Here is a 57,671-nt window from a genome sequence, read left to right on the forward strand (position 1 = left end):
GCCCGGGTGCCGTACGGCACCCGGGCCCCTCGGACGTATCCCCGGAAGAAGAGGTCTATGCCCCCTCGCAGTACCCACCCCGTCGACAAATTCGACGACGACGATTACCCCGCCTACACCATGGGCCGGGCCGCCGAAATGCTCGGCACCACCCCCGCCTTCCTCCGCAGCCTCGGCGAGCACCGTCTGATCACCCCGCTGCGCTCCGAAGGCGGCCACCGCCGCTACTCCCGCTACCAGCTGCGCATCGCCGCCCGCGCCCGCGAACTCGTCGACGCCGGCACCCAGATCGAAGCGGCCTGCCGGATCATCATCCTCGAAGACCAGCTCGAAGAAGCTCAGCGGATCAACGAAGAACTACGCACCCGTACCCTCGGTCCGCAGCCGGAGGCCCCGGCCTGAACGGGCCCCTTCTGCGGGGAAGCCTTCTCGCCCGGCACCCGGAAGAAGCCGGCCTGACCGTCCGAGTCCTGCTGGCGCCTGCCTGGCCGCACCGGCACTTCCTGCGCCGCCCGGACGGCGGGCGTCAGTGATCGTTGTCCTGGGGGAAGCGAGCTTCAGCAGGGCCCGGGCGGGCAGGTCGGCGTCGGTGGGGTGAGGGAATGTGCCGTTGGGGTGCAGGGGAGTGCGAGCGTCGCGCGGCGCGTGTCCGGCTGAGGTGGCCGGCCTTTCCAGGTCGGCCAGGGCGGTTTGGGCAGTGCCTTCGGAGAGGTGACAGGTCCGTGCGAGGTCGCGGTTGCGCACGGTGGGGGCGCGCAACGGCCAGGAGTACACGGGCATGACAGGTGAGGAAGGAGCGTCCTTCTCCGGCCTGCCCGGGCCTCCTCCTGGCCTCTTCGGCAACGCCCGCCAGGAACACTGGCGGGCGGATTCCGCGAACCTGGTTCGCCTGTTGCCTCTAAAGCAAAGCTTTCTGCAAGATCGGCAATGTGCTCGGCGGGCAAGTGGCTCACAGGCACGAAGCGGTGCCGGGCCGGGTGTGGGTTGCCAACTGAGTGGGGCAGCAACTCGGTGATCGTTGGCTTGCCTTCAGCGGAATCCGGTGAAGGCAAGCGTCAGGCCGATCGAGCGTGCTGCGTATCGGCGAGGCCCAAGCGGCTGCATGGCCCTGGTATTCACCCGGAGCTTTTGAGTGCCTGTTTGCGATCCTCGGAGCGCGTATGAGCGGTGCTTTCAGCGTCGGTGTCGGACCACGTGGCGGTCCTGGCCGCGCGGCCCGGCTATGCGGCTTGGGTGCGTTCGGCACGGCCGAACAGCAGCGCGCAGCCGGAGGGGAGCTGGCGCAGGACGCGGATCAGCAGGTCGGGGCCGGCGTAGGCCGCGACGGCGGAGCAGACGGATCCGGTGCCCCAGCGGGAGGTCGCCAGGGGAGGCGCCGGTGCGGGCGGCGAGGTCCTTGACGAAGGCCCGGCCGCCCAGCGGCTGGGTGTCGGGGACCCGGGCGGTGAGGATGCGCGGCTTCGACGGGGAGGCGGGCGGCCAGTTCGGCTCCATCTCGTTCCGCAGCTGGGACATCTCCCCCTCAGGCAAGTTACGACAGCAGAACTGCGGGCCTACGTAGCAAAGTTGGACGTGACCGTCCTGTCCGTCGACTACCGGCGAGGCATCTTGGGCGAGCTGTCCGCGATTCTCGAGACCGCCGTGGACGACCGGCGGATCGTCAGGAATCCGATGCGGTCGAAGTCGGTGCGATGGCCGAAGGCGTCGAAGGAGCGTCGCGACGCATGGTCGCTGGAGACCGCACTTCGCGTCCGGGACCTGATCAATGAGCGATACCGGGTAGCGGTGGTGCTCGGTCTGGGATGCGGGCTGCGCCAAGGGGAGGCGTTCGGCGTCGGCCCGGAGGACATCGACTGGGCGCGGGGCATTCTGCATGTCCGGAAGCAGGTGCAGGTCCTGGGCGGGAAGCTGTACTACGCCCTTCCGAAGGGTGGGAAGACCCGCAGTGTGGACATGCCCGCCTCAGTGGCTGCAGAGCTGCGGCAGCACATCGAGCACTTTCCTCCGGTGGAGGTGGAGTTCCCTTGGGGAGGGCCGGGCGAGGACATGGCGCGCAAGAAGTTTCCGCTTCTCCTGACCTCTCGCTTCGGCAATGCGGTCGCCGTCAACACGTGGAATACCTACGTGTGGAAGCCCGCGCTTGCGAAGGCCGGCGTCATCCCGCCGCAGGCCGAAGGCGCGAAGCCCTGGCAGTGGGCGGCGGCACCCAAGGACGGCTTCCATGTGCTGCGGCACACGTACGCCTCAGTGATGTTGGAGGCGGGGGAGTCGGTGGTTACGCTCGCACGGTGGCTGGGGCACTCGTCGTCGACGATCACGCTGGACCACTACGCGCACTTCATGCCGGAGGCCGGTAATAGGGGGCGGGGTGCCATCGACACCCTGTTTGGCGGTGGGGGCGGCGTGGTCGACCGCGGCCGAAACTCCCCAGGGTGTTCAGGGCGGAGCGCCAGGCCGGAGGGGTTTGTCGGTCGGTCGTGATTCCTGAGGTCAGGCGGGCGGATAGCCTGGGCAAATGCTTACAGAAGTCATTGCGACTCGTTATGTGACTCCCTTGAGGGAGGGTGGGTCGTTGCCGGGGATTGTTGAGGGGGACGACCTCGGTACTTACGTCATGCACTTCCCCAGCTGACGCCGCTGAACTGCGGTGATCTCTCTTACTGGGGCTTTCAGTGTCGTGCGAGTTTGTGCGACCGGAACTCCCCGCGGACTCCCCAGCGGGGGCCGTTCTCCCCAGAGACTCCCCAAGGGGCCTGGGAGGGCGGCCCCGCCATGCCGCCTTCGAGGCTGAGGGCGGTGCCGCTGGGTTCGGTGGCATCGGACAGTGTCCGTGTCGGCCACTGTGTTTAGCGGCCCCCGCTCGATGCCGGAAGCGCTCACCGGATCCTAGAATCCGCTTTCGGCGCCCGGCAGGCAATCGGTGTCGTCTGGGCTGTGGGAGCGAAGGCGAGTTTTGCCGCTCATAGCCGGCCATGTCGGCGTACGGGGTGGTGGGGCGGCCGGGGCCCTCGACGTTCGACCACCTTGCTGCTGAGGTTGTAGTTGGCGCGACGTGCACCGGGTCCACGTCGCCAATGTGGCGGTGATGATGACCAACGGCCGGGTGGCCGCGGCGGCGGTGACTTTCGTCTGGCAGCGGCGGCGGCATGCCGTCGGCCGTCCCCCTTTCGCCGTGCGGGCGGCTGGCTCACAGCCTCTGTGGGGGCTGCTCCGCGCCGCCTCGCTCCGCAGGCCGCCCTCGCTGTCCTGAGGGCTCCGTCGATGGACTCGGCTCGTTCCGTCATAACCTGAGCGCCCTCGGCCTGACAGCCGAGGCCCCGGGGCCGGTGTTCGTCGGCGTATGCCCTACTGGCTGCGGAGGATGTGCTGCAGCACGTCGTGCAAGCCGTTGTGCTGTGCCGCGCGTCGCGTTCTGGCCATGCATGGGTGGCTCCTTCGGTGCTCACAGGGTGCTCTGCGCCGGACAACGAGTCGGCGGAACACCTGACCCGTCGTCGACGGTGGCAGAAGGCGTGAGGCGTCCCGCACCGGGCGTCCGGGGTGGTGGCCGGGTGGGGAGCGATTCAAAGGTGAGATGGCTTCACGCCGACCGCTGGACACATTGAACCGCTTGAGTGACGTAGATCACGCGAGTGAGGGTGGGTGAGAGGTGACGGGGTGGGTCGGCGCAGGTCGCGGGCATATGTGTGGCGCGGCGTAGTGGGTGTTGTCGTGAGGAGGCGGTGATTCCGCGTCAAGGCGGGGCGAATTCGGGTCAATATTGCCGCCTGACGGGTCGAGGCTCCTGATACCGTCAACCAGGTTGACGATCACCTGGGGATACGGGGGGAGGGGTCTTCAACGTGCATGCTCGACTACTGGAACCAGGCATCAAGGGCTTGATGTCGACCATCGTGCCGACCGGTGTGGAAGTGGCTCAGTCCACTTGCGACGTGTCGTCAGGGGCCACTGTCCGCGAGCTGGATTCGCTCGGATGGGCAGTGCCCGCACGGCGGGCCGAGTTCGTGACGGGAAGAGCGCTGGCGCGAAGGGCGCTGAGCGCAGTCGGGGCGCCGACAACGGACTTGGTGCGTACAGTCACCGGTGCACCGGCCTGGCCACAAGGGTTCACCGGTTCGATCACCCATTGCTTGGGTTACCGGGCAGCCGCCGTGGCTGCTCGCCGTGACGTATGTGCTCTGGGGATCGACGCTGAACCTCACCGTCCACTCGCCGATGAGCTTATCGCTGCCATCGCCACACCGGGAGAACGGCGCGGATGGCCGGCCAGGTCCGGCTTGTGGTCGGAGACGGTTGCCTTTTCCGCCAAGGAAGCGGCGTGCAAGGCCCTTTATGGGCTGGGGGCAGGCCTTATCGACTTCTCGGAGTTGCGTATCGGGGTGAGGGGGCTGTACCGGCTCGGTGAAGGTGCCTGGCGCGGCACGTTCGGCGCCCAGTTGCATCGCGCCCGCCGTGAGCCGGGGCTGCCGGCCGGCGTCGCCGGGCGTTGGCACGTCTCGGATTCCCTGGTCGTCACCGCTGTCGTCCTGGAGGCGGCGGCCGGCATGGGGCGGTGCGCATGACGGACACGACAGGGACATGGGCGGCGGCGGACGTCGCGGAGTGGATCACGGAGTACGTGGCTGAGGAACTGGCCGTACCGGTCCGGGAAGTGGACCGCAACGCGACCTTCTCCTCGATGGGGGTGAGCTCCCAGGCTGCCGCGGCAATGGTCGGGCGTCTGGGACTGCGGCTCGGCCGCGAGCTGACCGTCGCCACGGTGTGGGCCGCCCCCACCGTGAACAAGCTGGCAGCCGCCGCGGTGTCCACGCAGCAGGACGCCGACGCCCCGACGGGCGGCCGAAGACGCGGCGGCGCGGACCCGGCCGAACCACTGGCGGTCGTCTCCATGGCAGCGCGCCTGCCGGGCGCCGACACCGTCGCACAGCTGTGGGAACTTGTCCTGGCCGGTCAGGACGCCATCGGCCCGGCGCCAAAGGGGCGTTTCGCCGACGGCCAAGTGCCGGCGCTCGATGCCGGATACCTGCGGCAGCGACTCGATGAGTTCGACCACCGCTTCTTCCACCTCACCCCACGCGAGGCATCGGCACTCGATCCCGTTCAGCGTCTCTTCCTCGAGGTCTGCTGGGAGGCGATCGAGGCGTCTTCGCTGCTCCGTACGGGCCTGCACGGCAGCGCGACGGGCGTCTACGTCGGCAGCATCTGGAACGAGCACGGCGCGGCGGCACGGCCCGGGCAGCACACCATGCACACGGCGACCGGCTCGAGCCTCTCGATGGTCGCGAACCGTGTCTCCTACCTGTACGACCTGCACGGACCGTCGGTCACTCTGGATTCCGCCTGCTCGTCGTCCCTGGTGGCCGTGCACTTGGCCGCTCAGGCCCTGCGCTCGGGCGAAATCGACGCTGCCATCGTGGGCGGCGTCAACCTCCTGCAGTCGGCAGCCACCACGGCCGACCTCATCGCCTTCGGCGGACTCGCGCCCGACGGGCGCAGCAAGGCATTCGCCGACCGGGCGGACGGCTTCGGCCGGGGCGAGGGCGCCGCGGCGCTCGTCGTGAAGCGGCTCGTCGACGCCGAGCGGGACGGCGACCACATCTGGTGCCTGCTGCACGGCACCGCGGTCAACAATGACGGACACACCAATGGGCTGACCGCGCCAAGCCCCCGCGCACAACAGGCCGTCATCCAGGAGGCGCACGCGCGAGGCCGGACCGACCCCGCACAGGTCCGATTCGTTGAGACACATGGGACTGGTACGCCCCTCGGTGACCCGATCGAGGCGACCGCCTTAGCCGGCGCCCTGAAAGGTGGGTCGGAGCCCGTTCGGCTCGGCACACTCAAGGCGAACATCGGGCACCTCGAAGGGGCCGCGGGCGTTGCGGGGCTCGTCAAGGCAGCCCTCGTCATGCACCACGGTGTCGTCCCGCCCTGCATCCTGGCCGGTGAGGTGAATCCCCACATCGACCTGGACGCTCTGAACCTGGCCGTGCCGTCCGCACCGGTTTCCCTGCCGTCCGGCGAGCCCGTTCTGGGCGGGGTCAGCAGCTTCGGCTGGGGCGGTACCAATGCGCACGTTGTGGTCGGCCCCCATGTGCGGGAGACCGCCGGTACGGACATCTCACCGGTGCGGGACGGCGTCCGGTCCATGCTCTCGGACGGTGCGCAGCAGACCGGTGACGTGGCGTTCGTGTTCTCGCCCTTCGGTGGCCAGTGGACCGGAATGGCCCGTGACCTGCTCCGGTCCGACCCGGTGTTCCGTGCCGCGGTGGCCGAGTGCGACCGGGGCGCGGCGCCGGTGCTCGGTGTGTCCGTCATGGAGCTGCTCGTCTCCGGGGCCGACCTGGAACCGTACGGCGTGGCCGTGTGCCAGCCCGCGATCTACGCGATCCAGGTGGGCCTGACCCGCAGTCTGGCCGCCCGCGGAGTGCGCCCCGGCGTGGTGGTCGGGCACTCGCTCGGCGAAATCGCCGGTGCGGTCGCCGTGGACGCGCTCACGGCGGACGAGGGCGGTCGTGTCGTCGCACACTACGCGGCGGCGCAGCAGCGGCTGGTCGGCCGGGGCGGCGGCATGGCAGTGGTGGGCCTCTCGGCCGAGCAGTTGGCGCCCTACCTGGAGCAGCGACCCGGCATCGTGGTCGCCGGCATGAGCTCGGCATGCTCGACGAATCTGTCGGGCCCGGCTGCCGATCTGAACGAACTCATCGCCGTCCTGTCCAGTGCGGGACACAAGGCCAGCCGCATCAACGTGGGCCTCGCCGCCCACAGCCCTGCCATCGACGAAGTCCACGATGACTTGATCGAGGCACTCGGGCAGCTCGACCAGTACCCGCCGACACTGCCGATGATTTCGGCGCTCGACGGGCGTCCGATGGCCGACGGTGCGTTCACCGCCGAGTACTTCGCCACGGCACTGCGCCGGCCCGTCGACTTCGCGGCCGCGCTGGCACACCCGATGCTGACCACCCCGGACGTCGTGGTGGAGATCAACGCGCATCCCATCCTCGGCAGCGCGCTGCGCGACAGGTTTGGCGACCACGCACGCCTCCTCCCCGTGTACTCACGTTCCGGCAGCCACCTCGCCGATGTCGCCGCCGCCTGCGGTGCGGCGGCCGGACTGCCCAGGGAGACGCTGCTGTCGCTGAGCGGGCACACCCCGGCGGCGCTGGCCCAGCGGTGCCGGGACGTGGCGGAGTGGTGGCCCGAGGACAGCTCGCCCGCGGCCGTCGCGCCCGCTCTGGCCGGCCTGGCGACCCTCCCGTACCGGGAGAGCGTCGTTGCGTCCGACCGGGACCGGGCCGTGGCCGAACTGCGTGCGCGGGCCGACGCTCCAGCCGGGGCGGAGCGTGTGCCCGCCGCGGCCGAGGCCCCTCGTACCGTCTTCGTCTTCCCCGGCCAGGGCGGGCAGTGGCGTGGCATGGGCCGGGATCTGTACCGCCGCGACTCGGTGTTCGCGCGGCACTTGAGGCGCTGCGACGCGGCGATGCGCGAGGCGTGTGGTGTGCGGGTCCTGCAACCGCTGCTCGAAGACACCGACGACGACACCTTCACCAACGTCGCGACGGCTCAGCCCCTGCTGTTCGCGGTGCAGGTGGCGCTGGCACGCACGCTGGAACACTACGGGGTCACTCCGCATGCGGTGATCGGACACAGCATGGGCGAAGCGGCGGCGGCCCACCTCGCCGGGGCGCTGACACTGCATGACGCTGCCGCGGTCATCGGCCGCCGCTCCGCGCTGATGGACGGCCTGACCGGTACGGGCGCCATGCTCGCGACCGAGCTGACCTTCGAGGAGGCCGAGACGGTATGCGCGGGAAATGAGGCGATGTCGGTCGCGGTGAGCAACTCGGCCCGCTCCACCGTCCTGTCCGGCGCGGCGGCCGAGATCGAACGGGCCGCGCGTGAGCTCACCGAACGCGGAGTGTTCAACCGGCCCGTAAGAGTCCAAGTGGCCTCGCACAGCCCGCAGATGGAGCCCATCCTGCCGCCACTGCGAGAGGCTCTCGCGGACATCCGCCCGACCGAGTCGACGCTTCCTCTCTACTCGACCGTACTGGGGCGACCGGCCGGCGGCAGCGAACTGGACGTCGAGTACTGGGTCAGAAATCTGCGCGATCCGGTGCTCTTCGCCACCACCACGCATCAGTTGCTGGACGACGGCTACACCTGTTTCGTCGAAATCAGCCCGCACGCGGTCCTCAGCCCTGCCATTGAGGAGACCGCCGCGCCACGGAACACACTGGTCGTACCCGCGCTGCGCAAAGAACAGCCGGAATGGCCGACACTGCTGAACGCGCTCGGACGGCTCTACGGCGGTGGTGTCCCGGTCGATCACGCCGCGGTGAACGCCGCTGGGCACGCCTTCCCGGTGCCACTGCCGTACCCGTGGCAGCGGGCCTCCGCACCGATGCTGACGAGCGGGGTGAACCTCGGAAGTGCCGACCCCGTCGGCGTGCGGACGGAGCTGCCGCACGACTCGGCGCTGGCGGTGCACGCCGGCCGGCTGAACTCCCTCACGTGGTCCCTCGCCGATCACGTGATCGACGGCCGTATCGTGGTCCCGGCCGCAGCCTTGGCAGCCGTTGCCCTGCACGTGGCCGGCTCCGCCCTGGAAGCCGGACCGGTCACGGTCCGAGGACTGGAGCTTCCGGCATCGTTGGAGGTGTCCGGAGGGGACACACCTCTGCAGACCACCGTCCGCACCCTCGGGACGACAGCCCGGGTCGAGTTCTTCGGACGGGACGGTGACCCCTGGGTGCAGGTGGGGACGGCCACGGTCGCACGAGCCGAGGCTGCGAGCGCGCCGCTGGTACCAGTGGCAGGGAACCGGGTACCGGCCGAGGACCTGTACGAGTGCTTCGCCGAACGGGGAATCACCTTCGGCCCGCAGTACCGGCGGATCCGCCGGATCGATGTCGGCGCGGGCGGATCCACCGCCGAGATCGACTGGGACCCTCGCCAGGCCGAGGGCCGCCTGCCGGTCGATCCGCGGGTGGTGGACGCCGCCCTACAGGCTGCCGTGGCGCCTCTCCTCGTGGGGCCGGACCGGATCGGCACCGACATGGCCGTGCTCACCACGGCCGTCCGTGAGATGTCCGTGCTCTCCGCTCCCGGTGCCGATCCGCGAGCGGTCGCGGTGGTCTCTCCCGGCTCCGCCGCAGAGACCTACGTCGCCGACGTGGATCTGATCAGCGACGGTCGCGTATCGCTGCGCATCAGAGGCGTCGAGGTGCGCCAGGTACCGGTAGCAGTGGCGGACACAACCGGCGAGGACGCAGGGGGCCTGCGTCGGCAGCTGGACCCGCTCTCCGTGGCTGAGCGGACCGTCCGTATCACCGAGGCGGTACGCGGTGTCGTCAGTGAAGTCACCGGCGTCCCGCCCGCGCAGGTGGACCCGGCGGAACCGTTCCACAGCCTGGGACTCAACTCGATCATGGGGCTGGAACTGCGCAACCGTCTGGAGCGCCTGCTGGCCATCACACTGTCCCCGACGGTGGTCTGGAACTACCCCACCGTCGAGGTCCTTTCGGTCGAACTCGCCGACCGGCTGGCACCCGATGAGACAGCGGCGGAGGGCCGGTCCGGGGAACCGGCTGCGCCGCAGGCGGCCGAGCCGGACGTCCCGGCTGCCGGGACCCGCACGGACGGGGGCGACCTGGACGCCCTGCAACAAGAACTCGCAGAACTGGAAGCGCTGGTGGGGGAGATATGAGCGAGCAGGGGGAGTCCGACAGAGCGCTGAACACCGCTCTGTCGGCCGTCAGGAGTTTGCGTGCACGGGTCGATGAACTCTCGCGTGCGCGGCGGGAGCCCATCGCCATCGTCGGCCTGGGCGTGCGGCTGCCCGGGGGAATCAACACACCGACGGCCCTGCACGAGGCGCTGGCCTCGGGGTTCGATGCCATCGCCGAGATGGCATCGAGCCGTTGGGGTCACAACGAGTTCTACGACCCGGACCCGAACGCGGTCGGGCGTACGCACATGCGGCACGCCGGTCTCATCGACGACGTGGACAGCTTTGACGCCGCCTTCTTCGGGATCTCCCCGCGCGAGGCCGCGCACATCGACCCGCAGCAGCGACTGCTGCTCGAAACCGCCTGGCACGCCTTCGAGGACGCGGGGATGCCCGCCGACCGGCTGGCAGGATCGGCTGCCGGCGTCTTCGTGGGTGCCAATGCCCACGACTACCTCACCATGCAACTGGCGCGTCCGGAGACCGTCGACCTCTACACCGTCGTCGGCGGGACCAACTGCATCATCGCCAACCGCCTGAGTTATCAACTCGATCTGCGCGGGCCCAGCCTGTCCGTCGACACGGCCTGCTCCTCCTCGCTGGTCGCCGTGCACCTGGCAGTGCAGGCGCTGCGGTCCGGCGAGTGCGACACGGCGGTAGCCGCCGGGGTCAACCTCCTGCTGTCGCCCGCCAGTACGGTCGCGCACTCCAAGGGGCTGCCGCTGTCGCCGGACGGGCGGTGCAAGACCTTCGACGCTGCGGCGGACGGTTATGTCCGGGGCGAGGGTGTGGTGGCCGTCGTCCTGAAGCGGCTGTCCGACGCCCTCAGCGACCGGGACCGCATCTACGCGACCATCCGCGGGTCCGCTGTCAACCAGGACGGCCGCACCAATGGCCTCACGGCGCCGAGCGGACGCGCGCAGCAGCAGTGCATCACAGCGGCGCTGAAAAACGCCGGTGTCAGCCCCGCGCAGGTCAGCCTGGTGGAGGCGCACGGTACGGGAACCAGTCTCGGTGACCCCATCGAGGTCGAAGCGCTGGCGGCGATTTACGGTGCGGCGCCCGGGCCGACCTGCCACCTGGGATCTCTCAAGACCAACATGGGACACCTGGAGGCTGCCGCCGGCATCGCGGGACTGGTGAAGACCGCGCTCGCCCAGCATCACCGGACGGTCTACCCGTCACTGCATCTCACCACGGTCAACCCGCACCTGCGGATCGACAGTACCCGGCTCGGCTTCGCGGGCGACCAGGTACGGCCCTGGGAGGGCGACGACGAGCAGCGGGTCGCTGCCGTCTCCGCGTTCGGCGCCGGCGGGACGAACGCACACGCGCTCGTGGGTCCCGCGCCCGTGCCGCAGCAGGTCGAGGCGCCCGAAGCCGTGCCGGACGAAGCGCCGCTGACCTTGCGCATCTCGGCCGCGGCTCCCGCGGCCCTGGCCGAGCTGGCAGGACGGTACGCGGACCTGCTGGACGGTACGGACGCGGCGTACGTCAGGACCGTCACCGAGGCCGTCGACCAGCGTCGTACCGTGTTGCCCAGCCGGCTGTCGGCATCGGCCGCATCCCCGGCCGAGCTGGTCACGATCCTGCGTGAAGCGGCCGACGGCGCGCCCGGCCCCGCAGGCGTGGTCGGATCCGCGAAAGGCAGCGGTGGCACGGTCTTCGTCTTCCCGGGCCAAGGGCCGCACTGGGTCGGTATGACGGCCCGGCTGCGGGCGACCGACCCGGTGTTCGCCGCGGCCGTACGCGAGGTCGACGAGGCCATGCGTCCGGTGCTGGGACGCAGTGTGCTCGACCTGATCGAGCACGGTGCCGACGGCCGACTCGCCACCGAGCACGTCCAGCCGGCCCTCTTCACGGTCGCCGTCGGACTCGCGGCCACCTGGCGGGCGGCCGGAGTGCAGCCCGCTGCCGTCATCGGACACAGCATGGGCGAAGTGGCCGCGGCGTACGTCGCGGGCGCCCTGTCGCTGCCGGACGCGGTGACGGTGATCTGCGAGCGCTCCCGGCTGTTGGCACGCATCGCCGGGCAGGGTCGCATGCTCGTCGCAGGCGTCGGTCACGAGGCGGCACAGCGGCTGTGCGAGGGATACGGTGACATCTGCGTAGCGGTGGTCAACTCGCCGCACTCCACCGTGTTGTCCGGGGCCCGCCAGTCGCTGGAGCGGGTCGCCGCCCAGCTGGCGCGCGACAACGTCTTCTGCAAGTTCGTCGCGGTGGACGTCGCCTCGCACAGCCCGCAGGTCGACGCGCTCCAGGACGAGCTGCTGGCGACCATCGGCGGCATCCGGCCGATGGCCCCGCAGGTCGCCATGGTGTCCACGGTGTCGGGCACGCCCCTGGCGCAGGCGCCGTCCCCCCGCTACTGGTACGCCAACATGCGCGAACCCGTGCGCTTCGCGCAAGGCGTCCAGGGGCTGCTCGCCGACGGCCATGACACCTTCATCGAGATGTCGCCGCATCCCACGCTCGTGGACGCGCTCGACGGACTGTGCGCGGCGGCCGACGGGCCGGCTGCCGCCACCGGGTCGCTCCACCGGGACCTGCCCGACGACGTGGCGATGGAGCGGGCCTCCGGGTTCCTGTTCACCCACCGCCCGCGCGGTCCGTGGCCGCACCGCTCAAGGCTCCGGCCGGACCGCGCCGTCCCCATGCTGTCGTTGCCGACATACCCCTTCACCCGGGCCCGCCACTGGTTCACCAGCCCCCAGTGGGCGAACCCGTGGGCCGACCGGCGGGATGCCCCCGCAGCGGTTCCGGCCGGTTCGAGTGACCCGGCCGAGCCGTCGGCGACGCCGGGCACCTGGACAGCGCGAGAGGTGACCGACACCGTCGTCCGAGTCGTGGCCGAGACCTTGGGGCTGCAGCCGGAGGACCTCGACACGGACGCGGGCTTCTTCGCGCTCGGCATGGATTCCATGCTCGCCACCCGGGCCAAGAACCGGCTGGCCCGTACCTTCGGTCTTGCCCTGCCGACCCGTCTCATGTTCGAGCACCCCACAGCTTCGGAACTCGCGGCATTCCTCGCCGCTTCCGTGAGCGCGGACGACCAGGTGCGCGAGCGTGTCGGCAGCGCATCGGCCGAAGGCCCGGCCGTCGAGCACTCGCCGACGGCGCCGGACACACTCGCCGACGACGACCTCATCAGGGCGCTCGAGTCAGAACTCGGACGCTCTCACCAGCCGATGCCCGGGGGACAGTCATGACCACCAACCTGCCGGACGACACCCGCCGGCTCCTGCACTCGGCGCTGGACCGGATCAAGTCGCTGACCAGCGAACGGGACGCCCTCCGCGCAGAAACCACGGAACCCGTCGCCATCGTCGGAATGGGCGCCCGCATGCCCGGGGGAGCGGACGACACCGCAGCCCTGTGGCAGCTGCTCGCCGAGGGGCGGGACGCGGTCGCACCGTATCCGTCCGCACGGCTGGCGGACGTTCCCGGGGGCTTTCCCGAGGTGCGCCCCTGGGCGGCTTCCTCGAGGCCGTCGACCGGTTCGACGCCGAATTCTTCGGAGTATCCCCTCGTGAGGCGCGTTACCTCGATCCTCAGCAGCGGCTGCTTCTGGAGGTCTCCTGGGAGGCCCTGGAGAACGCCGGCGCCAGGCCCGCGACGCTCAAGGGCAGCAAGGTCGGCATCTATGTCGGGGTGACCAACGACGACTACACGCAGTCGTTGCTGAGCCACGTGGCCCCCGCGGAACTGGAGGCGTACGCCCTCACCGGCAACGCATCGACGTTCGCGGCGGGCCGGATCGCCTACTGGCTCGGCGTACACGGTCCGAGCCTGTCCGTCGACACCGCTTGTTCCTCGTCCCTGGTCGCGGTCCACCTCGCGGCGCAAGCGCTGCGCAGCCGCGATGCCGACATGGCGCTCGCCGGCGGGGTCAACGTCCTGCTCTCGCCGGAGTGGTACACCGTGCTCGGCAAGGCCAACATGCTGTCGCCCGACGGCCACTGCAAAACATTCGACGCCTCCGCCAACGGCTATGTCCGGTCGGAGGGATGTGGTGTGGTCGTCCTGAAGCGCTTGTCCGACGCGCAGGTCGACGGGGACCGCATCCTCGGCGTCATCCGCGGCAGCGCCGTCAACCAGGACGGACGAGCCAGCGGTATCACGGTGCCGAACGCGAAGGCACAACGGGAGGTCGTACGCGCCGCGCTCGACGCGGCCGGACTGGCGGCCGAGGACATCGACTACGTCGAGGCGCACGGCACCGGAACACCGCTCGGTGACCCGATCGAGGTGAACGCGCTGGCCGACGTGCTGTGTCCGCAGGACAGGAGCACTCCGCTGCTCGTCGGGTCCGTCAAGACCAACCTCGGACACCTGGAGCCGGCGGCGGGCATCGCCGGCCTCATCAAGGTCGTGCTCGGCCTCAACCACGACCTGATCCCGCCCCACCGGGGTTTTTCGGAGATCAACCCCGAGATCGACCTCGACCGGCTGAAGATCGCGGTACCGGCCGACGGCCGGCCGTGGCTTCCGGGGGAACGCGTCCGGCGCGCAGGCGTCAGCTCGTTCGGTGCGAGCGGCACGAATGCGCATGTCATCATCGAAGAGGCACCGGCCCGCGTCGCGGACGACCTGCCGCGGAAGGACCCCGGCAGCTGCGTACTGCCGCTGTCGGCCCGCACCGTGGACGGCGTCGTGCAGCTCGCCCGGGAGTACCTGGCGCTGCTCGGTCCGGACCGGGGTGACACGAGTGGCGAGACGCTCATGGATCTGGCCTTCACCGCCGGTACGGCGCGCGATCACTGGCCGGTTCGCCAGGCCGCTGTGGCCGCCACTCCGGCAGAGATGCGGAGCGAACTGCGGCGGATAGCCGAGGGGACGGCCGCCCTCGCGCAACCGGCGAAGCGTCGCCAGGGCCGCGTCGCCTTCCTCTTCACAGGGCAGGGCTCGCAGTACCCCGGGATGGGCGCCGACCTGTTCGCGTCCTCGCCCGTTTTCCGCCGCAGCCTGGAGCGGTGCGCCGGACTGGTGGACGGGCTGCTGGACCGGCCGCTGCTCGATGTCATGTTCGCCTCGGACGGCTCCCTCGTCCACGACACCCACTACGCGCAGCCGGCGCTGGTGGCGCTCGAATGGTCGCTGGCACAGATGTGGCGCGCCCTGGGCATCGAGCCCGACGTCGTCGTCGGGCACAGCGTGGGCGAGATCGCCGCGGCCGCGGTGGCCGGAACACTGGACATCGCCGACGCGCTCGCGGTGGCGGTCAGCCGTGGCCGTCTGATGCAGGAGCTGACCGAGCCGGGGGCGATGGCCGCGGTCTTCGGACCGGTGGACGCGGTGCGTGAGCTGCTGGACGAGGAGCAGGGGCGCGTCGGTATCGCGGCGGTCAACGGACCGGAGCACGTGGTGGTCTCGGGCAGCCCCGATGACGTGCACCGCGTGGTGGAACGCGCGACGGCGCGAGGCTTGCGCAGCAAGCAGCTGGCTACCGGCCGGGCCTTCCACTCGCCGCTGATGCGACCGATGCTCGATGCCTTCGCGCAGGAGCTGGCCGGGATCACGTTCAGCGCGCCGGCCGTTCCGCTCATCTCGTCGCTGACGGCGGCGCCGGTGGGTGCGGACGAATGGAACGCCGCGTACCTGCTGGAGCACGCGCTCCGGCCGGTCGACTTCTTCGGCGCCATGACGGCCGTCATGGACACCTGCATCGACCACGTCCTGGAGATCGGGCCGACGCCGACGCTGCTGGCGATGGCCCGCAGGTTCGTGCCCGAGCAGCAGTGTTCCGGGGTCTGGGGCGTTTCGATGCGGCCGGGACGGCCCGACAGTGAGGTTGTGTCGGCCACCGTGGCGGAGGCATACACCGCCGGCCTGGACATCGACTGGCTGCAGCTGTGGTCCGGACGGTCCGCCAAGATCACCGACGCCCCGACGTACCCCTTCCAGCGGACTCGTCATTGGTACGAGCCGAGCCGCAGCGCGGGCGCTTCCGCACCCGAACGGGGGACCGCCGGCCTTCCGCTGCCCAGCGGTGGGCCCCTGCTCGGCACCCAGGTGCCTGCGCCGGGCGCGGGTGCCGCCTTCATCGCGTCCCTGGACAGCGCAGCCGACCCGGCTCTGGCGGACTGCGTCATCGGGGGAGAGCCCATCGTCAACGTGGGCTTCTTCCTGGAGGCCGCCGTCCAAGCGGCCCGTACGGTGACGGACCGGGACACCGCCGGCCTGGCAGACGTCATGGTGCTCCGCCGCCTGGGATACGACGCGGAGCGGCGTCCGACGGTCATGCTCACCCTTGACCCGGCACCCGACGGAACGCTGGGCTTCGCCTACCGGTCCGACCCGGGTGACCCGGCGCTGGCCTGGCCGGTGCACTGCCGTGGTCGCGTGACCGGGGCGGCTGCTGTCCCGACGGCCGGGTACGAGCCGCTCGGCGAGCTGCCCCACCACATGACCGGTGGCGAGTTCTACCGCCAGATGTGGTCCCGCCGGCTGTATCTCGGTGACGGAGCTTGATGGATCGAGGAGGTCGGGTACGACCGGGACCGTGCACGGGCCCGCGTCCGGGCCGCCGACCGCTTGGAGGCGCAGCGCTATGTCGTGCCGCCGGGACTGACCGATGCGATGTTCCAGGTGCTGTTCGCGCCGTTGACCGCCCGTGGCACGTCGGACAGCGCGTTCATGGTGGTCGGCATCGATGCGTTCACCGCACGCGCGGGGATGCCGGCCGAGTCCCTTCAGGTGCAGGTTGAGCTGCGGAGTGCGGCGGACGCGCGCACCGTCGTGGCCGATGCATGGCTCTTTGATGACGCCGGCACGTGCTGGGTGTCGGCGTCGGGCGTCACGCTCGCGCGGGCACATGCGGAGGTGCGGGCGAGCGACGCGCCGGCCGACGCACAGGTCTGGGAGCCGGTGGCGGGGGCCGCACCGCTCGCGGATCCGGTCGTGCGGGACGCGACGCCGGAGGACCCGCTCACGACGGTGACCGAGGCGTGTGCCCGGTCCCTGCGTGCCGAGGCGAGCCGGCTCCCGCAGGACGAGCCGGTGCAGAATCTCGGGCTGGACTCGCTGATGGCGCTGGAGATCAAGGAGGCGATCGCGGCCCGTTGTGGTGTGGCCGTCCCCTTGGCGATGTTCCTCGACGGCGCGAGCATCTCCGAGGTCGCGGCGTACGTCCGGGAGCAGACGGCCGGCAGCACCGGCCACCGGATGCTGCCGGCTCCCGTGCCCGAGCAGGCGACCGCACCCCCCTCGGACGCGCCGGCGCAGGGCCGGGAACTGGTCCCCGATCCGGAGGGCCGGTACGAGCCCTTCGGGCTGACCGACCTGCAACAGGCATACCTCATCGGGCGCTCGGAAGGCATGGAACTGGGCGGCGTCTCGACCTTCTTCTACATCGAGGTCGACCTGCACGGCCTGGACTCCGACCGCCTGGAAGCCGCCGTCAACGCGGCCATCGGCCGGCACGACATGCTGCGCGTGGTCATGACCGAGGACGGCCGGCAGCGGGTCCTGCCGCGGGTCGACCGCTACCGGCTCGACCGCCTGGACCTCACGTCGGTACCGGCCGAGGAGTTGCCGGCGCGGCTGGCCGAACGCTCCGAAGAACTGTCCCACCAGGTCTTCGACCCGACCGCCTGGCCCTTGTTCCACTTCGCCGTCACTGAGCTCCCGGGCGGGACGACCCGGCTGCACGTCGGTATCGACGCGCTCATCATCGATGCCTGGAGCACGGCGTTGCTCTTCGCCGAGCTGGCTCAGACGTACGGCGGGCACGAACCGGCGCCGGTGGAGCTTTCCTTCCGCGACTACGTCCGGCACATCCGAGCGCTGGAGTCCGAACCGGCATACGCGGCGGCCCGGGAGTACTGGACGGACCGGATCGCGACACTGCCCCCCGCCCCCGAACTGCCGCTGGCAGCGGATCCGGCGGCCATCGGGCGGCCGGAGTTCGCGCACCTGAGCGCCACCGTCTCCCCTCAGCAGTGGGAGCGGTTCAAGGCACACGCGGGTGCCGCAGGGGCCACCCCCTCCGCGGCCATCGCCGCGGCGTACGCCGAAACCCTCGCCCGCTGGTCGGCGAATCCGCACTTCACCCTGACCCTGTTGTTCTTCAACCGAAGCCCCGTGCACCCCGAGGTCGGCGCGGTACTCGGCAACTTCTCCACCATCACGCTGCTCGAGGTCGACACCCGCGGCCCGGCGGACTTCGCCACCCGCAGCCGGCAGCTGCAGCGTCAGCTCTGGAACGACCTGGAGCACAGCGCCTTCAGCGGCGTGCAGGTGCTGCGGGAGCTGTCCACCCTGCACGGTTCCGCGCGGGCCGGCCGGGCGCCCGTGGTGTTCGCCAGCACGCTGAACTTCTCCTCGGGCGAGGGGCCCGCGTCCAGCGCACTGACCGACCACCTGATCGGGCTGACGGGCGACGGAGTGGAAGTCTCCTCGATGATCCGTACACCGCAGGTGTGGCTGGATCACCAGGTGATCGAGGATGCCAGCGGACTGCGCCTGAACTGGGACTACGTGTCTCAGCTGTTGCCGGAGACGATGGTCGCCTCGATGTTCGCGAGTTATCGCGCACTCATCGAGAGGCTCTGCGACGAGGAAAGCGCGTGGAGCCGTACACCGGACGTCGAGCTGACCGAGCGGGAGCTCGCCCCCCGGCGCCTGGCCAATGCCACGGAGGCGGAGCGGCCCACCGGTCTGCTGCACCACGGCTTCGAGCGGGCCGCACAGCAGACTCCGGACGCACTGGCCGTGGTATGTGGCCAGGAAACCCTCACCTACGCCGAACTCGACCGGCGTGCCGATGTGTTGGCACGTCACATCGCGGCCAGGACGGGGGCCGACCCCGAAGAACTCGTCGCGGTGCTGCTGCCCAAGGGCGTTGAGCAGATCGTGGCCGTTCTCGCCGTCCTGAAGGCCGGCAAGGCGTACGTGCCGATCGCCGCCGACCTGCCCGCCGAGCGTGCCCGCCGGACACTGGAGCTGTCGGGGGCCACGCTGACCGTGGTGGACCACGAGGCGCGCAAGGGCCACTCGTGGCTGAGCGATGTCCCGATCCTGGACGTGGCCACGGACACACCGCCGCCCGGCAGCCTTCCCGCCGGCACGGCCGAGCCGGACAACGTCGCCTACGTCATCTTCACCTCCGGCTCGACGGGACAGCCCAAGGGCGTGGTCATCGAGCACCGGGCCGCTCTGGGAACGCTCCAGGACATCGGTGGACGCTACGAGATCGGGGCCATGGACCGTGTACTCGGTCTGTCCGCACTCAACTTCGACCTGTCGGTCTTCGACGTCTTCGGTGTCCTGGCGGCAGGAGGCACCCTGGTGCTGCCGCGGCCGGAACAGCTACGCGATCCGCAGGCGTGGTATGAGCTGGTGCAGCAGCACGGTGTCACCGTCTGGAACTCGGTCCCCGCTCTGCTGCAGATGATGGTCGACCACCTGGCGGGCCACGAAGCAACCCTGCCATCGGTACGCACCGTCATGCTCAGCGGCGACTGGATACCCACCGACCTGCCCGACCGCGCACACCGGTGTCTGCCGGGCGCCGGAATCCACTCGCTGGGTGGCGCCACGGAGGCCAGTATCTGGTCCATCACCTATCCCATCGGCGCCGTGGATCCCTCATGGCCGTCGATCCCTTACGGGAAGCCGTTGGAGAACCAGCGCTTCCACGTGCTGGACGAGCGGCTGCGGCATCGGCCCACGGGGGTTCCGGGAGAGCTGTACATCGCCGGTGACGGCCTCGCACGCGGTTATCTGGCCGACCCAGAGAAGACCGCGGCGAGCTTCGTGGACACCGTCCACGGCCGCCTCTACCGCACGGGCGACTTGGGCAGGTACCTGCCGGACGGCAACATCGAGTTCCTGGGGCGCGAGGACGGCCAGGTCAAGATCCAGGGCTACCGCATCGAGCTGGGCGAGGTCGAGACCGCACTGAGCCGGACGCCCGGAGTCCGCGGCGCGGTCGCCACCGCGGTCGGCGAGACGATGGGTGCCAAGAGCCTGGTGGCCGGCGTGGTGCTCGAAGCGGACGGGACGACCGTCGATGCGGTCACTCAGAGCTTGCGGGCGCAGCTCCCGGCGTACATGGTCCCGAGCCGGATCGTGGCACTGGACGCCGTGCCGATCACCGCGAACGGCAAGGTCGACCGCCGCGCACTCGAAGACCATTGCCGCCGGTCGGTACGGCAGGCGGCGGCCGAGCCGCCGCGGGACGACCTCGAGAAGGCGCTGGCCGAGCTGTGGAGCGAACTGCTGCCCAACGCCCCACTCGGCAGGGACGACGACTTCTTCGCGCTCGGTGGCAACTCGCTTCTCGGGGTGCGGCTGATCTCCCGCATCCGGACCGGCCTGGGGAGGTCGCTCCCGCTCTCCGTGGTGTTCACCCACCCCACCCTCGCTGCCATGGCCGACGCAGTGCGGCACGGACGCACACGGCGGACGACGCTGGTACCGATGACGTCCGGCGGAACCGGCCCCACGTCGTACTGGATCCATCCCGTCGGCGGCGACGTGGTCTGCTACCGCGACCTGGCGCAGTCGCTCGGTATGCCGGTGACCGCGGTGCAGGTGCCGGACGAGGTGACTGCACCGGTCGGCCTCGCCGAGCTCGCCGATCGCTACGCCGACGCCATCGCCGAGGACGTCACGGGGCCCGACGTGCGGATCGCCGGCTGGTCGATGGGCGGAGTACTCGCGCTGGAGGTCGCCGAGCGGTTGGCGGAGCGCGGACTCGCCGTGGCCCCGGTCGTCGCCGTCGACCTGATGGAGCACCCCGACGACCGCGGCGATGTCCCGTCCCGCGCACGGTTGCTGGAGTGGTTCGCCCGGGACGTCGCGCATATCGCCGGCGCGCCCGATCCGCTGGCCGGGCACGACCTGGCGGAAGCCGACGATCCCGACGCGGCCCTGGTCGACCGGCTGCGGGCCGGCGGACTGCTGGACGGTGACACCGACCAGGTGACGATCGACGGGCTGCTTTCCCGCTTCGTCACCAACGCCCGCGCCCTCGCCGACCACAAACCGGGGAGCTACGCGTCACCGGTCGTGCTGATCCGCGCGAGTGAGGGCGCCTCCGAGGCGGTGTCCTCGGCATGGGCCACCCACCTCACCGGACACGTCACCGTCCACACCCTCGAAGGCGACCACTACTCCCTACTGCGCCCTGACCGGCTGGACGCGCTCGTCACGACGGTGCGCGCCGCCTGGGCCACTACAGACCACCGAACGGCAGTACCGTCGCTCGGCTCACACAGTTCAGAGAGGAACTCATCGTGACCACGTTCACCCGCCACGACGTCTCGTCGGCCCCCGAAGCCGCACGTCCCATCATGGAGAACACCGCCAAGGGCTTCGGCTTCGTGCCCGCGCCGGTGGCCCTGATGGCCGAGTCGCCGGAGCTGCTCGAAGGCTTCATGAACGGCAACGCGCTGTTCAACAAGACCACCCTGAGCCCCCTTGAGCGCGAGGTATTCATCCTCACGATGGCCACCACGGTGGAGTGTCACTACTGCGTGGCCATGCACAGCGCCATGCTGAAGCGCACCAACGCCGACCAGTCCCTCATCGAGGCCCTGCGCGCCCGCAAGCCCCTGGAGGACGCGAAGCTGGAGGCGATGCGAGTCTTCACCCTCGCCGTGATGGAAGGCCACGGACATGTGGCCGACGAGACGATGAAGGCATTTTTCGACGCCGGCTACACCCAGCGGAATGCGCTGGAGGTTGTGCTGGGGCTGGGTGTCTACACCATCTCGACCTACGCCAACCGCATGACCGACGCGCCGGTCGACGAGCCGTTCAAGGCGTTCGAGTGGCACGCAGAGCACTGAGAACCGAGAGACACAGCGGGGGGACAGGTCGATGATGAGGAAAGTTCGTGGGCGCTGGTCGCTCGGTCTCGGGCTCGGCGTCGCTGCTCTACTCGGGCTCGCGCCGTTGGTCTCGGCCAGCGGCGCGGCCCGTTCCGATGCGGCGGAGCCGGTCGAGTCGAGCAGCTTGCCGGCTCTGACGTCGTTCAACAAGGTCTCGCTCGGCGATGGCTTCGTCGAGACCTTGTACGCCGCCGACGCCGCCAGGCATCCGAAGGTGATTGCTGTCCGAGTCGACGCAGCGGCCATGAAGTCGCTGCCGTCGGCGCCGAGCCATGACGGCCAGACGTGCTTCGACAAGGACGGCGACGGCATCAACCTTGAGACGGACTGTGCGAGTGGCCACGAGCGTGATCTGTGGCTCCCGAAGCTCAACGGTCTGCCGTTCAAGTGGCTGATGTTCAACTGGCAGATGCACGGTCACGGTCCCACGCATGTTTTCGACAAGCCGCACTTCGACCTGCACTTCTTCATCCAGGATTTCGCGGCCCGTAATCAGATACGCACCGGGCCGTGCAATCTCGTCATCAATTGCGATGACGACGCGAAGGCCAAGAAAACCGTGCCGGCACCGTACGCCCCGGAGGGCTGGGGGCTGCCCGGCGCCGCGGGCCGCATGGGGAACCACCTCATCGATCCCAACGCGGCCCCGGCCAACGGTGATCCGTTCACCCAGGCATTCGCCTACGGTACGTGGGACGGGCACATCACTTTCTGGGAGCCGGTACTGAACAAGGACTGGATCGTCGCGACGAAGCCGTCAGCGGCGTGCCGGTCGATACCTCAGACACCGGCGGTGGAGAAGTCGGGGTACTACCCCACCCAGATGTGCACGCGCTACGGCTCAAACGGTGACATGACGTTCACGCTGGAGAAGTTCGTGGAACGGACGGCACCCGCGGGCGCTGAGGCACCCGCGGAGGCCACCGGCACCAGCACGCAGTCGGAAGCGGTGCAGCAGCACCACTGACGACCGGCTTCGTGCAGCATGCCCGTGCGGCTCACTCCGAGTCGCACGGGCACCTGCCGTCTTGTCCCTCCCCGGCCGGCGACGGCCGGGGAGGGGTGAGCGTCCCGGCGGGCCGAGGCCCCTCAGGCTCCCAGCCACCCAACGATGCGCTCAAGCCCGTCGGGCTGCCCCACCTTCTCCAGGGCGTCCTCGACCAAGGCCATGTCGTCTTCGCCGACCTCCGCCGCCCATTCATCGCGCAACTGGTTCAAGATGTCGCCCGACAAAGTGAGCGCCTCCATGCCCCGAGCCGTCAAGCTCACCACGATCTGCCGCTGGTCCCTGGCACTCGCCTTCCGCTGCACATAACCGAGCTTTTCCAGTCCTGCCACCGTCTTGCTGGCGGCCTGCTTGGATACTCCCAGCCGTCGGCCGAGATCGGTGATGCTCCCACCCTGGCTGATCATTTGCATGGCGATGCCGTGCGCCGGACGCAGATCGGGATGCCCCAGGTCGGCGAGGCGCACGTGCAGCTCGTCGATGAGGACACGGAATGCCGTGAGGAGGAGAAAGGGAAGCGCGTTCCCGGGGCGTTGGGGCGGCATATGAGACCTAAGGGGCTACGTTCGCTCGATCACAGAACCTTATCAGTCGGTTGACGAGAGAGAACGATCTGTCAATGCCGCCTTATTGGCTTGTTCACAAACTGATGGCGTTCTTCTGCAGAAGGTCCGCGTACGACTGAGGGGACGGCGACTGTCGAACGCAGTAGCGGAGACACGCGACCAGCGCTGCCTGGCACCAGCGCGACCAACCTCGTGCCCTTCTCAGGAACCACATCCTCACCCCTCCGTGGCCTTGGTGCGAGACTCGGCGGCACCTGGAGCGCCGAGATTACAGGAGGTCTTCGACGCGCATCAGCGCCACCGCCAGCTATCAGAGGAGCGCGGGGTGACCGGTGGCCCACCGGTGTGGCGTACAGGGCAACTCTGCCTCCGACTTGAACAGCTACGAGGTAGAAGCGGTCGTGCGCGACCACCGTCGAGGCGAGTCCCCCGCTGGCGTACAGGAACGGTGGGAGTGTCGGGTGAGGACGTGTCGGGCAAGAAGTTTCGCATTCTGCTGACCTCTTGCTACGGCGATGCTGTCGCCGTGAACACGTGGAACACCTACACATGGAAGTCCGCCCTCGCGAAGGCCGGCATCATCCTGCCGCAGGCTGAAGGGCGAAGCAATGGCAATGGGCTGCTGCGCCCAAGGATGGTTTTCCGCGTGCTGCGGTACATATATGCCTAAGTGATGCTGGAGGCCGGGGAGTCGATGGTTACGCTTGTGCGGTGGCTGGGCCACTCGTTGCCAGCCGTAACGCTGGACCAGTACGCGCGCATCATGCCGGAGGCGGGCAACAGGGGCGGGGCGTCATCGACGCCTTGTTCGGCGATGGGGGAGAGCGGCATCGTCGGTAGCGGCCGACACTCCCCAGATTCTCCTCAGGGGGCAGGGCGGATCGCCGGGTCGGAGGGCGTTGTCGGTCCGTCGTGATTTATGGGGCCAGGCGGGCGGATAGCCTGGGAAAATGCTTACAGAAGTCATTGCGACTCGTTACGTCACACCCTTGCGTGAGGGCGGGTCCCTTCCCGGAATCGTCGAGGGTGATGATTTGGGCACTTATGTCATGAAGTTCACCGGGGCTGGGCAGGGGCGGAAGACGCTGGTTGCCGAGGTGGTGTGCGGGCAGCTCGGGCGGCGGCTGGGGTTGCGGGTGCCGGAGCTGGTGCGGATGCAGCTGGATCCGGTGATCGGGCTGAGCGAGCCTGACCAGGAAGTGCAGGAGCTGCTCAAGGCGAGTGGCGGGCTGAATCTTGGGATGGACTACCTGCCGGGGTCGCTGGGGTTTGATCCGCTTGCCTTTGAGGTGAGTGCGCGCGAGGCCGGGCGTGTGGTGTGGTTCGACGCGCTGATCAATAACGTCGATCGGTCGTGGCGGAATCCGAATCTGCTGGTGTGGCACGGGGAGCTGTGGCTGATCGATCACGGGGCCACGATGATCTGGCACCACAACTGGCCGGGTGCGGAGAAGGCGGCTGTGAAGCCGTACGACGCGTCGGATCATGTGCTGGCCACCTTCGGGCCGGACGTGGTGGCCGCGGCCGAGGAGTTTGCTCCGCTGGTCACCGAGGAGCTGCTGGCCGAGGTCGTGGCGGACGTGCCGGACGAGTGGCTGGTGGACGAGCCGGGGTTCGAGTCGGCCGAGGAAGTGCGGCAGGCGTATGTGCGGACGCTGGCCGCGCGGGCCGCGGTGATCAGCGAGAACATCAAGGTCGGTGAGCGTACGGAGGAGAAGCCTTCGCAGGTGCCGGGCTGGCTGGCCGGCAAGCTTCCGCGGAGGGCAGTGAAGTGAGCGGACTGCACAACGGACGGGACGTTTTCGAGTACGCGCTGCTGCGGGTGGTGCCCAGGGTCGAGCGCGGCGAGATGATCAACGCGGGGGTGGTCGTCTACTGCCACGCGCGGCGCTTCGTGGAGGCGCGTACGCATCTGGACGAGGCGCGGCTGCGGGCGCTGGATCCTTCGGTGGACGTGGAAGGGGTGCGGGCCGCGCTGAGCGCCGTCGAGGGCGTCTGCTGCGGTGGTGAGCGGGCCGGACAGGCGGCGGCGGACGACGTGGGCCGCCGGTTCCGGTGGCTGATCGCGCCGCGCAGCACCATCGTGCAGCCCGGGCCGGTGCACACCGGGCTGACCGCCGATCCGTCCAAGGAGGCGGAGCGGTTGCTGGATCTGCTGGTGCGGTGAGCGTACGGGTGCTGCGCCATGGGGGCGGGTACGGGGCTTCCGTGCCCGCCCTTGTCGTCCGATGTCGCAGGTGAGGTGCGCAACGGCTGGCGGCGGGGCGTTGACAGCGGGTGGCCTGGCTTCTAGCGTCAGCTCTGCTGAAGCGACTAAGCGGTTGCTCACCCGCCTTCCGGGAGCGGTGAGCCGCTTTCGAGGTGAGGAGAACCCCGCATGTCCACCACCGAGCAGCGCGTAGCCATCGTGACGGGTGCCGCCCGCGGTATCGGCGCCGCCACCGCCGTGCGTCTGGCCGCCGAGGGCCGCGCCGTCGCCGTACTCGACCTGGACGAGGCGGCCTGCAAGGACACCGTCGAGAAGATCACCGCGGCCGGCGGCAAGGCCATCGCGGTGGGCTGCGACGTCTCGGACTCGGCACAGGTGGAAGCCGCTGTCGCCCGCGTCGCCGACGAGCTGGGCGCGCCGACCGTACTGGTCAACAACGCGGGTGTGCTCCGCGACAACCTGCTGTTCAAGATGAGCGACAGCGACTGGGACACGGTCATGAACGTGCACCTGCGCGGCGCGTTCCTGATGTCCCGCGCCTGCCAGAAGCACATGGTGGACGCCAAGTTCGGCCGCATCGTGAACCTCTCCTCCAGCTCCGCGCTCGGCAATCGCGGCCAGGTCAACTACTCGGCCGCCAAGGCCGGCCTCCAGGGCTTCACCAAGACGCTCGCCAAGGAGCTCGGCAAGTTCGGCATCACCGCCAACTCCGTCGCGCCCGGCTTCATCGTCACCGACATGACCGCGGCCACCGCCGAGCGGGTCGGCATGGGCTTCGAGGAGTTCCAGGCCGCGGCCGCCACCCAGATCCCGGTCCAGCGCGTCGGCAAGCCCGAGGACATCGCCAACGCCATCGCCTTCTTCACGGGCGAGCAGGCCGGGTTTGTCTCCGGTCAGGTCATGTACGTCGCGGGCGGCCCGCTCAACTGACGCGTACGCAGGTACATCAAAAGGTCAGCCGACGGGACACGGTCAACCGACGCCAGGAGAGCCAAAGAACATGACTGAGCAGGACAACGCCAAGGTCGCCCTCATCACGGGCGCCAGCCGCGGCATCGGGTACGGCGTCGCCGAGGCCGTGCTCGCGCGCGGCCACCGCGCCGTGATCACCGGCCGCAACGAGGACGCCCTCAAGGAGGCCGTCGAGAAGCTCGGCGCCGACCGGGTGATCGGCGTGGCCGGCAAGGCGCACGACGAGGCGCACCAGGCGGCCGCCGTCGAGCGGGCCATGGAAGCCTTCGGGCGGGTCGACTACCTCGTGAACAACGCCGGTACGAACCCGGTGTTCGGGCCGATGGCCGAGATGGACCTCGCGGTCGCGCGCAAGGTGTTCGAGACCAACGTGGTCTCCGCGCTCGGCTTCGCCCAGCAGACGTGGAAGGCGTGGCAGAAGGACAACGGTGGGGCGATCGTCAACATCGCGTCCATCGCGGGCGTCTCCGCCTCGCCCTTCATCGGCGCGTACGGCATGAGCAAGGCCGCGATGATCAACCTCACGCTGCAGCTCGCGCACGAGTTCGCGCCGACGGTGCGGGTCAACTCGATTTCACCTGCCGTGGTCAAGACGAAGTTCGCGGCCGCGCTGTACGAGGACCGCGAGGCGGAGGCGGCGGCGCAGTACCCGATGGCGCGGCTCGGCGTGCCGCAGGACATCGGCGGGGCCGCGGCGTTCCTGCTTTCGGACGACGCGGGCTGGATCACCGGTCAGAACCTCGTCATCGACGGCGGGCGCTTCCTGAACGCGGGGGTCTGAAGCCCGGTCTGGGCTGGCCCCCGGCGGCGGGTGCTGGCGGTGGCGGTGGTCTTCGGGCCGCCGCCACCGGCCGTTTTCCCCCGGCGGACGGCGTTGTCAGTGGTCGCCGGTAGGTTCTTCAGGGAAAGACGCGGAACCCACCCGGAGGTCGTTGACGTGATGCCCGACATGCTGCCCGAATCCTGGCGCGGCGTACTCGGCGAAGAGCTGGCCAAGCCCTATTTCGAGGAGCTGACGGCCTTCGTGGAGGAGGAGCGCGCCCGGGGTCCGGTCTACCCGCCGCGCGAGGAGGTCTTCGCCGCGCTGGACGCCACACCGTACGACCAGGTGAAGGTGCTGGTCCTCGGCCAGGACCCGTACCACGGCGAGGGCCAGGGACACGGCCTGTGCTTCTCGGTGCGGCCCGGCGTCAAGACGCCGCCGTCGCTGCGCAACATCTTCAAGGAGATGCACGAAGAGCTGGGCACCCCGATCCCGGACAACGGCTATCTGATGCCGTGGGCGCAGCAGGGGGTGCTGCTGCTGAACGCGGTGCTGACCGTGCGGGCCGGTGAGGCCAACTCCCACAAGGGCAAGGGGTGGGAGAAGTTCACGGACGCGGTGATCAGGGCGGTCGCGAGCCGGCCCGATCCGGCGGTGTTCGTGCTGTGGGGGAACTACGCCAAGAAGAAGCTGCCGCTGATCGACGGGCAGCGGCATGTGGTCGTGCAGGGGGCGCATCCCTCGCCGCTCTCGGCGAAGAAGTTCTTCGGCTCGCATCCCTTCACGCAGATCAACGACGCGGTCGCCGCTCAGGGGCACACCCCCATCGACTGGCGCATTCCCGACCTGGGCTGAGCGGGGTACGCGGAGGCCGGCCGCCGCGCTTCGGCCGCCTGATGCCGTCTGCCCGTCTGCCCGTCCGGTGCTTCCGGGCCGTCGGTCCGTCCGGACCGTTCGCCGTGCCGGGGGAGCGGGGCGCGGTTAGCGTCGGGGGTGCAGGTGGCCGGGCGGCGTACGGATGCGGGAGAGCGCAGTGGCACAGAGGCGGCAGGGGATGACGGCCGAGCACGCCGTCCTGACCAGGATCGGACAGGCCGTCATGTTGCACCGGGGCGGTGACCGGGAGGAAGCCCGCAGCCGGATGACCCTGTTGTGGCATGAGCTGGGGCCGTCCGCCGACGCGTACCAGCGCTGCGCGCTCGCCCACTATCTTGCCGACACCCAGGACAGCCCCATGGAGGAACTGCGCTGGGACCTGCAGGCGCTGAGCGCGGCTCAGGGGAGCCGGGGGCACGCGGACGCGGGGCGTGCCGAGCTGCGGGCGCTGCTGCCCGCGATCCATCTCGACCTCGCGGCGGATTACGCCCGGCTGGCCCGGCACCCGGAGGCCCGCTGGGAGCTGGGCCGGGCCCGTACCGCGCTGGACGCGCTGGAGGACGACCCGCACCGGCAGGGCATTCGCGCCGCCATCGAGCGCCTTCAGCACCGTCTGGACCGGGCGGGCGGCCCTCGCGCGTAGCGGACCCGCGGGTAGCGGCCCCCGCCGTAGCGGCGGCTCGATCAGCCGCCGGTCAGAAGGCCGGTCAGGTGCTGGTCAGCCAGGTGCCGGTCAGACGCCCGTGTCGCCGTCGAGGCGTTCGCGGAGGAAGTCGGCGTGGCCGTTGTGGCGGGCGTACTCCTCGATCATGTGGAGGTAGATCCACCGCAGCGTCAGCTCCTTGCCCGGCAGCCGGTCGGGCGCCGGCTCGTCCAGGGCGCGGCCCTCTGCGGCCTTCGTGGCCAGCTCCACTTCCGTCTGCCAGGTGGCCAGCGCCTCGGCCGCGGTGTCCTGCTCGCCGAAGTGCCAGTCGCGCTCCCAGTCCTCCTCGTCGCAGTAGATCCACGGGAGGTCCTCGCCGGTCATGATCCGCCGGAACCAGTGCCGCTCCACCTCCGCCATGTGGCGCAGCAGGCCGATCAGGGTCAGTTCCGAGGGCGGCACCGAGGCGGTCCGCAGCTGTTCTTCGGTGAGCCCCGCGCACTTCACGGCCAGGGTGGCGCGGTGGTAGTCCAGCCAGCGCACCGATTGCGTGAGTTCGTCGCCGGTTCCGGTGGGGATGGTGCGTGCTGGATCGGTTGCTGTCATGCCGCCCAGCATGGCTGCTGCGGCGCGTGCCGACCCGGTTTTTCCCGGTTCGGCCATCGCGGCCCGCAATTTTGCGCCAGCCTGCGGGAATGGGGTGCGGCGGACGGCCCGGGCTGCTTGCGGGAGGGGCCGCCCCGGCCACTAGCCCGCACCTCCCACCCGACCGTCCGCAGTAGCCCCGCCCACGCGCCCGCGCCACTCGTCCGGCCGCGTAGGCTCGGACGCGCTCATGACCCCCGGCCCGGTTTCCGGCCCGATACCTCAGAGGTGAAGCACAGTGAAGGTAGGCTGCATCGGCCTCGGTGACATCGCGCGGAAGGCGTACCTTCCGGTGCTCGGGGCACAGCCCGGGGTCGAGTTGCACGTGCAGACCCGCACCCCTGCCACCCTCGAACGGGTCGCCGACACGTTGCACCTGCCCGCCGCACAGCGCCACGGCGACCTGGAGTCGCTGCTCGGCGCCGGGCTGGACGCGGCCTTCGTGCACGCGCCGACCGGGGTGCACCCGGAGATCGTCAGCCGGCTCGTCGACGCGGGCGTTCCCACCTATGTCGACAAGCCGATTTCTTACCATTACGGCGAGAGCGAGCGGATCGTACGCCGTGCGGCGGACCGCGGCGTCAGCCTGGCCGTCGGCTTCAACCGCCGTTACGCGCCCGCGTACGCGCAGTGCCTGGAGCACCCGCGCGAGCTGATCCTGATGCAGAAGAACCGCGTCGGGCTGCCCGAGGACCCGCGCACCCTGGTGCTGGACGACTTCATCCACGTCGTCGACACGCTGCGGTTCCTCGCCCCGGGGACCGTCGACGACGTGCACGTACGGGCGCGCGTCCGGGACGGGCTGATGGAGCACGTGGTGCTGCATCTGGCCGGCGACGGGTTCTCCGCCATCGGCACCATGAACCGGCTCAGCGGCTCGGCCGAGGAGGTCCTCGACGTCTCGGGGCAGGACACCAAGCGGCAGGTCGTCAACCTCGCCGAGGTGATCGACCACAAGGGGCAGCCGAGCGTACGGCGGCGCGGCGACTGGGTGCCGGTCGCCCGGCAGCGTGGCATCGAGCAGGTGGCGCTGGCCTTCCTGGACGCCGTACGGACCGGGAAGCTGCTCACCGCCGAGGACGCGCTCCGTACGCATGAACTCTGCGAACGAGTGATCAGCGAGGCGCTGGCGCAGGCTGCCTAGCGCTCGCCCGAGCCGTCCAGCGCGCGATCAGTGAGTGATCAGCGAGGCGCCGACGCAGACCGCCGCTCAGCGAGTCGCACCGCCGACGGCTTCCGCAGTGCCCGGACACCCTTCCGCAGGGCGTAGACCGCGACCGCGAGGAGGGCCGCGTACAGGGGCCAGTCGCCGAGGCGGACGTACGGGCTGGTGCCCTGGGCGAGGGGGACGTCGTAGACGGCGGCGGTGGCGCGGTCGGTGCCCAGTCGGGGGCCGACCTGCTCGCCGCGCGGGCCGTGCACCGCGCTGACGCCGGTCAGCGTCGCGTGCACCATCGGCCGCCAGGTCTCGGCGGCGCGCAGCGCGGCCAGGGAGGCGTGCTGCGCGGGGGCCCAGCTCTCCTGGAAGGAGGACGTGGCGGACTGGGCGACCAGTACGCCCGCGCCCTGGCGGACCAGCCGGCGGCTCATGTCGGGGAAGGCCGTCTCGAAGCAGACGAGGGGACCGAGGCGCAGGCCCGCGCCGCCCTGCGTGTCCGCCGTCATCACGACCTGGCGGGTGCCCCGGTGCCGGTCCTCCGTGGCGGCCTTGCCGACGCTGGTGGCCCAGCCCAGTATCGAGCGGGCCGGTACGTACTCGCCGAACGGCACCAGGCGCATCTTGTCGTAGCGGTCACCGGTCGGGCCGTCGGGGCCGATCAGCACGGACGACTTGTAGATGCCGGGGCGGTCGGCGCGCCGGGCGTCCACGTTGACCAGCAGGTCGGCGTCCACCTCCCGGGAGAGTGCGGCCAGCCGGGCCCGCAGGTCCGGGCGGCCGCTCAGGTCGGCGCCGACGCTGCTCTCGCCCCAGACGACCAGGTCCACGCCGCGGCCCGCGAGGCGACGGGTGAGCTGCTCGCCCAGCGCGAACCGGGCGTCGGGGCCGACCACGACGCCCGCCTGCACCACCGCGATCCGGGTCGTGCCGACGGGCTGCGGGCGCGGCGTCCACAGCCAGGCGGCGCCCGCCGCGACGGCGATCGTCAGCAGTCCGGCGAGCGCGGTCCGCCACGCGGTCCGGAAAAGCAGCAGGGTCAGCGCGGTGTTGACCGCGACGAGCAGCAGCGTCAGCAGCCAGACGCCGCCGAGGGAGGCGAGCCGCAGCGCCGGCGCCACCTGCCACTGGCTGGCGCCGAAGACGCCCCACGGCCCGCCCAGGTACTCCCAGGAGCGGACCAGTTCGATCAGCAGCCAGCCGGACGGTACGAGGACCAGGGCCGTCGCGCACCGGCCGGGCCCGGGGCCGCGGGCGCCCGCCGGAGTATGCCGACTCCGCAGCAAGTCGCGGACTAGCAGGCCCCAGGGCGCCCAGAGCGCGCCGAGCAGTGCGGCCAGGACGAGGAGGAAGATGTGCAGGCTGGGCAGCAGCCAGTGGTGCACCGCCAGCATGAACGCGGTGCCGCCCAGCCAGCCCTCCAGCGCGGCACGCCGTGGCGTGGCGGCCGTGGCGAGGAGGGCCAGCCAGGGGACGAGCGCGACGTACGCGAGCCACCAGAGGGCGGGCGCGGGGAAGCACAGGGCCGGCAGCGCACCCGCCACCAGCGCGGCGACGGCGCGCCACCAGGGGGAGCCGGGGCTCCCGTCCTCTCGGCCGGCCGGGCGGCGCATACGTGTCCCCTCCAGGGCCTTCAGAACCTTCAGCACCGCTACGGTCGGCCCCCTCTCGGGTCGGACGCCCAGTGTGCGCCACGACGGCGATCAGGCACAGGGGGCGCGGCGGCCGCGTTCAGGAGGAAGCCGCGCGGGGGAGGGGCCTCATTCCTTTGGGAGGGGCCTCGTGCCTTCGGGAGGAGCCTCACGCCTTCTTCGCCGCTCCGATCTGCCGCCATCGCTCGTGGACGACGACCTCGGCCAGGCGCCAGCCGTCGGCGGTGCGGTGGGCGGTGAAGTCGTAGCGGCCCGCGCAGGTGTAGTTCGGCGCGAGTGCGGCGTGGCCGTGCGGGTCCGTGCTGGTCGGGGCGGCGGCGGGCGGCGACGACGGGTCGGCGAGCAGCATCGGGTTGAGGTAGTCGGCCCGTACGGTGGCGGTGTCGCCGGGGGCGCCGTCCCGGGTGTCGAGGGTGATCCGGCGGTTGACGATCAGATGCTGGCGGACGGGGAAGTGGCGCATCATCTCCGCGAGCCAGGCGGCGATCTCCTCCCAGCCGCCCTCTATGCCGCCGGCCGAGCGGTAGTCCGCCCGCCCGTCCTTGGTGAAGAGGTGCCGGTACGCGGCCCAGTCGCCGTCGTCGACGGCGATGGCGTAATCGGTGACGAGGTCGTCGATCGCGAGGCGGTCCATGACGGTCGAGTGTTCAGCGCGCTGAGTCACGCTACGAGTGTTCGGCATCGGCCGGTCGCCGCCAAGAGGCGGGACCGGCCGGTGCTGTCGTTCTTGATCGGATGCCGCCGCCGCCCGGGGCCGCGGTCAGTTCACGACCACCTTCCGCTCGGCGGCCGAGTCGGCGAACTGGGTGCGGTACAGCTCCTCGTAGCGGCCGCCCGCGGCGAGCAGCGCCTCGTGGGTGCCGCGTTCCACGATGCGGCCGTCTTCGAGGACGAGGATGAGGTCGGCGGACCGTACGGTGGACAGCCGGTGGGCGATCACCAGGGAGGTGCGGCCCGCCAGCGCCTCGGCCAGCGCTTCCTGCACCGCCGCCTCGGAGGTGTTGTCCAGGTGGGCGGTGGCCTCGTCCAGGATCACGACCCGGGGACGGGCCAGCAGCAGGCGGGCGATGGTCAGCCGCTGCCGCTCACCGCCGGAGAGCCGGTAGCCGCGTTCCCCGACGACCGTGTCCAGGCCGTCCGGCAGGGAGGCGATCAGCCCGTCGAGCCGGGCCCGGCGCAGTACGTCCCACAGCTCCTCCTCGGCGGCCTCGGGCCGGGCCAGCAGCAGGTTCTCGCGGAGCGAGTCGTGGAAGAGGTGGCCGTCCTGGGTGACCATGCCGAGGGTGTCGCGCAGCGAGGCGGCCGACAGGTCGCGCACGTCCACGCCCCCGATGCGTACGGCGCCCTCGTCCGTGTCGTACAGCCGCGGCAGCAGCTGCGCGATGGTGGACTTGCCGGCGCCGGAGGAGCCGACCAGGGCGACCATCTGGCCGGGCTCGGCGCGGAAGGACACGCCGTGCAGGACGTCGTCGCCGCCCCGGGTGTCCAGCGTCGCGACCTCTTCGAGAGAGGCCAGGGACACCTTGTCGGCGGCCGGGTAGCCGAAGCGTACGTCGTCGAACTCCACGGCCAGCGGGCCGTCGGGGACCGGGCGGGCGTCCGGCTTCTCGCTGATCAGTGGCTTGAGGTCCAGTACTTCGAAGACCCGCTCGAAGCTCACCAGGGCGCTCATGACCTCGACGTGGGCGCCGGAGAGCGCGGTGAGCGGCGCGTAGAGGCGGGTCAGCAGCAGGGCGAGGGAGACGATCGCGCCGGGGCCGAGGCTGCCGCTGAGGGCGAGGTAGCCGCCGAGCCCGTAGACGATGGCCAGCGCGAGTGCGGAGACGAGGGTGAGGGCGGTGACGAAGTACGTCTGCACCATGGCCGTACGGACGCCGATGTCCCGTACCCGGCTCGCCCGTGCGGCGAATTCGGCGGACTCGCGGTCGGGCCGCCCGAACAGCTTGACCAGCGTGGCGCCGGGCGCGGAGAACCGCTCGGTCATCTGGGTGCCCATCGTGGCGTTGTGCGTGGCGGCCTCCCGGCGCAGGCCCGCCAGGCGCCGGCCGACGCGCCGGGCCGGCAGTACGAACACCGGCAGCAGCACGAGGGCGATCAGGGTGATCTGCCACGACAGGGCCATCATCACGACGAGCGTCAGGACCAGGGTGACGATGTTGCCGACGACTTGGGACAGGGTGTCGCTGAACGCCCGTTGCGCGCCGATGACGTCGTTGTTGAGGCGGCTGACCAGGGCGCCGGTGCGGGTACGGGTGAAGAAGGCGACCGGCATGCGCTGGACGTGGTCGTACACGGCCGTCCGCAGGTCCAGGATCAGGCCCTCGCCGATGGTCGCGGACAGCCAGCGGGTCAGCAGGCCGAGGCCCGCCTCGGCGATGGCGATGGCGGCGATCAGCCCGGCGAGGCCGAGCACCAGTCCGGTGGAGGAGCGGTGCTCGATCGCGTCCACGACCTTGCCCGCGAGCAGCGGGGTGGCCACGGCGAGCACGGAGGTGACCGTGCTGAGCAGCAGGAACGCCACCAGATTGCGTCGGTGCGGGCGGGCGAAGGCCGCGATGCGGCGCACCGTCCCGCGCGAGAACGGACGCTTGTCCTGTTGCGCGGTGATAGTGCTGTGCATCGAATGCCAGGCGGCGACTTCCATGTCCATCGCGGACCTCCGGGATGCGGTCATCCGTCGCGGTCGGGACTGACCGGCGACACATCAGGAAGCTATGACCTCAACCAATGTTGAGGTCAATTGCTTCCCTCGAAGACTCAGCAGGAAGAGTGATTCCCCGAGCCTGTCGAGGAGAGGCGGACCGACGGGGCGGGGGCAGCGCTGTGGCGGCCGACAGTACGACCGGGGCCGCGGCAAGGGCGAAGCACACAGGCAGGGGCATGTGCCCGGCCAGCAGCCCGGCAGCAGCCGTTGCCCCCGCCGTGCCGGCGTTGAGGGCGGTGTTTACCCAGGCGCCCGCTTTGGTGCGGGAATCCGGGCCGGCGCACTCGTCGGCGATCAGATACGCCGTCGTGATGGCCGGGGCCACGAACAGTCCGCCCAGCACTGCCCAGAAGATGAGCATGTAGGGATGGGGCGAAAGACCGGTCGCAGCCAGCACGAGACCCAGGGCGATCGCAAGCAACGACAGCCGGACCCTGCTTGAGGCGCGCCACTGCACGGCGCCGTGGACGAGGCCGCCGACGGCGCTGCCGGCGGACAGCGCCGCCAGGACCCAGGGCACCACATGGGAGGCATGGCGTTCATCGGCGAAGGCGATCACCAGGAGATCCAGGGCGCCCAGGCTCACACCCACCCCGGCGGACACGGCAATCGCCTGCCCCAGCCTCGCACCGCCCCCGGATGCCGGGCCCGAGGGAATGTCGTCGGACGGCGCGGCCGACCCCGCGGCGGCCTTCCCTCGGTCTCCCCAGCCGCGGGCCGCCGGTGACGCGGCCAGTGCGAGGGCCCCGGTCAGCACGAGGGCAGCGCTGACGGCAAGACCCACCGACGGCACGGTGACCTGCACCAGAACGCCCACCAGCAGCGGTCCGGTCACGAACAGGAGCTCCTCGGCCACCCCGTCCAGGCTGTACGCGCGCTGCAGCAGCGCCCGGTCGGGAACCAAGGCGCTCCACAACGTCCGCATCACCGGACCGAGCGGTGGCGTACTGGCACCCGCCGTCCCGGCCAGGATGCCCAGGAGGACTCCCGGCGCGCCCGACCATGCGGTCGCGAAGGCCAGCGCGCTCAACAGCACCGTGTAGGCGGCGGCCATGGGAGGCAGCACGCGGCGCGGCCCGTACCGGTCGACCAGACCGGCACGGGCAGGGGAGAGAAACACACTGGTCAACCCGAACACGGCCATGACGCTGCCGGCCACGGCGTAGGAGCCGGTGGCCTCCCTGACCGCCAGAATCAGCGACAGGGAGACCATTCCGTAGGAGAGCCGGCCCAGCAGCGCCGCACCGAAGGTGCGGCAGGCATGGCGGGTCCGCAGCACAGCGGCATACGACGGGGTCACGACAGACGAAGACATGATCATGTTCCTCGGGAGAGACAGCGCCGTACCGGCGGCGCTCGCGCGTGCAGGGGCAGCGAAGGCCGCGTCCGGTGGGACGCGGCAGTGCTGACTCCTATGCACGGAAGAGGAACATGCGGGCGAACGTAGCAGAACAGGGGTGAGAGGGGGACCCCTGCCACGAAAGTGCCGGGTGCTCAGGCCGCCGCGCGCCGCCACGCCGCCGTACGCAGCAGCCGCAGACCGTTCAGGCCCACCAGGACGGTCGAACCTTCGTGCCCCAGTACGCCCAGCGGCAGCGGGAGATGGCCCGCCAGGTCCCAGACCACCAGGCCGCCGATGCACACCGACGCGATGACGAGGTTCTGCTTCACCAGCTGCCGGGCGCGCCGGGAGAGCGCCACCACGGTGGGCACGGCGCCGATCTCGTCCCGGACGACCACCGCGTCGGCGGTCTCCAGCGCCAGGTCCGAGCCGGCCCGGCCCATCGCCACGCCGCTGTCGGCGGCGGCCAGCGCGGGCGCGTCGTTGACCCCGTCACCCACGACGAGCACCCGCTCGCCCTCCTCCTGCCAGGCGCGCACCGCCGCCACCTTGTCCTCGGGCAGCAGCCCGGCGCGTACGTCCGTCATCCCCGACTCCTCGGCGGTACGGGCCGCGGTACGGCCGTTGTCACCGGTCAGCAGGGCGGGCTCGGCGCCGGCCAGCGCACGCAGCCGGGCGACGGCCCGGGGCGCGCCGGGGCGCAGCCGGTCGGCGAGCGCGAGCACCGCGGCGGGTGCGCCGTCGATCAGTACGACGACGGCAGTACGGCCGTCCTCCTCGTACTCCGCGACGGCCTTCCCGGCGGCCGCCGTGCCCCCGGGGTCCGCGGCATCCGTCAGCAGGTCGTCCGTCAGCAGACCAGTGGGGCTGCCGACCTGGACCGTACGGCCCGCCACCGTGGCGCGGACGCCGCGGCCCGGTACGGAGGAGAAGTCCGTCGCGTCCGCCGGGCGCAGACCGCGGTCGCGGGCCGCGGTGACCACCGCGCGTGCGAGCGGGTGTTCGCTGGGGAGTTCGGCAGCGGCGGCCGCCGCCAGCGCCTCGTCCTCGTCGAAGCCGGGCAGCGCCCGGACGGCGGCGACCCGCGGCGTGCCCTCGGTGAGGGTGCCGGTCTTGTCCATCGCGACACGGGTGACCGAGCCCAGCCGCTCCATCGCCACCGCCGACTTCACCAGCACGCCGTGCCGTCCGGCGTTGGCGATGGCCGAGAGCAGCGGCGGCATGGTCGCCAGCACCACCGCGCACGGCGAGGCCACGATCATGAAGGTCATGGCGCGCAGCAGCGTCGGGGTGAGAGCGGCGCCGAAGGCCAGCGGGACGGCGAAGAGCGCGAGGGTGGCCACGACCACGCCGACGGAGTACCGCTGCTCGATCTTCTCGATGAACAGCTGGGTCGGCGCCTTGGTGCCGCTCGCCTCCTCGACCATCGTCACGATGCGGGCGATGACCGACTCGGACGCGTCCGCGTCGACCCGGACGCGCAGCGCGCCGGTGCCGTTGAGGGTGCCGGCGAAGACGGTGTCGCCGCTCCGCTTCTCGGCGGGCAGCGGCTCACCGGTGATGGATGCCTGGTCCACCTCGCTCGCGCCCTCCAGCACGGTGCCGTCGGCCGGCAGCCGCTCGCCGGGGCGCACCAGGACGGTGTCGCCGACCGCCAGCGCGGTGGCGGCCACGGTCTCCTCGCCGTCGGTGGTCAGCCGGACGGCGGTGGACGGAGCGAGGTCCAGCAGGCCGCGTACGGAGTCCTCGGTGCGCCGGGTGGCCAGCGCCTCCAGCGCGCCGGAGACCGCGAAGATCACGATGAGCAGCCCGCCGTCGAGGTACTGGCCGATGGCGGCGGCGCCGATCGCTGCCACAACCATCAACAAGTCGACATCGAGGGTGCGTTCACGCAGTGCCGTCAGGCCCGCCCAGCCCGGTTCCCAGCCGCCCGCCGCGTAGCACACGGCGTACAGCGGGCCCCATGCCCAGGCGGGGGCGCCCGCGAGGTCGAGCGGGAAGGCGATAAGGAAGGCGAGTGCGGAGAGTGCGGCCCAGCGGACCTCGGGCAGCGCGAAGAGCCGGGTGCGGCGGGGGAGGGCCGCGGGGGCCGGTGGCGCCGGAGCGGTGGCCGCGGTGGCCGTGTGCTCGTCGGCCAGCGTGGGAGCCATGGGAGACACCTCGGGAGCGGAGACGTGCCCGGGCGGGACCCGGGGGCACGAGGGTGCGGACGGGGACGGGGAGACACGTACGCATGAAGAGGTCTTCATGCGTACGTGCCGATGCCACCATAGCCGAATACATGAAGAGGTCTTCAAATATGCTGGTCGTTACGATGGGCGCATGGGACATGGAGTCGACGCCCGGGTCACGCCGGCCGAGCACTTGGACGCGGAGTCCGCCGCGACCATCGCCGCCACACTTCAGGCGCTGGCCACGCCGTCACGCCTGATGATCCTCACCCGGCTCCGGCAGGGCGCCTGCCCGGTGGGGGAGCTGGCCGAAGCGGTGGGCATGGAGCAGTCGGCCGTCTCCCACCAACTGCGGCTGCTGCGCGCGCTGGGCCTGGTCACCGGCGCCCGCCGGGGCCGCCGCATCGTCTACAGCCTGTACGACAACCACGTCGCGCAGCTCCTGGACGAGGCCGTCTACCACATCGAGCACCTCCGCCTGGGCGCCCGTGACCTGCCGTCGGACGACGAAGCGGCCGAGCGGGACTGAGCCCCGCCCGGCCGCCGCCGAGGTGTCCGGCCGTCAGCTCTTTCTGCGACTGCCGCCGTTCTGTGCCCGTACGTCGTCCGGCGAGATGTAGACGTCCGTGCGTTCGAAGTCGCGCAGCGTCGCGTCCCGGCCCGACTGGAATCCGGTCCGTACGAAATCATCGCCCGCCGTGGCGTTGAGCAGCCAGTTCGCGACGGTACGGAACCGTGCGGTACCGGTTCGCAGGGCCATGAGGTGGTAGCCGCGGGCCACCACCTGCGCGGGCAGGCCGACCAGTTCCTTGCCCAGCGGCCGGGACACCGCGTCGGCGCCGCCCAGGTCGACCACCAGCCCAAGGTCCTTGTGCCGGTACGGCGTGCAGAGCTGGCCGCGCAGCGAGGCGATGATGTTCTTCGCGGCGTGCTTGCCCTGCCGCTGCGCGTGCTGCGCCGTGGGCGGGCAGACCGCGCCGCCCTCCTTGGTGATGTCCGGTACGGCGGCCGCGTCACCGCACGCCCACACGCCGGGCATGCGCGGCACGGACAGGTCGGCGTGGACCGCCAGCCGGCCCTTCACCGTCTCCGCGCCGAGCGTGCCGATCAGCGGGCTCGCGGCCACCCCCGCGGTCCAGATCAGGGTGTGGCACGGCAGCACCCGGCCGTCCGTGAGCGTCACGGTGTCGGCGGTGACCGACTCCACGGACACTCCCAGCGACACCTCCATGCCCCGCTTCTGCACCAGCTCCATCGCCTTGGTGCCGAGCCGTTCGCCCAGCTCCGGCATGAGCCGCGGCGCGATGTCGATCAGATGCCACTTGATCTCGTCCGGTTCGATACGGCCCGCGTACCGCTCGGCCGCCGCGCTGGTCAGCCGCTGCAGGTACGCAGCCGTCTCGGTGCCCGCGTAACCGCCGCCGACCACCACGAACTGCAGCCGGGCCGCCTTCTCGGCGGGGTCGGCGCAGCACGCGGCGATGTCGAGCTGCGCGATGACGTGGTCGCGGATGTACGCGGCCTCGGCGAGCGTCTTCATGCCGAGCGCGTGCTCGGTCAGTCCCGGGATGTCGAAGGTCCGGGTGACGGAGCCGGGGGTGAGGACGAGGTGGTCGTACGACAGGTTCACGGTATCGCCGGTGATCTGGCGGACCGTGCACACCTTGTTGGCAGTGTCCACGCCGATCACACCGCCCGGTACGAGCCGGGTCCGGCGCAGGATGCGGCGCAGCGACGGGGCGATCGACTGGGGAGTGACCACGCCGGCCGCGAGGTGCGGCAGGAGTGGCAGATACAGCTGGTAGTTGGTGGGGGAGACCAGCGTCAGCTCGGCCTCGCGGGCCTCCAGGCCGTGCTCCAGGGCGCGGGCGCATTCCACGCCGGCGAAACCACCGCCCACGATCAGCACTCTGGGTCGTTCCATCACGGTCCTCGCAATATCGGCAGCAGGGGCCCGGTGGCGACGCCACCCCTGGACACGCTGGCACGCACCCCTCCGGCCCGCCATCGGGCCGGGGCCGGTCGTGCGACCGGGTGAGCACCGGCGTTCCAGGTGCGCCGGGTGCCCCGCGAGGACAGTGGTAATCACCCGAGTGATGACGATTCGCGACACGTGGGTACGGGGGTCGGACTCGCGTCCGTACGGGTGACGCGCCGCGAGCACCGGACCGCTGCTCGCGTACGTGCATTGATAAGCGCCGGCGCATCAATGTGCGCCGAAGACCTATCAGGATCTTCTTCTCACGGGCCCGTCGCAGGCGGCAGGCTGGTGCCCAGCGGCGCCGGGGTGCGCCGGACGGGGGAAGGCGGGGGCGTCGGCACATGTCCGTGTGGACCGGCGCTCCCCGCCCGCCCGGACATTCCACGGCACGCGGGTCTTCCCTCTGTGCATGCGCGGAGAGGAGCAAGCGCGGGGGGTGGCGAGGAGTGGCGTGAGGGGGCCAACAACTTTCCGGTACAACCAAGTTGTTGACTCAGGCCAGCAGAGCCGGGTACACCGTATTCACACGTAACGGACCGGCCGATGACCCGGACCCTGCCGACGGCCGGCACGGCGCGGATCCCCGAACGTCGACGGTGGTCGTTGCTGACCTTTCTCCGCGGGTGTCCCCCACCTCCGCAAGCCTCCATCGCCGGTGTACGGCGCGATCGCGCGTCTCGGCCGAACAGTGAAGTGGGGACGGGGATGGCCGAAGAGAGGCGGTCCTTCGGGGGCCGTGAAAGGGCCGTGGGAGCCACCACGGTCATCGAACTCTGTGGGGAACTGGACATTTTGGCGAAGGTCAATCTCGCCGACCGGATGGACGTGCTGACCAGCGCGGGCAGGCCCGACCTGGTCGTGGACCTGCGGCAGGTCACGTTCGTGGACTGCAGCGGAGTGTCGCTGCTGTGCCGGGCGCGGCTGCGGATCCTGGCGCGCGAGGGGCGGCTGCGGCTCATCTCGGACGGCGACAGTGCCTGTGTCGTCCGCGTGCTGCGCCTGACCGGCCTGCTCGAATCCTTTGAGGTGCATCCGGATCTGCTCTCCGCGCTCGACCCGCTGGGTACCACGTCCGACGACGCCATAGCCTGACGGGCGCCGCCGCGGTGCGCGCATCCCTCCTCGATGCATTAATGCACCGTGCTGCTCGGTAGATTAATGCATCAACTCGCCGCGGCCAAGGGGTGCGTGAGCCTCGCCGCCCGCCCGTTCGCGGCAGGCCGCCCGCCACTCCTCGACGAACTGCCGCACACCGGAGTGGCGGTGCGGCGGATCGGCGCAGGTCGCCCGGGTTATCACGGCACGCTGCCGCGGCGTGCCGCGCCAGGCGCGCTCCTCGTCGCCCGCGTCCAGCAGCAGCCGCGCCGTCCGCCCGAGGGTGAACACCGTCGTGCGGATGTCGATGACCGCGCCCCGCACCCACTCCTCCGGCGCCATGAACCGCCGCGACCCCGGTAACCGGTGCGCCTGCACGGTGAACGGGCCGGGGCGGTACTCGTCCAGGTCGACGAGGTGCGGTGTATGCGTGGCGAAGTCGTACAGCACCGCACCGTCGTAGAAGTCCACCGCGACGTACCCGGCCCGCTCCACCGCGAGGTGCGCATCCAGGATCGCGTCCAGCGCCGTCAGTACCCGTGCCACGGGGAGCGCGCGAAAGCGCGCCAGCGCACCGCCCGGCCGCTGCCCGGGACCGGCCGCCGGCGCCCGGTGGTACAGCGACTCGCCGTCCCGCCAGGGCAGTACCACCGCCGACCGCTCGCCCACCCGCAGCCGGTGCACCTGCGGCACGATCACGGGGTGCCGCACCGCCCGGTGGAACGCCCGGCCGCGGTCCAGGGACCGCTCCGCCGCGTCCGTCACGGCCTCCTTCACGCACCAGCGTTCGCCGTCCGGCAGCCGTACGCCGTACGTACGGCACCCCGAGTCCTGGACCGGCCCGGCGGCGAACACCTCGCCCACCCGGGCGAGCAGCGGTTCCAGCGCGGGCACCTCGTGCGTTCCGAGTAACGGATGGTCGGTCATGCCGAGCATCCTGCCAGCGCTTTCGGCAGGGCCTGCGTGCTCGCGCGCCGGGCCGGTGATTTCCGGCCGGTGCGCGTCACCGCGGCCCGACGGTCTCCGTGGCACCGGACTCCGCGGCACGCTGCGCCGTCTCGATCAGGGCGAGGGTGCGCGCCGCGTCCGCGACCGAAACGGCCGGCTCCGCCTCGCCGCGCGCCACCGCGACGAAGTGCCGCAGCTGGTTCGTGTACGAATCCCCGGTGCCCTTCGGTACGAACCGCGTGCTCAGCGGCCGGGTCCAGTCCGAGGTGCCCTCGTGGTGGTAGTGCGCCAGCTGCGGGAAGGACAGCGAGCCGGTGGTCCCGGCGATCGAGTAGCAGGAGCCGTCGGGCCGGTACGGGAACGACGGGTCGTCCTCGGTGGCCTGGTCCCAGCCCCACGGCGCCACCACGGTGTCGGAGATCAGGAACGACCCCAGCGCACCGGACTCGAAACCCACGATGACGCTCGCCGTCTCCTCCACCTCGTGGCCCCGCACCGCGTTGCTGGTACGCGCCTGCACGGTGGTGATCTCCCCGCAGATGTGCCGCACCAGGTCCAGATCGTGCACCAGGTTGATCAGCATCACCCCCGCGCCCTTGCTGCGCCGCCACTCCTGGTCGAAGTACGCGTCGTCCTTCTTCGTCAGCCAGAGCCCGTTGACGGCCACCAGCCGCCCGAGACCGCCGCCGCGCACGAAGTCACGGGCCGCGGCCACGGCGGGGTGGTGCCGGCGGTGGTGCCCGACGAGCAGCGGGACGCCGTGCTCCCGCTCCGCGGCGAGCAGCACGTCGGCCTCGGCGGGCGAGGTGGCCACCGGCTTCTCCAGCAGGGCCGGGACGCCGGCCGCCAGACAGTCCACCGCGGTCGTCACGTGCGCCTGGTTGGGGCTGGCGATGATCACGGCGTCCATGTCGCCCCGTGCCAGCAGCTCCTGATGCGACCTCACATGAGGTACGCCGCACCGCTCGGCCAGCGCGGAGCTGTACGGGTCGGCGACGGCGACCAGCCGGGCGTCCTGCTCCCGGGCGAGGAATTCGGCGTGCTTGGCGCCCATGAGCCCGGCGCCGATGATCCCGATGCGCAGCGGACCGTTACGTGGAGACATCGCCGGCTTCCTCACTCTGGATGACAGTGCTGTATGACTGCGCAGTCATACAGGCGACGAAGCTAAGGACGGGGTGACGCCGACGTCAAGCCCCGACGGCGGGCGGACCCCGAGCCCGCCCCACCCGTTCACGCGTACTTTTCAGCGGAAACCTGCTCTATTGAGTGGATAATGGCGCATAGGCGACGTGGAAGGGCGCGATGGTGACTGAACAGCCGCACGGGACCGGGCACAGCACGTCCCCCGTCATCCCGGCGCTGGACGTGTTCGACCCGGCGCCGGTCGCCGTGGCCGTCTTCCGCGGCCCCGACCACGTCCTCGCGTACACCAACGCCGTCTACCGCAAGCTCTTCGGCGACCGGCCGCTCGGCGTGCCCGCCCGCGAGGTCATGGCCGATCTCGAACCGCAGGAGGCCTTCACTCTTCTGGACGAGGTGTACCGCACGGGTCAGCCGGCGCAGATCGGCCCCGACCGGCCGGTGCGCATCGAGGACGCGCAGGGCGAAGTACGCGACCGCTGGTTCAGCCTCAGCCTCTCCCGGGCCGCGCCCGAGGGGCGGGCCGGCACCCCGGACGAGGTCGGCGTCCTGCTGGTGGCCATGGAGGTCACTGGCGAGGTGACCGCCAAGGAGCGGGCCCGCATGCTGTCGGAGAAGCGGCTGCGCGTCCTCCACCGGTACCAGAGCCTGGTGACGGCCGGTGCGCAGAAGGTGTGGGTCACCGACCGGGACGGCGGGCTCGTGGAGGGCAGCCCCGGCTGGGAGCGGGTCACGGGCATGCCCTGGGACCGGCTCTGCGGGCGCGGCTGGCTGAACGCCGCGCACCCCGATGACCGGCGGGCGCTCGCCGAGGCGTGGGGCCGCGCGGTCCAGGAGGTGCCGCAGCTGTTCCAGCACCGCTTCCGGCTGCGGCACCGGGACGGCTGCTATCGCCACTGCGAGCTGCGCGCGGTCCCCATCCGGGAGAACGGTCAGGTCGTGGAGTGGGTCGGCGCCTGCGCCGACATCGAGGACCAGTGGGTCGCGGACCGCCGTAAGGAGCTGCTGGCGCGGGCCTCCGCCGCGGTGACCGAGTCGGCCCACGCCGACCGGGCCTTCGCGGCGGTCGGCCGGGTGATCGTGCCGGAGCTGGCCGACGCCTGCGGCGTGTACCTCTTCCCCGAGAGCGAGCCGGGCGCCGAACGGGGGGCGGGCATCATCCACCGGATCTCCTCCACCATCCGGCACGGGCTGCCCGCGGCCGTGGCCCCGCTGCGCCCCGAACGGGTGTCCCCCGGCTCGGCCTTCGACCAGGTGATCCACGAGCGCCGCCCGATCCACCGCAGGCTCCGTCCCGGCCCCGTGCCGCCCGAGAAGGTGCCGCCGGGCGTCGCGCCGTGGGCGGAGCTGGCGGAGGTGCACGACGTGGTGATGTTTCCCGTCACCATCGCCGGCAGCGTGCATGCGGTCGTCGCCGTCTACGCCTGCCGCGAGCGGGAATCGTTCGGCCGCGGCGAGCTGAGCCTCGTCCGGGCCGTCCTGGACCAGTCGCTGCCGGTCTTCAGCAACACCCTGGAGCTCCGGCACACCCAGCGCATCGCCCTCGCGCTGCAGCGGAGCCTGCTCACCGATCCGCCGCTGGTCGACGGTCTGGAGATCGTCGCCCGCTACCTGCCCAGTTCGATGGCGGACGAGGTGGGCGGCGACTGGTACGACTCCTTCGTGCTGCCCGACGGCGCCACCACCCTGATCATCGGCGACGTCGCCGGGCACGACCTGACCGCCGCCGTCGCCATGAGCAAGATGCGGAACATGCTGCGCAGCCTGGTCGTCGACCGGCAGGAGCCGCCCGGCGACATCCTGCGCCGGCTGGACGTGAGCACCCAGATCCTCGGTACCGAAGAGGGCACGGCGACCTGCGTGTACGCCCGCATCGAGGGCCCCGAGGGCGGGCCCTGGCAGCTGCACTTCAGCGTCGCGGGGCATCTGCCGCCGCTGCTGGTCACGGCCGAGGGCGAGGCCCGGTTCCTGGACGCCGCCCAGGACATCATGCTCGGCGGGCTCGCCCCCGACCAGGAGCGGGCGAGCAGCAAAGAGCCGCTGCCGCCGCGCAGCACCGTCCTGCTCTACACCGACGGGCTGGTCGAGCGCCCCGACGAGGACATCGACGTGGGGCTGGAACGGCTGCGCCGGCAGGCGGCCGGGCTCGCCACCGAGCCGCTGGACGACTTCTGCCGGGCCCTGGTCGCGGGGCCGTCGGCGGACAGCAGCGACGACATCGCGGTGATCGCCGCCCGGATGCCGGGGCACGCGGGGCAGGAACCCGAGGGCTCGGCGACGGTCGGCTGAGCCGGGTACGGCCCGGCGCGGCGCGGACGGTCAGTGCGGCGCGGGACCCGACGTGCCGCGCTCGATCAGCTCCACGTCGAAGACCTGCCGCCGCGGGGTGTGCGCCGCCGGCTGTTCGATGCGGTGCAGCAGCGTCGTCGCCGCGGCCCTGGCCATCTCCGCCAGCGGCTGGCGCACCGTGGTCAGCCCGATCATCGACCAGCTGGACATCGCGAGGTCGTCGAAGCCGATCACCGACAGGTCCGCCGGGACCCGCAGGCCCCGGCGCCGCGCCGCGTCCAGCACGCCGTACGCCACGATGTCGCTGCCGCACAGCACGGCCGTCGGCGCCGGGTCCAGCGCCAGCAGCTCCTCCGCGAGCGCGAAGCCGGTCTCGTGCGAATGGCTGCCCCAGCGCGCGTACTTCGGGTCCAGCGGGCACCCCAGCTCGGCCAGCGCGTTTTCGAAGTGCTGCCGCCGGTACCGGCCGCTGGAGGTGTCCGGCGGGCCGGTGAGCACGCCGATCCGCCGGTGGCCCAGGCCCACCGCGTACCGCGCCGCGAGCTCGCAGCCCGCCCGCTCGTCGCTCAGTACCCGGTCCACCTCGCCCCGCTCGGTGTCCCGGTGGAGCAGCACCAGCGGCATGCCTGACGCCAGGAACTCGGCCACGGCCGGTGATTCGACGGTCGCGGCGGCGAACACCACGCCGTCCACCGCCCGCCCGCGCAGCGCGTCCAGGTCGCGCGGCGCGCCGTCCTCGTCCCCACCCGGGTCGCCCCGGGTGAGCAGCATCGTGCGGTAGCCCGCCGCGCTGAACTCGCCGTGCAGCGTGGTGATCTCCTGGGGGTACAGGGGGTTCACCACGTCCGGGGTGATCACGGCGACGGTGTACGCGCGGTTCGTGGTCAGGGTCCGGGCCGCGAGGTTGGGGGCGTATCCGAGGCGCCGGGCGACCTCCAGGACGTGGTCGCGGGTGCGTGCGGCGACGAGGGTGTCGCCCCGGAAGACCCGGGACACCGTGGTCTGGGACACCCCGGCGGCGCGTGCCACGTCGTACCCGTTCGGCACCGGTCCTCCCCTGTCTCTCGGCCTGGCCCGCTCACCCTATAGGCGGCCGTCGGGCCTCCTTCTTCGCACAGGCTTCTGTACGCGCCCTTCCTCACGCGGGCCGGGACCGGGGCCAACTCGGCGGCGGCGCGGCCGTGGTTCCGACGAACTGGCCGCGGAGGTAGAGGAGCGGGCGGGCCTCGCGTCCCGGTTCCAGGGCGAGGACCCGGCCGATCACCACGTCGTGGTCCCCGGCGCCGTACACGTCGGCGATCTCGGCGTGCACGCGCAGCAGCACCCCGGGCAGCGACGGTGTGCCCCAGCGTGACAGGTCCCAGCCCAGCCCCTCGTACTTCCGTCCCGTCCGCGACCCGAAGCGTGTGCTCAGGTCCGCCTGGTCCTCGGCCAGCACATTGACCGTGAACCGGCCGGCAGCTCGGATCCGCGGCCAGCTGCGGCCGTCGTGGCCGGCGCAGAAGAGCACCAGCGGGGGAGTGAGGGAGACCGAGGCGAAGGTCTGGCAGGTGAAGCCGACCGGTTCGCTGCCGTCCACGCCGGTCACCACGGTCACCCCGGTCGCGAAGGTGCCCAGGGCGCGCATCTGCCGGGGCGTCGGGGGAGCGGCGACGGGCGGCGGCTCCGCCTGCGGCAGGGCCGTCGTCACGTGCGGAGCCGCGTTTTCGGGCTGGGCTGTGGTGGTCATCAGGGTCACCTCGACTGGTCCGGCGCGGGGCATGGCCGCCGCGCTGTGGCTCGACGGTGGACCGTCGCCGCCGGGCCCCGCCGCGCCGCAGGCCACTGCCGCGCGGTGCTGTCGAGTTCCCCCGGTCCCCTTCGGTATACGGTCCCAAAACCGCCCCGCCCCAGGGAAACCAAGGTCAGAACTTCACGGACCGGAGTGGGGTGGTGCGCCCGTGCCGGAGGCGGTCAGAGGGCCTCGCGGATCGCGCGCTCGAAACCCTGGACGTGGCTGTGGGCCAGCTCGGCGGCCTTGTCCGGGTCGCCGGCGGCGATGGTGCGCAGCAGCGGGCCGTGCTCGCCGACGTGGCCGGCCATGCCGGGCAGCCGGTCGACGAAGAGACACCACACGCGGGTGGCGAGGTTGTCGTACTGGACGAGGGTGTCCTCCAGGTACGGGTTGTGCGTGGCGGCGTAGATGGCGCGGTGCACCGCGAGGTCCAGGCGCATCAGGTCATCCGGGCTGCGGCCCTGCTCGCTCGCGCTCTCCAGCTCGTGCAGCAGGGCGGTCAGCCGGGACCGGTCCTCGGCGGTGGCGTGCCGGGCGGCCTGCGCCGCGGCCATCGGCTCCAGCTGCCGGCGGACCTCGGAGATGTGAGCGAGGTCGGTGATGTTGACCTCGGTGGCGAAGGTGCCGCGGCGGGGGAACGTCGCGATCAGCCGCTCGTACTGCAGGCGCTTGAGCGCTTCGCGTACGGGGGTACGGCCGAAGCCGAGGGACTGGGAGAGCTGTTCCTCGTTGATCGGGGCGCCGGGTCTGATGTCCAGCATGACCAGCCGGTCCCGGATCGCGCGGTAGGCACGCTCGGCGAGCGACAGCTCCTCCGCAGGGGACTCGGGACCGTTCATCGGGGCACCTCTTGACCTGTTCTCCGGGCTCACATACGTTACCGCACAGCCTGATATATCAGTTGGGCTTCAAGCGGATTCTAGGAGCGCCGCAGATGGCAGCGAAACCTTCGAACGCCCTCAACTCCCCGCTCGGCGCGCTCGACCCCGAGGTCGCGGCCGCTGTCGATGCCGAACTCCACCGCCAGCAGTCCACCCTCGAAATGATCGCGTCGGAGAACTTCGCGCCCGCCGCCGTCATGGAGGCCCAGGGCTCGGTCCTCACCAACAAGTACGCCGAGGGGTATCCCGGCCGCCGCTACTACGGCGGCTGCGAGCACGTCGACGTCGTCGAGCAGCTGGCCGTCGACCGGGTCAAGGAACTGTTCGGCGCCGAGGCCGCCAACGTGCAGCCGCACTCCGGCGCGCAGGCCAACGCCGCGGCGATGTTCGCCCTCCTCAAGCCGGGCGACACCATTCTCGGGCTGGACCTCGCGCACGGTGGCCACCTCACCCACGGCATGCGCATCAACTTCTCCGGCAAGCTCTACAACGTCGTCCCGTACCACGTCAGCAAGGACGACCTGCGCATCGACATGGACGAGGTCGCGCGGCTCGCCCGCGAGCACCGGCCGAAGCTGATCGTCGCGGGCTGGTCCGCGTACCCGCGACAGCTGGACTTCGCCGCCTTCCGCCGGATCGCGGACGAGGTCGGCGCGTACCTGATGGTCGACATGGCGCACTTCGCCGGTCTGGTCGCCGCCGGGCTGCACCCGAGCCCCGTCCCGTACGCCGATGTCGTCACCACGACCACCCACAAGACGCTCGGCGGCCCGCGCGGCGGTGTGATCCTGTCCAGGGCGGAGCTCGCCAAGAAGATCAACTCGGCGGTCTTCCCCGGTCAGCAGGGCGGCCCGCTGGAGCACGTGATCGCCGCCAAGGCCGTGGCGTTCAAGGTCGCCGCCTCCGAGGAGTTCAAGGAGCGGCAGCGCCGCACGCTGGAAGGCGCCCGCATCCTGGCCGGGCGGCTGCTCTCCGACGACGTCGCCGAGACCGGCATCTCCGTCCTCACCGGCGGCACCGAGGTCCACCTCGTCCTCGTCGACCTGCGCAACTCCACCCTCGACGGACAGCAGGGCGAGGACCGGCTGCACCGCATCGGCATCACGGTCAACCGCAACGCCGTCCCCTTCGACCCCCGCCCGCCGATGGTCTCCTCCGGCCTGCGCATCGGCACCCCGGCGCTGGCCACCCGCGGCTTCGGCACCGAGGAGTTCCGCGAGGTCGCCGACGTCATCGCGCAGACGCTGATGGACGAGCCCGACGAGGCGCGCGCCGCAGCGCTGCGCGGCCGCGTCGCGGCGCTCGCGGACAAGTTCCCCCTGTACCCGGGCCCGAACGGAGCCACCGCATGAGCACGAAGCCGTTGCCCGAGCACCCCGATCACCTCTGGCGCAACCCCGAGCCCCGGTCCTCCTACGACGTGGTGATCGTCGGGGGCGGCGGACACGGTCTCGCCACGGCCTACTACCTCGCCACCGTCCACGGCATCACGAACGTCGCGGTCCTGGAGAAGGGCTGGCTCGCGGGCGGCAACATGGCCCGCAACACCACCATCATCCGCTCCAACTACCTCTGGGACGAGAGCGCGGCGATATACGAGCACGCGCTGAAGCTGTGGGAGGGCCTGCCCGCCGAGCTGGACTACGACTTCCTCTTCAGCCAGCGCGGCGTCCTCAACCTCGCGCACACCCTCCAGGACGTGCGCGAAGGCGTCCGCCGGGTCGGCGCCAACAAGCTCAACGGCGTGGACGCGGAGTGGCTAAGTCCCGACGAGGTCGCCGAGGTCTGCCCGATCCTCAACACCTCCAGCGACACCCGGTACCCCGTACTCGGCGGCACCTACCAGCCGCGGGCCGGCATCGCCAAGCACGACCACGTGGCCTGGGCGCTGGCCCGCCGCGCCGACGAACTCGGCGTCGACATCATCCAGCACTGCGAGGTCACCGGCTTCGTGAAGGACGGTGACCGGGTCGTCGGCGTGGAGACCAACCGCGGCCGCATCAACGCCGGCCGGGTCGGGCTCGCGGCAGCGGGCCACAGCAGCGTCCTCGCGGAGATGGCCGGCTTCCGCCTCCCCGTGCAGTCCCACCCGCTCCAGGCCCTCGTCTCCGAGCTGCACGAGCCGGTCCACCCGACCGTCGTGATGTCCAACCACGTGCACGTCTACGTCTCCCAGGCGCACAAGGGCGAGCTGGTGATGGGCGCGGGCGTGGACTCCTACAACGGATACGGGCAGCGCGGCGCCTTCCACGTCATCGAGCAGCAGATGGCCGCGGCGGTCGAGCTCTTCCCGATCTTCGCCCGCGCCCATGTGCTGCGGACCTGGGGCGGCATCGTCGATGTCACCCCGGACGCCTCGCCGATCATCTCCACCACCCCGGTGGAGAACATGTACGTCAACTGCGGCTGGGGGACCGGCGGCTTCAAGGGCACGCCGGCCGCCGGGTGGACCTTCGCGCACACCATCGCGACCGACTCGCCGCACCCCCTCAACGCCCCCTTCGCCCTGGACCGCTTCGTCACGGGCGCCCTGATCGACGAACACGGCGCCGCCGCCGTGGCCCACTGAGAGGACGCACGGTGCTCCTGCTGAACTGCCCATGGTGCGGGCCCCGCGACGAGACCGAATTCCACTACGGGGGCCAGGCCCACCTCCCGTACCCCGATTCCCCCGCGGATCTCGACGATCCGCAGTGGGCCGAGTACGTCTTCTACCGCGACAACCCCAAGGGCCCCTTCGCCGAACGCTGGTCGCACGCGACCGGCTGCCGCCGCTGGTTCAACGCGGTCCGCGACACCGTCAGTTACCAGGTACTGGCCACCTACCGGCTCGACGAGCCGCGCCCCGACGCCCTGTCCGAGGGAGGGAACCGATGACCGAGCAGCCCTGCCGCCTTCCCCACGGAGGCCGCGTCGACCGCGCCACCACGCTCCACTTCACCGTCGACGGACGCGAACTGAGCGGCCACCCCGGCGACACCGTCGCCTCCGCGCTGCTGGCGGCCGGCGCCGTCGAGGCGGCGCCCTCGATCTACCGCGGCCGCCCCCGGGGCATCACCGCCGCCGGTGTCGAGGAGCCCAACGCACTCCTCCAGCTCGCCGGGCCCTGCTCCGAGGGCATGCTCCCGGCCACCACCGTGGAGCTGTACGACGGCCTGGCCGCCACCACGCTCTCCGGGCTGGGCCGGCTCGACCCGACGCCCGACACCGCCGTCTACGACAAGAAGTACGTCCACACCGACGTCCTGGTCATCGGCGCCGGACCGGCGGGACTCGCGGCCGCCGCCACCGCCTCGGCCACCGGCGCCCGGGTCCTCCTCATCGACGAACAGCCCGAACCCGGCGGGGCGTTGCTCTCCGGCCGCCACGAGAAGGTCGACGGCCGGGACGCGCGCGACTGGGTGCGCGAGACCCGGGCCGCGCTGGACGCCGCGCCCGAGACGACCGTACTCACCCGCACCAGCGCCTTCGGCTCCTACGACGACAACTACGTGCTCGCCGTGCAGCGGCGCACCGACCACCTCGGCGCCGAGGCGCCCGAAGGCGTCTCGCGGCAGCGGCTGTGGCACATCCGGGCGGCGCGGGTCGTGCTGGCCACCGGTGCCCACGAAAGGCCGCTGGTCTTCGCCGACAACGACCGCCCCGGCATCATGCTCGCCTCCGCCGTCCGGACGTACCTCAACCGGTACGCCGTGGCGCCCGGCGCCCGGGTCGTCGTCACCACCACGAACGACAGCGCCTACGAGACGGCGGCCGATCTCTGCGCGTCCGGCGTCGAGGTCGCCGCCGTCGTCGACACCCGCACCGAACTGTCCGACCGGGCGGGCGAGTTCGCCACGGAGACCGGGGTGGAGGTACTGACCGGCAGCGTCGTCACCGGCACCGCGGGCGACCCGCGGCTGACCGGCGTCACCGTGCGCGCCCTGGAGGAGGACGGGCGGGTGAGCGGCCCGGCCCGGTCCTTCGACTGCGACCTCCTCGCTGTCTCCGGCGGCTGGACGCCGGTCGTCCACCTGCACTCCCAGCGGCAGGGCAAGGTGCGCTGGGACGAGGAGGTGGCCGGGTTCGTGCCCGTGGCGGCGGTGCCCGGACAGCACCTCGCGGGCGCGGTGTGCGGCACGTACGGTCCGGCGGACTGTGCCGCGGCCGGGGCCCGGGCCGGTGCGCTGGCCGCCGCGGAAGCGGGCTTCGCGACCGTCGTCCCCGACGGGCCGGCGCCCGAACCGCCTACGCCCGTACGGCCGGTCTGGCTGGTCCCCGGCGAGGGCGACGACCCCGGCGCCTGGGACAGCCACTTCGTCGACCTCCAGCGGGACGTCACGGTCGCCGACGTGCGGCGCTCCACCGGAGCCGGGATGCGCGGCGCCGAGCACGTCAAGCGGTACACCTCGCTGGGCACCGCCAACGACCAGGGCAAGACCTCCGGCGTCAACGCCATCGGCGTCATCGGTGAACTGCTGAAGGAGGCCGGCTCCCCGGCGTGTGCGCCGGGCGACATCGGCACCACCACCTACCGCGCGCCCTACACGCCCGTCGCCTTCGCGGCCCTGGCCGGGCGCGAGCGCGGGGAGCTCTTCGACCCGGTGCGCCGGACCCCGGTCCACGACTGGCACGTCGAGCAGGGCGCGGAGTTCGAGGACGTCGGGCAGTGGAAGCGGCCGTGGTACTACCCGCGGTCCGGCGAGGACATGGACGCCGCGGTGGAGCGGGAGTGCCGGGCGGCCCGCGAGGGCGTCGCCTTCATGGACGCCTCCACCCTCGGCAAGATCGAGATATGGGGCGCCGACGCCGGCGAGTTCCTCAACCGCATCTACACCAACGGCTTCAAGAAGCTGAAGACCGGCTTCGCGCGCTACGGCGTGATGTGCAAGCCGGACGGCATGATCTTCGACGACGGCGTGACCCTGCGCGTCGCCGAGGACCGCTACTTCATGACCACCACCACCGGCAACGCCGCCACCGTCCTGGACTGGCTGGAGGAGTGGCTGCAGACCGAGTGGCCCGAGCTGGACGTGAAGTGCACCTCGGTCACCGAGCAGTGGACCACCGTCGCCGTCGTGGGCCCCAAGTCCCGTGAGGTCATCGCCCGGGTGGCGCCCGACCTGGACGTCTCCAACGACGCCTTCCCCTTCATGACCTTCCGCGAGACCACCCTCGCCTCCGGGGTTCCGGCGCGGGTCTGCCGGATCTCCTTCTCCGGCGAGCTGGCCTTCGAGATCAATGTCTCGTCCTGGTACGGCCGGGCGGTCTGGGACGAGGTGCACGAGGCGGGCCGCCCGTACGGCATCACTCCGTACGGCACCGAGACCATGCACGTGCTCCGGGCCGAGAAGGGCTTCATCATCGTCGGCCAGGACACCGACGGCACGGTCACCCCGCAGGACGCCGGGATGTCCTGGGTGGTCTCCAAGCTGAAGGACTTCGTCGGCAAGCGCTCCTTCAGCCGGCCCGACACGGCGCGCGCCGACCGCAAGCACCTGATCGGCCTGCTGCCCACCGACCGCACCACCCGCCTCCCCGAAGGCACCCAGATCATCGACCAGGGTGTGCCCGTGACACCGGAAGACGGGCCGGTCCCGATGCTCGGCCACGTCACCTCCGCCTACTACAGCCCGGCACTCGGCCGCCCGTTCGGCCTGGCGATGGTCAAGGCGGGCCGCGACCGGATCGGCGACACCCTGCTCGCCGTCGTCGGCGACGACCTCGTACCCGTCGTGGTGACCGGACCCGTCCTCTACGACCCCGAAGGGACCAAGCGCGATGGCTGAGCCGACCCTCACCGACACCGCCGCCGGGCCCGCGGCGCTCCGCCGCAGCCCGCTCGCCCACCTCGCCGGCCTGCTCCGGGACGCCACCGTCACCGGACCGCGCGGGGTCGCCGTCAGCGAGTGGCCGTACGCCACGATGGTGAGCCTGCGCGTCGACCCGGAGTCGTTCGCCGCCGCCCGGGTGGCGAAGTGTCTGGGCGCCGCGCTGCCCGCGCGCTGCGGGGAGACGGCACCGGCCGGGCCGCGCACCACGCTGTGGCTCGGGCCCGACGAGTGGCTGGTCGTCGCGCCGCCCGGCGCTGACCCGCTGACCGCCGAACTCCAGGAGGCGCTGGCGGGCGAGCCCGGCTCGGCCGTCGACGTCTCCGGCAACCGCACCGTCCTCGAACTGCGCGGCCCGGCGGCCCGCGACGTGCTGGACAAGGGCTGTCCGCTCGATCTCCACCCGCGGGTCTTCGCCCCGGGCCGGGCGGTGAGCACCCAGCTCGGGCCCGTTCCCGTCCTCCTCTGGCGGACGGCCGAGGACACCTACCGGCTGCTCCCGCGCTCCTCGTTCGCCGACCATCTGGCGCGCTGGCTGGTCGACGCGATGTCCGAGTACGCGCGGCCCGAGGTGCCCTGACGGGGTGCCACTCCCTCGCGGTCCGGCACGACCGGGCAGTAAATAACACGAACGACGGTCATTCCGTGTCACTCTGAAGGGGTATGACATGGAATGACCGTTTCGTTGTGCGGCGTGCCGTACGGTGCGCACCGCGAAGGAGAGGACGCCGATGACTGGGCAGGCCGCTGATGAGTTGGCGAAATAACCGGGCGGGCGTGGCCCTCGGAGTGCTGCCGCTGCTCGGCATGCTGACCGCCGCGTGCTGGGCCGCGGCACCCGAGGGAAAGCAGACCGGCTTCTGGGTCGACCCCGACACCGCGGGTGCCCGCAAGGCACGGGTGCTCGCCGAACGGGGACGGGAGGCGGAGGCGGGCCTGCTGCGCCGGATCGCCGACCGGCCCGTGGCCGTCTGGCTGACCGAGGACAACCCCGCGTCCCGCGTCGCGCGCATCACCAAGGAGGCGGCCGGCGACAGCCAGGTACCGGTCTTCGTCGCCTACAACATCCCGCAGCGCGACTGCGGCCACTACTCGGCCGGCGGCGCCGGCAGCGACGACGCGTACCGCCAGTACGTCGCCCGGCTGGCCCAAGGGCTGGGCAGCCGCAAGGCGGTCGTCGTGCTGGAGCCGGACGCGGTGCCGCACACCGTCGCCGGCTGCCGCAACCGCGCCCGCGCCGACCGCCTGGCGCTGCTGAACGAGGCGGTCCGCACCCTCAAGACGCGCCCGGGCACCTCGGTCTACGTGGACGCGGGCAACGCCTCCTGGATCAAGGACATCGACGCGCTCGCCAAGTTCCTGTCGTCCGCGGGCGTCAAGCACGCCGACGGCTTCGCGCTCAACGTCTCCAACTTCCAGACCACCAAGGCCAGCGAGGAGTACGGCGACAAGCTCTCCCGGGCGCTCGGCGGCGCCCACTACGTGATCGACACCAGCCGCAACGGCAACGGCCCGCCCCCGCCCGACCAGGACCCGGCGAGCGGCGAGGAGAGCTGGTGCAACCCGCCCGACCGCGCGCTCGGCACACCTCCCACCACCCGCACCGGGCACCCGCTCGTGGACGCCTACCTGTGGATCAAGCGGCCCGGCGAGTCCGACGGCACCTGCCGCGGCGGACCGCCGGCCGGCCAGTGGTGGACCGACTATGCGCTGCAGTTGGTCCGCGGCTCGCTGGAACGCCCACAGGCCCCGGAGCCGCCGCGCCGCCCGGACCAGCCCTCTCCGGATCAGCAGTCCCCGCAGCAGCCTTCTCCCGAGCCGCCGCAGCGGCCGGAACAGCAGCAGGCCGGCGCCGCACCCTCCCCGGCACCGGCCGCGGCCCCGGTCACTTCACGTGAACCCACTTCGCCTGCGACGGCGTCCCCCGCGAGTCCATGAGGAAGAGCATGTACCAGCCCCGGGGCACCAGTGAGTGACTGCCGGGCACCTTCACCGACAGCGTTCCGCCCCGGCGCGTGAAGTCCAGCGCGATGGACCGCTGCTCCACATCGGTGACATGGGTGACGGCGCTCGGGCGCATCAGCCGGGCGGTCTTCACCTTCCCGGCGCCGGCGACGGTGAAGCGGGTGGTCCCGCCCCGCTCCACCTCGACCGGGCCGTGCGCCGCCGCCGGGCGCGTCCGCTCGTAGAGGTACGGCGGCGTGTACACCTCGATGCGCTTCTCGAACTCCCCGCCCCGGCTGTCCGCCCGGTCCGAGAAAAGCGGGTCCGAGCCGAAGACCGCGATCCGCCCGTCCGGCAGCAGCAGCGCCTCGGAGTGGTAGTTACGGCCCACGGTCGGGTCGGCGACCCGGGTGAAGGCCCGGGTGCGCGGGTCGAAGATCTGCGCCTTGTGGTTGTCGCTGGCGCCCTTGCCCCGGTAGTCGCGGGACCCGCCGCTGGTGAAGACCTTGTCGTCCGGGGTGAGCACCGCGTTCAGGTACCGGGTGCCCTCCGACAGGTCGGGCCCGGCGTGGTACCGCGGGTTCTTCTCGGTCAGGTCCACCAGCGCGGTACGCCCCGTGGACCGCGGGGACTCGCCGACGCCGCCCCCGCCGAAGAGCATCACCTGCTGCTTCTGCGCGGGCGGCAGCAGCACGGATGCGGAGGTCTCGGTCCGGTCGGCCTCCGTCAGGCCGGGCACCGGCTTGAAGGTGTTCTTCCTGACGTTCCAGATGCCGGGCACCCGGCCCTTCTCGGCCGGGCCGTAGCCGGCGTTGGAACCGGAGTAGAAGAGCTTGCCGTTGCCGGTCAGGAAGAGCGCGGGATAGGTCGGGAAATAGCGGTTCGGCCCCTTGGACCACTTGCGGGTCTTCGGGTCGTAGATCTCGTTCTTGCCCGGGATGATCTCGCCCATGTCGTCCAGCCCGGACACCGCGAGGACCTTGCCGCTCTTGAGGGTCACCAGCGTCGGGTACCAGCGGGCCTCGCTCATCGGGTCGACACGGAGGTACCGCTCGGCGACCGGATCGAACTCGTACGCGTCCTTCAGCCCCTGGAAGTCCTTCTTGTCCAGGCCGAGCTTGGTCGCCAGACCGTAGTGGTTGCGGGCGTCCGCGCCTTTGAGGCCCTTGATGTCGTACTGCGCCGCCGTGTTGGTCACCCCGGCCTTACCGCGCCGCACGGCCTCGACGAACACGCGTGCCTCGCGCGCGGTGACCCGCATCTTCCCGCTCCCGTCGCGGGCGGGCGTCTTCTTCGCGCGCGGCACGACCGCCGGGAACTGCGAGCGGTACTCGATCCCCTTCGGGCTGCGGAAGACGGTGCCCTTGGGCAGGGTGCGCGGCTTGTCGGGGTCCTCGTTCTTGACGACCATCAGGCCGCCGGCCCGGGTGACGTCGCCCTTGAGCTTCTCGTACCGGCGGGTGCCGCCCGCGACCAGCAGTTTGCCGTCCGGCAGCTGGGCGTGGCCGGCGCAGAACATGTCCTTCGGTGT

The 57,671-nt window shown here is 71.2% G+C and carries 40 protein-coding genes and 1 pseudogene (1 of these 41 running past the window's edge); 26 read left to right on the plus strand and 15 right to left on the minus strand.

Annotation, left to right across the window (positions count from 1 at the left end; genetic code table 11):
* Nucleotides 1-57: 57 nt before the first annotated feature.
* Nucleotides 58-402, plus strand: coding sequence for a MerR family transcriptional regulator (locus ABZ840_RS23025; protein ID WP_361561980.1), 345 nt, complete (start codon nucleotides 58-60; stop codon nucleotides 400-402).
* An 818-nt stretch (nucleotides 403-1,220) separates the two neighbouring features.
* On the opposite strand, the pseudogene ABZ840_RS23030 reads toward ABZ840_RS23025, so the two are convergent.
* Nucleotides 1,221-1,486 (minus strand): annotated as a pseudogene (locus ABZ840_RS23030) (DUF2267 domain-containing protein); the annotation flags it as partial.
* A gap of 86 nt (nucleotides 1,487-1,572) precedes the next feature.
* On the opposite strand from ABZ840_RS23030, the gene ABZ840_RS23035 reads away from it, so the two are divergent.
* The 8 genes from ABZ840_RS23035 (at nucleotide 1,573) to ABZ840_RS23070 (ending at nucleotide 22,537) form a co-directional block, all read left to right on the plus strand.
* Nucleotides 1,573-2,481, plus strand: a complete 909-nt coding sequence (locus ABZ840_RS23035; RefSeq protein WP_361561981.1) for a site-specific integrase — start codon at nucleotides 1,573-1,575, stop codon at nucleotides 2,479-2,481.
* 1,400 nt (nucleotides 2,482-3,881) lie between these two features.
* A complete protein-coding gene (locus ABZ840_RS23040; protein ID WP_361561982.1) occupies nucleotides 3,882-4,562 on the plus strand; it encodes a 4'-phosphopantetheinyl transferase superfamily protein in 681 nt (226 codons plus the stop codon).
* Nucleotides 4,559-9,712: an acyltransferase domain-containing protein gene (locus ABZ840_RS23045; protein ID WP_361561983.1), complete on the plus strand. Its 5,154-nt coding sequence runs from the start codon at nucleotides 4,559-4,561 to the stop codon at nucleotides 9,710-9,712. The genes ABZ840_RS23040 and ABZ840_RS23045 overlap by 4 nt, the downstream gene beginning before the upstream one ends.
* Nucleotides 9,709-12,942: a beta-ketoacyl synthase N-terminal-like domain-containing protein gene (locus ABZ840_RS23050; protein ID WP_361561984.1), complete on the plus strand. Its 3,234-nt coding sequence runs from the start codon at nucleotides 9,709-9,711 to the stop codon at nucleotides 12,940-12,942. Before ABZ840_RS23045 ends, ABZ840_RS23050 begins: the two co-directional genes overlap by 4 nt.
* A 166-nt stretch (nucleotides 12,943-13,108) precedes the next feature.
* Nucleotides 13,109-16,204, plus strand: a complete 3,096-nt coding sequence (locus ABZ840_RS23055; protein WP_361561985.1) for a beta-ketoacyl synthase N-terminal-like domain-containing protein — start codon at nucleotides 13,109-13,111, stop codon at nucleotides 16,202-16,204.
* Nucleotides 16,205-16,207: 3 nt separating this feature from the next.
* Nucleotides 16,208-20,977, plus strand: a complete 4,770-nt coding sequence (locus ABZ840_RS23060) for an amino acid adenylation domain-containing protein (protein WP_361562179.1) — start codon at nucleotides 16,208-16,210, stop codon at nucleotides 20,975-20,977.
* On the plus strand, nucleotides 20,974-21,528 hold the full coding sequence (locus tag ABZ840_RS23065; protein ID WP_361561986.1) for a carboxymuconolactone decarboxylase family protein: 555 nt from the start codon (nucleotides 20,974-20,976) through the stop codon (nucleotides 21,526-21,528). The genes ABZ840_RS23060 and ABZ840_RS23065 overlap by 4 nt, the downstream gene beginning before the upstream one ends.
* Nucleotides 21,529-21,559: 31 nt before the next feature.
* A complete protein-coding gene (locus ABZ840_RS23070; RefSeq protein WP_361561987.1) occupies nucleotides 21,560-22,537 on the plus strand; it encodes a hypothetical protein in 978 nt (325 codons plus the stop codon).
* Nucleotides 22,538-22,659: 122 nt separating this feature from the next.
* Here the strand turns inward: ABZ840_RS23070 and ABZ840_RS23075 are convergent, their stop codons facing one another.
* A complete protein-coding gene (locus ABZ840_RS23075; protein ID WP_361561988.1) occupies nucleotides 22,660-23,043 on the minus strand; it encodes a MarR family transcriptional regulator in 384 nt (127 codons plus the stop codon).
* Between the two features lie 553 nt (nucleotides 23,044-23,596).
* On the opposite strand from ABZ840_RS23075, the gene ABZ840_RS23080 reads away from it, so the two are divergent.
* The 7 genes from ABZ840_RS23080 to ABZ840_RS23110 all read left to right on the plus strand — a co-directional run bounded on the left by ABZ840_RS23080 (nucleotide 23,597) and on the right by ABZ840_RS23110 (nucleotide 28,605).
* Complete coding sequence (locus tag ABZ840_RS23080; protein WP_361561989.1) at nucleotides 23,597-23,812, plus strand: hypothetical protein; 216 nt, start codon at nucleotides 23,597-23,599, stop codon at nucleotides 23,810-23,812.
* 280 nt (nucleotides 23,813-24,092) lie between these two features.
* Nucleotides 24,093-24,917, plus strand: a complete 825-nt coding sequence (locus tag ABZ840_RS23085; protein WP_361561990.1) for a HipA family kinase — start codon at nucleotides 24,093-24,095, stop codon at nucleotides 24,915-24,917.
* On the plus strand, nucleotides 24,914-25,309 hold the full coding sequence (locus tag ABZ840_RS23090) for a DUF3037 domain-containing protein (RefSeq protein WP_361561991.1): 396 nt from the start codon (nucleotides 24,914-24,916) through the stop codon (nucleotides 25,307-25,309). Before ABZ840_RS23085 ends, ABZ840_RS23090 begins: the two co-directional genes overlap by 4 nt.
* A gap of 210 nt (nucleotides 25,310-25,519) precedes the next feature.
* On the plus strand, nucleotides 25,520-26,281 hold the full coding sequence (gene fabG, locus ABZ840_RS23095; RefSeq protein ID WP_223736559.1) for a 3-oxoacyl-ACP reductase FabG: 762 nt from the start codon (nucleotides 25,520-25,522) through the stop codon (nucleotides 26,279-26,281).
* 70 nt (nucleotides 26,282-26,351) lie between these two features.
* Entirely contained in the window at nucleotides 26,352-27,104 is a 753-nt protein-coding gene (locus tag ABZ840_RS23100) for an SDR family oxidoreductase (protein WP_361561992.1), read from the plus strand.
* Between the two features lie 159 nt (nucleotides 27,105-27,263).
* Nucleotides 27,264-27,941: a uracil-DNA glycosylase gene (locus ABZ840_RS23105; protein WP_361561993.1), complete on the plus strand. Its 678-nt coding sequence runs from the start codon at nucleotides 27,264-27,266 to the stop codon at nucleotides 27,939-27,941.
* 199 nt (nucleotides 27,942-28,140) lie between these two features.
* On the plus strand, nucleotides 28,141-28,605 hold the full coding sequence (locus tag ABZ840_RS23110; RefSeq protein WP_361561994.1) for a hypothetical protein: 465 nt from the start codon (nucleotides 28,141-28,143) through the stop codon (nucleotides 28,603-28,605).
* A 90-nt stretch (nucleotides 28,606-28,695) separates the two neighbouring features.
* On the opposite strand, the gene ABZ840_RS23115 is transcribed toward ABZ840_RS23110, so the two are convergent.
* Complete coding sequence (locus tag ABZ840_RS23115) at nucleotides 28,696-29,211, minus strand: DinB family protein (protein ID WP_361561995.1); 516 nt, start codon at nucleotides 29,209-29,211, stop codon at nucleotides 28,696-28,698.
* 277 nt (nucleotides 29,212-29,488) lie between these two features.
* Here ABZ840_RS23115 and ABZ840_RS23120 point away from each other — a divergent pair, with 277 nt between their 5' ends.
* Nucleotides 29,489-30,394, plus strand: coding sequence for a Gfo/Idh/MocA family oxidoreductase (locus ABZ840_RS23120; protein WP_361561996.1), 906 nt, complete (start codon nucleotides 29,489-29,491; stop codon nucleotides 30,392-30,394).
* 38 nt (nucleotides 30,395-30,432) lie between these two features.
* On the opposite strand, the gene lnt is transcribed toward ABZ840_RS23120, so the two are convergent.
* The 5 genes from lnt to ABZ840_RS23145 all read right to left on the minus strand — a co-directional run bounded on the left by lnt (nucleotide 30,433) and on the right by ABZ840_RS23145 (nucleotide 38,254).
* Nucleotides 30,433-32,019: an apolipoprotein N-acyltransferase gene (lnt, locus tag ABZ840_RS23125; RefSeq protein ID WP_361562180.1), complete on the minus strand. Its 1,587-nt coding sequence runs from the start codon at nucleotides 32,017-32,019 to the stop codon at nucleotides 30,433-30,435.
* Between the two features lie 187 nt (nucleotides 32,020-32,206).
* Complete coding sequence (locus ABZ840_RS23130; RefSeq protein ID WP_361561997.1) at nucleotides 32,207-32,722, minus strand: nuclear transport factor 2 family protein; 516 nt, start codon at nucleotides 32,720-32,722, stop codon at nucleotides 32,207-32,209.
* Nucleotides 32,723-32,818: 96 nt separating this feature from the next.
* Nucleotides 32,819-34,708: an ABC transporter ATP-binding protein gene (locus ABZ840_RS23135; protein WP_361561998.1), complete on the minus strand. Its 1,890-nt coding sequence runs from the start codon at nucleotides 34,706-34,708 to the stop codon at nucleotides 32,819-32,821.
* A 70-nt stretch (nucleotides 34,709-34,778) separates the two neighbouring features.
* A complete protein-coding gene (locus tag ABZ840_RS23140; protein ID WP_361561999.1) occupies nucleotides 34,779-36,083 on the minus strand; it encodes an MFS transporter in 1,305 nt (434 codons plus the stop codon).
* A gap of 173 nt (nucleotides 36,084-36,256) precedes the next feature.
* Nucleotides 36,257-38,254, minus strand: coding sequence for a heavy metal translocating P-type ATPase (locus ABZ840_RS23145; protein ID WP_361562000.1), 1,998 nt, complete (start codon nucleotides 38,252-38,254; stop codon nucleotides 36,257-36,259).
* Between the two features lie 172 nt (nucleotides 38,255-38,426).
* Here ABZ840_RS23145 and ABZ840_RS23150 point away from each other — a divergent pair, with 172 nt between their 5' ends.
* Nucleotides 38,427-38,804: a metalloregulator ArsR/SmtB family transcription factor gene (locus tag ABZ840_RS23150; RefSeq protein WP_052863329.1), complete on the plus strand. Its 378-nt coding sequence runs from the start codon at nucleotides 38,427-38,429 to the stop codon at nucleotides 38,802-38,804.
* Between the two features lie 33 nt (nucleotides 38,805-38,837).
* Here ABZ840_RS23150 and ABZ840_RS23155 read toward each other — a convergent pair whose 3' ends face one another.
* Entirely contained in the window at nucleotides 38,838-40,199 is a 1,362-nt protein-coding gene (locus ABZ840_RS23155; protein ID WP_361562001.1) for an NAD(P)/FAD-dependent oxidoreductase, read from the minus strand.
* Between the two features lie 804 nt (nucleotides 40,200-41,003).
* Between ABZ840_RS23155 and ABZ840_RS23160 the strand changes: the two genes are divergently transcribed.
* Complete coding sequence (locus ABZ840_RS23160) at nucleotides 41,004-41,348, plus strand: STAS domain-containing protein (RefSeq protein WP_361562002.1); 345 nt, start codon at nucleotides 41,004-41,006, stop codon at nucleotides 41,346-41,348.
* Nucleotides 41,349-41,411: 63 nt separating this feature from the next.
* On the opposite strand, the gene ABZ840_RS23165 is transcribed toward ABZ840_RS23160, so the two are convergent.
* Both ABZ840_RS23165 and ABZ840_RS23170 read right to left on the minus strand, forming a co-directional pair.
* Entirely contained in the window at nucleotides 41,412-42,278 is an 867-nt protein-coding gene (locus tag ABZ840_RS23165) for a serine/threonine protein kinase (protein ID WP_361562003.1), read from the minus strand.
* Between the two features lie 76 nt (nucleotides 42,279-42,354).
* Nucleotides 42,355-43,404: a Gfo/Idh/MocA family oxidoreductase gene (locus ABZ840_RS23170; protein ID WP_361562004.1), complete on the minus strand. Its 1,050-nt coding sequence runs from the start codon at nucleotides 43,402-43,404 to the stop codon at nucleotides 42,355-42,357.
* A gap of 200 nt (nucleotides 43,405-43,604) precedes the next feature.
* On the opposite strand from ABZ840_RS23170, the gene ABZ840_RS23175 reads away from it, so the two are divergent.
* Entirely contained in the window at nucleotides 43,605-45,731 is a 2,127-nt protein-coding gene (locus ABZ840_RS23175) for a SpoIIE family protein phosphatase (RefSeq protein ID WP_361562005.1), read from the plus strand.
* 30 nt (nucleotides 45,732-45,761) lie between these two features.
* Here the strand turns inward: ABZ840_RS23175 and ABZ840_RS23180 are convergent, their stop codons facing one another.
* The 3 genes from ABZ840_RS23180 to ABZ840_RS23190 form a co-directional block, all read right to left on the minus strand.
* The gene (locus tag ABZ840_RS23180; RefSeq protein ID WP_361562006.1) at nucleotides 45,762-46,778 is read right to left on the minus strand and encodes a LacI family DNA-binding transcriptional regulator; all 1,017 of its coding nucleotides are present in this window, start codon (nucleotides 46,776-46,778) and stop codon (nucleotides 45,762-45,764) included.
* 91 nt (nucleotides 46,779-46,869) lie between these two features.
* Nucleotides 46,870-47,460, minus strand: coding sequence for a flavin reductase family protein (locus ABZ840_RS23185; protein ID WP_361562007.1), 591 nt, complete (start codon nucleotides 47,458-47,460; stop codon nucleotides 46,870-46,872).
* A gap of 224 nt (nucleotides 47,461-47,684) precedes the next feature.
* Nucleotides 47,685-48,344, minus strand: coding sequence for a GntR family transcriptional regulator (locus ABZ840_RS23190; protein ID WP_361562008.1), 660 nt, complete (start codon nucleotides 48,342-48,344; stop codon nucleotides 47,685-47,687).
* Between the two features lie 95 nt (nucleotides 48,345-48,439).
* Between ABZ840_RS23190 and glyA the strand changes: the two genes are divergently transcribed.
* The 6 genes from glyA to ABZ840_RS23220 all read left to right on the plus strand — a co-directional run bounded on the left by glyA (nucleotide 48,440) and on the right by ABZ840_RS23220 (nucleotide 56,134).
* A complete protein-coding gene (gene glyA, locus ABZ840_RS23195) occupies nucleotides 48,440-49,738 on the plus strand; it encodes a serine hydroxymethyltransferase (RefSeq protein WP_361562009.1) in 1,299 nt (432 codons plus the stop codon).
* Nucleotides 49,735-50,955 carry a sarcosine oxidase subunit beta family protein gene (locus tag ABZ840_RS23200; RefSeq protein ID WP_361562010.1) on the plus strand — a complete coding sequence of 407 codons (1,221 nt, stop codon included), beginning with the start codon at nucleotides 49,735-49,737 and terminating at the stop codon, nucleotides 50,953-50,955. The genes glyA and ABZ840_RS23200 overlap by 4 nt, the downstream gene beginning before the upstream one ends.
* A gap of 11 nt (nucleotides 50,956-50,966) precedes the next feature.
* Nucleotides 50,967-51,263: a sarcosine oxidase subunit delta gene (locus ABZ840_RS23205; protein ID WP_361562011.1), complete on the plus strand. Its 297-nt coding sequence runs from the start codon at nucleotides 50,967-50,969 to the stop codon at nucleotides 51,261-51,263.
* Entirely contained in the window at nucleotides 51,260-54,154 is a 2,895-nt protein-coding gene (locus tag ABZ840_RS23210) for a sarcosine oxidase subunit alpha family protein (protein ID WP_361562012.1), read from the plus strand. Before ABZ840_RS23205 ends, ABZ840_RS23210 begins: the two co-directional genes overlap by 4 nt.
* Nucleotides 54,147-54,776, plus strand: a complete 630-nt coding sequence (gene soxG / locus ABZ840_RS23215) for a sarcosine oxidase subunit gamma family protein (protein ID WP_361562013.1) — start codon at nucleotides 54,147-54,149, stop codon at nucleotides 54,774-54,776. Before ABZ840_RS23210 ends, soxG begins: the two co-directional genes overlap by 8 nt.
* Nucleotides 54,777-54,973: 197 nt before the next feature.
* Nucleotides 54,974-56,134, plus strand: a complete 1,161-nt coding sequence (locus tag ABZ840_RS23220; protein ID WP_361562014.1) for a glycoside hydrolase family 6 protein — start codon at nucleotides 54,974-54,976, stop codon at nucleotides 56,132-56,134.
* Here the strand turns inward: ABZ840_RS23220 and ABZ840_RS23225 are convergent.
* On the minus strand, nucleotides 56,082-57,671 hold the 3' portion of the coding sequence (locus ABZ840_RS23225) for a kelch motif-containing protein (RefSeq protein ID WP_361562015.1). It continues 339 nt past the right edge of the window; 1,590 of the gene's 1,929 nt are visible here — the last part of the coding sequence; its start codon lies off the right edge, out of view; the stop codon is at nucleotides 56,082-56,084. The genes ABZ840_RS23220 and ABZ840_RS23225 overlap by 53 nt on opposite strands.

The organism is Streptomyces sp. NPDC047117 (genome assembly GCF_040643545.1).
GTDB lineage: Bacteria > Actinomycetota > Actinomycetes > Streptomycetales > Streptomycetaceae > Streptomyces.

What these genes read in the sequence shown, in the direction of transcription:
- ABZ840_RS23025 (WP_361561980.1), top strand. Translation starts at nt 58, where the DNA reads ATGCCCCCTCGCAGTACCCACCCCGTCGACAAATTCGACGACGACGAT.
- ABZ840_RS23040 (WP_361561982.1), top strand. Translation starts at nt 3,882, where the DNA reads ATGTCGACCATCGTGCCGACCGGTGTGGAAGTGGCTCAGTCCACTTGC.
- ABZ840_RS23045 (WP_361561983.1), top strand. Translation starts at nt 4,559, where the DNA reads ATGACGGACACGACAGGGACATGGGCGGCGGCGGACGTCGCGGAGTGG.
- ABZ840_RS23050 (WP_361561984.1), top strand. Translation starts at nt 9,709, where the DNA reads ATGAGCGAGCAGGGGGAGTCCGACAGAGCGCTGAACACCGCTCTGTCG.
- ABZ840_RS23070 (WP_361561987.1), top strand. Translation starts at nt 21,560, where the DNA reads ATGATGAGGAAAGTTCGTGGGCGCTGGTCGCTCGGTCTCGGGCTCGGC.
- ABZ840_RS23085 (WP_361561990.1), top strand. Translation starts at nt 24,093, where the DNA reads ATGCTTACAGAAGTCATTGCGACTCGTTACGTCACACCCTTGCGTGAG.
- fabG (WP_223736559.1), top strand. Translation starts at nt 25,520, where the DNA reads ATGTCCACCACCGAGCAGCGCGTAGCCATCGTGACGGGTGCCGCCCGC.
- ABZ840_RS23100 (WP_361561992.1), top strand. Translation starts at nt 26,352, where the DNA reads ATGACTGAGCAGGACAACGCCAAGGTCGCCCTCATCACGGGCGCCAGC.
- ABZ840_RS23105 (WP_361561993.1), top strand. Translation starts at nt 27,264, where the DNA reads ATGCCCGACATGCTGCCCGAATCCTGGCGCGGCGTACTCGGCGAAGAG.
- ABZ840_RS23110 (WP_361561994.1), top strand. Translation starts at nt 28,141, where the DNA reads ATGACGGCCGAGCACGCCGTCCTGACCAGGATCGGACAGGCCGTCATG.
- ABZ840_RS23115 (WP_361561995.1), bottom strand. Translation starts at nt 29,211, where the DNA reads ATGACAGCAACCGATCCAGCACGCACCATCCCCACCGGAACCGGCGAC.
- lnt (WP_361562180.1), bottom strand. Translation starts at nt 32,019, where the DNA reads ATGCGCCGCCCGGCCGGCCGAGAGGACGGGAGCCCCGGCTCCCCCTGG.
- ABZ840_RS23135 (WP_361561998.1), bottom strand. Translation starts at nt 34,708, where the DNA reads ATGGACATGGAAGTCGCCGCCTGGCATTCGATGCACAGCACTATCACC.
- ABZ840_RS23140 (WP_361561999.1), bottom strand. Translation starts at nt 36,083, where the DNA reads ATGATCATGTCTTCGTCTGTCGTGACCCCGTCGTATGCCGCTGTGCTG.
- ABZ840_RS23145 (WP_361562000.1), bottom strand. Translation starts at nt 38,254, where the DNA reads ATGGCTCCCACGCTGGCCGACGAGCACACGGCCACCGCGGCCACCGCT.
- ABZ840_RS23150 (WP_052863329.1), top strand. Translation starts at nt 38,427, where the DNA reads ATGGGACATGGAGTCGACGCCCGGGTCACGCCGGCCGAGCACTTGGAC.
- ABZ840_RS23155 (WP_361562001.1), bottom strand. Translation starts at nt 40,199, where the DNA reads ATGGAACGACCCAGAGTGCTGATCGTGGGCGGTGGTTTCGCCGGCGTG.
- ABZ840_RS23165 (WP_361562003.1), bottom strand. Translation starts at nt 42,278, where the DNA reads ATGACCGACCATCCGTTACTCGGAACGCACGAGGTGCCCGCGCTGGAA.
- ABZ840_RS23170 (WP_361562004.1), bottom strand. Translation starts at nt 43,404, where the DNA reads ATGTCTCCACGTAACGGTCCGCTGCGCATCGGGATCATCGGCGCCGGG.
- ABZ840_RS23175 (WP_361562005.1), top strand. Translation starts at nt 43,605, where the DNA reads ATGGTGACTGAACAGCCGCACGGGACCGGGCACAGCACGTCCCCCGTC.
- ABZ840_RS23185 (WP_361562007.1), bottom strand. Translation starts at nt 47,460, where the DNA reads ATGACCACCACAGCCCAGCCCGAAAACGCGGCTCCGCACGTGACGACG.
- ABZ840_RS23190 (WP_361562008.1), bottom strand. Translation starts at nt 48,344, where the DNA reads ATGAACGGTCCCGAGTCCCCTGCGGAGGAGCTGTCGCTCGCCGAGCGT.
- glyA (WP_361562009.1), top strand. Translation starts at nt 48,440, where the DNA reads ATGGCAGCGAAACCTTCGAACGCCCTCAACTCCCCGCTCGGCGCGCTC.
- ABZ840_RS23200 (WP_361562010.1), top strand. Translation starts at nt 49,735, where the DNA reads ATGAGCACGAAGCCGTTGCCCGAGCACCCCGATCACCTCTGGCGCAAC.
- ABZ840_RS23210 (WP_361562012.1), top strand. Translation starts at nt 51,260, where the DNA reads ATGACCGAGCAGCCCTGCCGCCTTCCCCACGGAGGCCGCGTCGACCGC.
- soxG (WP_361562013.1), top strand. Translation starts at nt 54,147, where the DNA reads ATGGCTGAGCCGACCCTCACCGACACCGCCGCCGGGCCCGCGGCGCTC.